61 protein-coding genes and 3 tRNA genes (2 of these 64 only partly in view) are annotated in these 57,671 nt (G+C 35.0%); 24 read left to right on the top strand and 40 right to left on the bottom strand.

The genetic code is table 11. From position 1 onward, the window contains the following. The 11 genes in view from K6112_01245 to K6112_01195 are tightly spaced (at most 52 nt apart) and all read right to left on the bottom strand, a layout consistent with a single transcriptional unit that may run on beyond the window. Positions 1 to 1,113: the 5' portion of a tetratricopeptide repeat protein gene (locus K6112_01245; protein ID QZP18009.1), read on the bottom strand. It extends 744 nt beyond the left edge of the window; only the first 1,113 of its 1,857 coding nucleotides appear in the window; its start codon is at positions 1,111 to 1,113; its stop codon lies beyond the left edge, outside the window. Continuing rightward, positions 1,110 to 2,300: an FAD-dependent 5-carboxymethylaminomethyl-2-thiouridine(34) oxidoreductase MnmC gene (gene mnmC, locus K6112_01240; protein ID QZP18008.1), complete on the bottom strand. Its 1,191-nt coding sequence runs from the start codon at positions 2,298 to 2,300 to the stop codon at positions 1,110 to 1,112. Before mnmC ends, K6112_01245 begins: the two co-directional genes overlap by 4 nt. Then, positions 2,297 to 3,505 (bottom strand): cyclopropane-fatty-acyl-phospholipid synthase family protein, encoded by a 1,209-nt coding sequence (locus tag K6112_01235; GenBank protein ID QZP18445.1) that lies wholly within the window; start codon positions 3,503 to 3,505, stop codon positions 2,297 to 2,299. The genes mnmC and K6112_01235 overlap by 4 nt, the downstream gene beginning before the upstream one ends. Beyond that, a complete protein-coding gene (locus K6112_01230; protein QZP18007.1) occupies positions 3,492 to 4,223 on the bottom strand; it encodes a DUF1365 domain-containing protein in 732 nt (243 codons plus the stop codon). Before K6112_01230 ends, K6112_01235 begins: the two co-directional genes overlap by 14 nt. A 4-nt stretch (positions 4,224 to 4,227) precedes the next feature. Further along, complete coding sequence (locus K6112_01225) at positions 4,228 to 5,463, bottom strand: FAD-dependent oxidoreductase (GenBank protein ID QZP18006.1); 1,236 nt, start codon at positions 5,461 to 5,463, stop codon at positions 4,228 to 4,230. Between the two features lie 12 nt (positions 5,464 to 5,475). Next, positions 5,476 to 6,411, bottom strand: a complete 936-nt coding sequence (locus K6112_01220) for an acyl-CoA desaturase (protein QZP18005.1) — start codon at positions 6,409 to 6,411, stop codon at positions 5,476 to 5,478. After that, entirely contained in the window at positions 6,408 to 6,923 is a 516-nt protein-coding gene (locus tag K6112_01215; GenBank protein ID QZP18004.1) for a lipocalin family protein, read from the bottom strand. The genes K6112_01220 and K6112_01215 overlap by 4 nt, the downstream gene beginning before the upstream one ends. Positions 6,924 to 6,959: 36 nt before the next feature. Next, a complete protein-coding gene (locus K6112_01210; protein QZP18003.1) occupies positions 6,960 to 7,718 on the bottom strand; it encodes a DUF1295 domain-containing protein in 759 nt (252 codons plus the stop codon). Further along, positions 7,711 to 8,223, bottom strand: coding sequence for a DUF2878 domain-containing protein (locus K6112_01205; protein QZP18002.1), 513 nt, complete (start codon positions 8,221 to 8,223; stop codon positions 7,711 to 7,713). The genes K6112_01210 and K6112_01205 overlap by 8 nt, the downstream gene beginning before the upstream one ends. Then, complete coding sequence (locus K6112_01200) at positions 8,220 to 9,251, bottom strand: cyclopropane-fatty-acyl-phospholipid synthase family protein (protein ID QZP18001.1); 1,032 nt, start codon at positions 9,249 to 9,251, stop codon at positions 8,220 to 8,222. The genes K6112_01205 and K6112_01200 overlap by 4 nt, the downstream gene beginning before the upstream one ends. 52 nt (positions 9,252 to 9,303) lie before the next feature. Next, entirely contained in the window at positions 9,304 to 9,984 is a 681-nt protein-coding gene (locus K6112_01195; GenBank protein ID QZP18000.1) for an outer membrane beta-barrel protein, read from the bottom strand. Positions 9,985 to 10,155: 171 nt separating this feature from the next. Here K6112_01195 and K6112_01190 point away from each other — a divergent pair, with 171 nt between their 5' ends. Continuing rightward, entirely contained in the window at positions 10,156 to 11,424 is a 1,269-nt protein-coding gene (locus tag K6112_01190; protein QZP17999.1) for a mechanosensitive ion channel family protein, read from the top strand. A gap of 291 nt (positions 11,425 to 11,715) precedes the next feature. Here the strand turns inward: K6112_01190 and K6112_01185 are convergent, their stop codons facing one another. The 3 genes from K6112_01185 to K6112_01175 all read right to left on the bottom strand — a co-directional run bounded on the left by K6112_01185 (position 11,716) and on the right by K6112_01175 (position 14,221). Then, positions 11,716 to 12,627: an NAD-dependent epimerase/dehydratase family protein gene (locus K6112_01185; GenBank protein ID QZP17998.1), complete on the bottom strand. Its 912-nt coding sequence runs from the start codon at positions 12,625 to 12,627 to the stop codon at positions 11,716 to 11,718. A 10-nt stretch (positions 12,628 to 12,637) separates the two neighbouring features. Beyond that, positions 12,638 to 13,909: a class I SAM-dependent methyltransferase gene (locus tag K6112_01180; protein QZP17997.1), complete on the bottom strand. Its 1,272-nt coding sequence runs from the start codon at positions 13,907 to 13,909 to the stop codon at positions 12,638 to 12,640. A gap of 236 nt (positions 13,910 to 14,145) precedes the next feature. Then, positions 14,146 to 14,221: transfer RNA gene (locus K6112_01175), tRNA-Glu, on the bottom strand. 160 nt (positions 14,222 to 14,381) lie between these two features. Here K6112_01175 and K6112_01170 point away from each other — a divergent pair. From K6112_01170 to K6112_01160, 3 genes are all read left to right on the top strand, one after another. Beyond that, positions 14,382 to 15,911 carry a hypothetical protein gene (locus tag K6112_01170; protein QZP17996.1) on the top strand — a complete coding sequence of 510 codons (1,530 nt, stop codon included), beginning with the start codon at positions 14,382 to 14,384 and terminating at the stop codon, positions 15,909 to 15,911. Positions 15,912 to 16,001: 90 nt separating this feature from the next. Beyond that, on the top strand, positions 16,002 to 16,670 hold the full coding sequence (locus K6112_01165) for a DUF3313 domain-containing protein (GenBank protein ID QZP17995.1): 669 nt from the start codon (positions 16,002 to 16,004) through the stop codon (positions 16,668 to 16,670). A 140-nt stretch (positions 16,671 to 16,810) separates the two neighbouring features. After that, positions 16,811 to 17,011, top strand: a complete 201-nt coding sequence (locus K6112_01160; protein QZP17994.1) for a hypothetical protein — start codon at positions 16,811 to 16,813, stop codon at positions 17,009 to 17,011. A gap of 6 nt (positions 17,012 to 17,017) precedes the next feature. On the opposite strand, the gene K6112_01155 is transcribed toward K6112_01160, so the two are convergent. Continuing rightward, complete coding sequence (locus K6112_01155; GenBank protein QZP17993.1) at positions 17,018 to 17,491, bottom strand: glycine zipper 2TM domain-containing protein; 474 nt, start codon at positions 17,489 to 17,491, stop codon at positions 17,018 to 17,020. An 18-nt stretch (positions 17,492 to 17,509) separates the two neighbouring features. Next, positions 17,510 to 18,028 carry a PepSY domain-containing protein gene (locus tag K6112_01150; protein QZP17992.1) on the bottom strand — a complete coding sequence of 173 codons (519 nt, stop codon included), beginning with the start codon at positions 18,026 to 18,028 and terminating at the stop codon, positions 17,510 to 17,512. Positions 18,029 to 18,102: 74 nt separating this feature from the next. Here K6112_01150 and K6112_01145 point away from each other — a divergent pair, with 74 nt between their 5' ends. The 3 genes from K6112_01145 to K6112_01135 all read left to right on the top strand — a co-directional run bounded on the left by K6112_01145 (position 18,103) and on the right by K6112_01135 (position 19,998). Beyond that, positions 18,103 to 18,477 (top strand): hypothetical protein, encoded by a 375-nt coding sequence (locus K6112_01145; protein QZP17991.1) that lies wholly within the window; start codon positions 18,103 to 18,105, stop codon positions 18,475 to 18,477. A 197-nt stretch (positions 18,478 to 18,674) separates the two neighbouring features. Further along, positions 18,675 to 19,115, top strand: coding sequence for a toxin-antitoxin system YwqK family antitoxin (locus tag K6112_01140; protein QZP17990.1), 441 nt, complete (start codon positions 18,675 to 18,677; stop codon positions 19,113 to 19,115). A 346-nt stretch (positions 19,116 to 19,461) separates the two neighbouring features. Next, positions 19,462 to 19,998, top strand: coding sequence for a hypothetical protein (locus K6112_01135; protein QZP17989.1), 537 nt, complete (start codon positions 19,462 to 19,464; stop codon positions 19,996 to 19,998). 16 nt (positions 19,999 to 20,014) lie between these two features. Here K6112_01135 and K6112_01130 read toward each other — a convergent pair whose 3' ends face one another. The 5 genes from K6112_01130 to K6112_01110 form a co-directional block, all read right to left on the bottom strand. Next, complete coding sequence (locus K6112_01130; GenBank protein ID QZP17988.1) at positions 20,015 to 21,469, bottom strand: DASS family sodium-coupled anion symporter; 1,455 nt, start codon at positions 21,467 to 21,469, stop codon at positions 20,015 to 20,017. 9 nt (positions 21,470 to 21,478) lie between these two features. Beyond that, entirely contained in the window at positions 21,479 to 21,661 is a 183-nt protein-coding gene (locus K6112_01125; GenBank protein ID QZP17987.1) for a DUF6356 family protein, read from the bottom strand. Between the two features lie 4 nt (positions 21,662 to 21,665). Further along, on the bottom strand, positions 21,666 to 22,670 hold the full coding sequence (gene dhaK, locus K6112_01120) for a dihydroxyacetone kinase subunit DhaK (GenBank protein ID QZP17986.1): 1,005 nt from the start codon (positions 22,668 to 22,670) through the stop codon (positions 21,666 to 21,668). 21 nt (positions 22,671 to 22,691) lie between these two features. Then, entirely contained in the window at positions 22,692 to 23,309 is a 618-nt protein-coding gene (gene dhaL / locus K6112_01115; GenBank protein QZP17985.1) for a dihydroxyacetone kinase subunit L, read from the bottom strand. Between the two features lie 471 nt (positions 23,310 to 23,780). Further along, complete coding sequence (locus tag K6112_01110) at positions 23,781 to 23,921, bottom strand: hypothetical protein (GenBank protein ID QZP17984.1); 141 nt, start codon at positions 23,919 to 23,921, stop codon at positions 23,781 to 23,783. Positions 23,922 to 23,981: 60 nt separating this feature from the next. Between K6112_01110 and K6112_01105 the strand changes: the two genes are divergently transcribed. Continuing rightward, on the top strand, positions 23,982 to 24,989 hold the full coding sequence (locus K6112_01105; GenBank protein ID QZP17983.1) for an NAD(P)-dependent alcohol dehydrogenase: 1,008 nt from the start codon (positions 23,982 to 23,984) through the stop codon (positions 24,987 to 24,989). 75 nt (positions 24,990 to 25,064) lie between these two features. On the opposite strand, the gene K6112_01100 is transcribed toward K6112_01105, so the two are convergent. Both K6112_01100 and K6112_01095 read right to left on the bottom strand, forming a co-directional pair. Beyond that, on the bottom strand, positions 25,065 to 26,135 hold the full coding sequence (locus K6112_01100; protein ID QZP17982.1) for a hypothetical protein: 1,071 nt from the start codon (positions 26,133 to 26,135) through the stop codon (positions 25,065 to 25,067). Positions 26,136 to 26,182: 47 nt separating this feature from the next. Continuing rightward, on the bottom strand, positions 26,183 to 27,085 hold the full coding sequence (locus tag K6112_01095; GenBank protein ID QZP17981.1) for a LysR family transcriptional regulator: 903 nt from the start codon (positions 27,083 to 27,085) through the stop codon (positions 26,183 to 26,185). Between the two features lie 157 nt (positions 27,086 to 27,242). On the opposite strand from K6112_01095, the gene K6112_01090 reads away from it, so the two are divergent. The 8 genes from K6112_01090 to K6112_01055 all read left to right on the top strand — a co-directional run bounded on the left by K6112_01090 (position 27,243) and on the right by K6112_01055 (position 33,542). Then, a complete protein-coding gene (locus K6112_01090; protein ID QZP17980.1) occupies positions 27,243 to 27,608 on the top strand; it encodes a tautomerase family protein in 366 nt (121 codons plus the stop codon). Positions 27,609 to 27,629: 21 nt separating this feature from the next. After that, entirely contained in the window at positions 27,630 to 28,526 is an 897-nt protein-coding gene (locus K6112_01085) for an SMP-30/gluconolactonase/LRE family protein (GenBank protein ID QZP17979.1), read from the top strand. 70 nt (positions 28,527 to 28,596) lie between these two features. Beyond that, entirely contained in the window at positions 28,597 to 29,943 is a 1,347-nt protein-coding gene (locus K6112_01080; GenBank protein ID QZP17978.1) for a TIGR00366 family protein, read from the top strand. A 66-nt stretch (positions 29,944 to 30,009) separates the two neighbouring features. Then, the gene (locus K6112_01075) at positions 30,010 to 30,723 is read left to right on the top strand and encodes an SDR family NAD(P)-dependent oxidoreductase (GenBank protein ID QZP17977.1); all 714 of its coding nucleotides are present in this window, start codon (positions 30,010 to 30,012) and stop codon (positions 30,721 to 30,723) included. Positions 30,724 to 30,779: 56 nt separating this feature from the next. After that, positions 30,780 to 31,172 (top strand): hypothetical protein, encoded by a 393-nt coding sequence (locus K6112_01070; GenBank protein ID QZP17976.1) that lies wholly within the window; start codon positions 30,780 to 30,782, stop codon positions 31,170 to 31,172. A gap of 49 nt (positions 31,173 to 31,221) precedes the next feature. Next, a complete protein-coding gene (locus K6112_01065) occupies positions 31,222 to 31,761 on the top strand; it encodes a pyridoxamine 5'-phosphate oxidase family protein (GenBank protein QZP17975.1) in 540 nt (179 codons plus the stop codon). A gap of 306 nt (positions 31,762 to 32,067) precedes the next feature. After that, positions 32,068 to 32,880 carry a 3-methyl-2-oxobutanoate hydroxymethyltransferase gene (gene panB / locus K6112_01060; GenBank protein ID QZP17974.1) on the top strand — a complete coding sequence of 271 codons (813 nt, stop codon included), beginning with the start codon at positions 32,068 to 32,070 and terminating at the stop codon, positions 32,878 to 32,880. A 95-nt stretch (positions 32,881 to 32,975) separates the two neighbouring features. After that, a complete protein-coding gene (locus K6112_01055; GenBank protein ID QZP17973.1) occupies positions 32,976 to 33,542 on the top strand; it encodes a 5-formyltetrahydrofolate cyclo-ligase in 567 nt (188 codons plus the stop codon). Between the two features lie 74 nt (positions 33,543 to 33,616). Here the strand turns inward: K6112_01055 and ggt are convergent, their stop codons facing one another. Then, a complete protein-coding gene (gene ggt, locus K6112_01050; protein ID QZP17972.1) occupies positions 33,617 to 35,314 on the bottom strand; it encodes a gamma-glutamyltransferase in 1,698 nt (565 codons plus the stop codon). 100 nt (positions 35,315 to 35,414) lie between these two features. On the opposite strand from ggt, the gene K6112_01045 reads away from it, so the two are divergent. After that, a complete protein-coding gene (locus K6112_01045; GenBank protein ID QZP17971.1) occupies positions 35,415 to 36,236 on the top strand; it encodes a methyltransferase in 822 nt (273 codons plus the stop codon). 36 nt (positions 36,237 to 36,272) lie between these two features. Here the strand turns inward: K6112_01045 and K6112_01040 are convergent. Both K6112_01040 and queF read right to left on the bottom strand, forming a co-directional pair. Further along, positions 36,273 to 36,348: transfer RNA gene (locus K6112_01040), tRNA-Ala, on the bottom strand. A gap of 6 nt (positions 36,349 to 36,354) precedes the next feature. Continuing rightward, entirely contained in the window at positions 36,355 to 36,801 is a 447-nt protein-coding gene (gene queF / locus K6112_01035) for a preQ(1) synthase (GenBank protein ID QZP17970.1), read from the bottom strand. An 85-nt stretch (positions 36,802 to 36,886) separates the two neighbouring features. Here queF and smc point away from each other — a divergent pair, with 85 nt between their 5' ends. The 4 genes from smc to K6112_01015 are packed head-to-tail and all read left to right on the top strand — an operon-like array spanning position 36,887 to position 44,360. Next, a complete protein-coding gene (gene smc / locus K6112_01030; GenBank protein ID QZP17969.1) occupies positions 36,887 to 40,390 on the top strand; it encodes a chromosome segregation protein SMC in 3,504 nt (1,167 codons plus the stop codon). Between the two features lie 2 nt (positions 40,391 to 40,392). Continuing rightward, a complete protein-coding gene (locus K6112_01025) occupies positions 40,393 to 41,475 on the top strand; it encodes a cell division protein ZipA C-terminal FtsZ-binding domain-containing protein (GenBank protein ID QZP17968.1) in 1,083 nt (360 codons plus the stop codon). A 3-nt stretch (positions 41,476 to 41,478) separates the two neighbouring features. After that, on the top strand, positions 41,479 to 43,497 hold the full coding sequence (gene ligA / locus K6112_01020) for an NAD-dependent DNA ligase LigA (protein QZP17967.1): 2,019 nt from the start codon (positions 41,479 to 41,481) through the stop codon (positions 43,495 to 43,497). Positions 43,498 to 43,499: 2 nt separating this feature from the next. Continuing rightward, positions 43,500 to 44,360, top strand: coding sequence for a tetratricopeptide repeat protein (locus K6112_01015; GenBank protein ID QZP17966.1), 861 nt, complete (start codon positions 43,500 to 43,502; stop codon positions 44,358 to 44,360). A gap of 40 nt (positions 44,361 to 44,400) precedes the next feature. Here K6112_01015 and K6112_01010 read toward each other — a convergent pair whose 3' ends face one another. The 4 genes from K6112_01010 to budA form a co-directional block, all read right to left on the bottom strand. After that, positions 44,401 to 45,729 (bottom strand): NAD(P)/FAD-dependent oxidoreductase, encoded by a 1,329-nt coding sequence (locus K6112_01010; GenBank protein ID QZP17965.1) that lies wholly within the window; start codon positions 45,727 to 45,729, stop codon positions 44,401 to 44,403. Between the two features lie 14 nt (positions 45,730 to 45,743). Continuing rightward, positions 45,744 to 46,625 carry a DMT family transporter gene (locus K6112_01005; GenBank protein QZP17964.1) on the bottom strand — a complete coding sequence of 294 codons (882 nt, stop codon included), beginning with the start codon at positions 46,623 to 46,625 and terminating at the stop codon, positions 45,744 to 45,746. A 257-nt stretch (positions 46,626 to 46,882) separates the two neighbouring features. After that, positions 46,883 to 47,074: a hypothetical protein gene (locus K6112_01000; protein QZP17963.1), complete on the bottom strand. Its 192-nt coding sequence runs from the start codon at positions 47,072 to 47,074 to the stop codon at positions 46,883 to 46,885. A 64-nt stretch (positions 47,075 to 47,138) separates the two neighbouring features. Next, complete coding sequence (budA, locus tag K6112_00995; GenBank protein ID QZP17962.1) at positions 47,139 to 47,846, bottom strand: acetolactate decarboxylase; 708 nt, start codon at positions 47,844 to 47,846, stop codon at positions 47,139 to 47,141. Positions 47,847 to 47,923: 77 nt separating this feature from the next. On the opposite strand from budA, the gene K6112_00990 reads away from it, so the two are divergent. Together K6112_00990 and K6112_00985 are read left to right on the top strand one after the other, a co-directional pair. Beyond that, positions 47,924 to 48,925, top strand: a complete 1,002-nt coding sequence (locus K6112_00990; protein QZP18444.1) for a histone deacetylase — start codon at positions 47,924 to 47,926, stop codon at positions 48,923 to 48,925. 10 nt (positions 48,926 to 48,935) lie between these two features. Continuing rightward, a tRNA-Lys gene (locus K6112_00985) sits at positions 48,936 to 49,011 on the top strand. 1 nt (position 49,012) lies between these two features. On the opposite strand, the gene K6112_00980 is transcribed toward K6112_00985, so the two are convergent. The 8 genes from K6112_00980 to K6112_00945 form a co-directional block, all read right to left on the bottom strand. After that, positions 49,013 to 49,510, bottom strand: coding sequence for a hypothetical protein (locus K6112_00980; GenBank protein ID QZP17961.1), 498 nt, complete (start codon positions 49,508 to 49,510; stop codon positions 49,013 to 49,015). A 58-nt stretch (positions 49,511 to 49,568) separates the two neighbouring features. Continuing rightward, a complete protein-coding gene (locus tag K6112_00975; GenBank protein QZP17960.1) occupies positions 49,569 to 50,147 on the bottom strand; it encodes a DedA family protein in 579 nt (192 codons plus the stop codon). A 5-nt stretch (positions 50,148 to 50,152) separates the two neighbouring features. After that, complete coding sequence (locus K6112_00970) at positions 50,153 to 51,397, bottom strand: MHS family MFS transporter (GenBank protein ID QZP18443.1); 1,245 nt, start codon at positions 51,395 to 51,397, stop codon at positions 50,153 to 50,155. Then, positions 51,391 to 51,912: an MEKHLA domain-containing protein gene (locus tag K6112_00965; GenBank protein QZP18442.1), complete on the bottom strand. Its 522-nt coding sequence runs from the start codon at positions 51,910 to 51,912 to the stop codon at positions 51,391 to 51,393. The genes K6112_00970 and K6112_00965 overlap by 7 nt, the downstream gene beginning before the upstream one ends. Continuing rightward, a complete protein-coding gene (locus K6112_00960; protein QZP17959.1) occupies positions 51,852 to 53,234 on the bottom strand; it encodes a pyridine nucleotide-disulfide oxidoreductase in 1,383 nt (460 codons plus the stop codon). The genes K6112_00965 and K6112_00960 overlap by 61 nt, the downstream gene beginning before the upstream one ends. Then, positions 53,234 to 53,539 carry a ferredoxin family protein gene (locus tag K6112_00955; protein QZP17958.1) on the bottom strand — a complete coding sequence of 102 codons (306 nt, stop codon included), beginning with the start codon at positions 53,537 to 53,539 and terminating at the stop codon, positions 53,234 to 53,236. Before K6112_00955 ends, K6112_00960 begins: the two co-directional genes overlap by 1 nt. Before the next feature lie 166 nt (positions 53,540 to 53,705). After that, entirely contained in the window at positions 53,706 to 55,841 is a 2,136-nt protein-coding gene (locus tag K6112_00950; protein QZP17957.1) for a molybdopterin-dependent oxidoreductase, read from the bottom strand. A 62-nt stretch (positions 55,842 to 55,903) separates the two neighbouring features. Then, on the bottom strand, positions 55,904 to 56,278 hold the full coding sequence (locus tag K6112_00945; GenBank protein ID QZP17956.1) for a nuclear transport factor 2 family protein: 375 nt from the start codon (positions 56,276 to 56,278) through the stop codon (positions 55,904 to 55,906). Between the two features lie 421 nt (positions 56,279 to 56,699). Between K6112_00945 and K6112_00940 the strand changes: the two genes are divergently transcribed. Continuing rightward, positions 56,700 to 57,206, top strand: a complete 507-nt coding sequence (locus K6112_00940) for a DUF1097 domain-containing protein (protein QZP17955.1) — start codon at positions 56,700 to 56,702, stop codon at positions 57,204 to 57,206. A gap of 56 nt (positions 57,207 to 57,262) precedes the next feature. Here K6112_00940 and K6112_00935 read toward each other — a convergent pair whose 3' ends face one another. Further along, positions 57,263 to 57,613, bottom strand: a complete 351-nt coding sequence (locus K6112_00935; GenBank protein QZP18441.1) for a hypothetical protein — start codon at positions 57,611 to 57,613, stop codon at positions 57,263 to 57,265. A 30-nt stretch (positions 57,614 to 57,643) separates the two neighbouring features. After that, positions 57,644 to 57,671, bottom strand: partial view of an MBL fold metallo-hydrolase gene (locus K6112_00930; protein QZP17954.1) — the end only. 743 nt of this gene lie beyond the right edge of the window; only the last 28 of its 771 coding nucleotides appear in the window; its start codon lies beyond the right edge, outside the window; it ends in the stop codon at positions 57,644 to 57,646.

The raw sequence follows: 57,671 nt of genomic DNA, 5'->3' as shown, positions 1-57,671 counted from the left end.
CATGGTACCTGGATAACCGAGCCAATTTATATGGTGTGTTGCTGGCCTTAATGCCGCAATAAATGATCGACTATTTTGTGTAAAACCTGTCAGATCAACCATAATATCAACGTTTTCCTTGACCATTAATCCTGACACTTTTTCATCACTCATCTCTGTGATATTGAAATATGCATCACCAATACCTTTAAATTCATCTAATTCTTTTGAACCATCGTCTGGCCCTGAGTAAAAAAGCTTAACGTTAAATTTATTTCGATCATGATTGATCAAAACATCTTTAATTAGATAATATAGCGGGTGCAACCTAAAATCTGATGATAGATATCCGATAGTAATTTTGCCCGAATTTTTTTGTTTAGGCTTTTGTAAAATATTTATTCCAGATTGCTTTACCCATGAGTTTGCTACATTTAAGTGACTAATATTTGAAATATTTGGCATCGAAAATAAGGCGAAGGGTGAAATTTTTCCCTTCATTTGTTTTTCTGTTAATTTTTTGATTTGTGCGAACATTTCATCAATACTATCCCAAGAACATATGCTTTGTTTGAGATGAACCAATTGGATGAATGTGTGTATCAAGTCAGGATTGATTAAAAGGGCTTTTTCATAAGCACTAATTGCTTCCTCTGTCTTTAATATTCTTTGGAGTGCGTTACCTAAATTGTTAAAGGTATTGGGGTCAGGTTTAATTTTAAGTGATAAGTTGTATGCCTTAATTGCCTCATCATATTTATTTTGATGAAATAGGGCGTTTCCGAAATTGAACAGTGTAGTTGAATTATTTGTATCGTAACTAAGCGCCTCTTTAAATGTGTTCGCAGCTAGTTTAAATTCTCTATTAATAAAGTAGCTATTTCCAATCTTGTTTAGACAAAAGTTTAATGCATCAATCACATGAGGGTTATCTTTTAACACATGGTGACTTCTTCTAAAAAAACCAGCGGCCTCTTCATATTCCTCAATGATCGCATACAAGTTTCCAATTTCAATTTGTAAGAAAACATTTCTCGAATCTTCTCGCAATGCAACTTTATAAAGATCAATTGCACCTAAGATATCTCCATCTTTTTCTTTTGCTTTTGCTTCAGAAATTAGTTTGTTTGTCATATTGAGTTTTCTAACAATTTTTTTCTAAGTCCCATTTTCTTAATTGAGTTTCTGCTAGGGTTAAGGTAGTTTAAAAGATCTTCTTCAATAGATGTCTGTGATCCGCCTATCAGTGAGGCTAAGCATTTTGATATAAATGGCGCTAATGTATAACCTCTGGATCCATAGCCAGCGTTTATAAAAAGATTGGGATGCCATTTTAAGTCTTGAATTGAACGTGGTTTGTTACAAATCATCTTTGATTCATCAAGAAGTTGACCTACATAAGGTGTACGATCCGGGGTAACTGCTCTCCACCCAACCCAACCTGCATTAGATATATCATTTTCTTTTATCTTATCTCCTGAAAATTTCTGGTAGGTTTTTAAATTTTTATCAAAATCAGTCATTGATAAATTTTTATTTTCATTATCTCTATCATATGTCGAGCCAAAAACATCAAAACCACTAACATCAGGTATGAGATAGCCGCTATCCGAAATAATCTCCTTACTGCCATGCTTTTTTTTGCTTGGAAGCCAGTTAATTTGACCTCTATTTTTTTTTAAATCAATGTCTTTAAATAGACTGATCTCATTAAGCGCAAAAGAGTTACAAAGGATTAAATTTGATGCGGCATACTTATTTGAATTATCACAATTTGCTATCCACAGATTGTTTTTGTAAGAAATTTCTTTTGCTTTTTTTTTCGGAATTAACTTAATATTTTTATGGTTAATTAGGCTCGAACAGATTTTATTTGGTGATACCCAACCAGCATACTTGAAGAGAATACCTGCTTTATTGTTAATACCATATTTTTTTTTAATTAAATCTTTTGATAGGTACTTAAAATCAGCTTTTTCAAGGCCAATGCTTACAATTCTTTCAATAAGTCTATCTGCCATATCATTCTCGTAAAGCTTAATTACACCCTCCATCAATGCATCCTCTTTAGGATAATTAAACTCCTTTGTAAGATTATAGGCGTATTTTGAAGCCTTACTCATAAGTGAATTGTATTTTGGATTATTCAGCATAAAGTGAGGAGAGATCATGGCAGCTTTATTTTGAAAAATTTCGATCTCATGTTGATTATTTTCATCTAGAAGAGTGACTTGATAGTTTCGCTTTGCAAGTTGATAAGCTAAGCTCGAACCTGCAATACCTGCACCTATAATAAGAGCAGTTTTATCTGGATTGATCATATAGTATTTCTAAAGCCTGGCTTGGTAATATGTAAATGAATATCACTTATTACTTTTTCCTCAAAGCCTCCTTCGCAATATGCAAAATAAAATAACCACATCCTTATGAATTGTTCATCAAACCCGAGCCTTTTGATCTCCAGTTTGTTTTTTAAGAACTTCTTCCTCCAATCAGCTAAAGTTTTGGCATAGTGATGGCCAATATCTTCAATATCATTTATCACAAGATCGGTTACATTTGTTAAGCTATTTTGAATTGCTGTAATTGAAGGTATGCAGCTACCTGGAAAAATATATTTTTGAATAAAATCAACTGATTTGATCGCTTTAAAGTATCTTTGATCTTTAATTGTAATTGCTTGAATGAGCGCATCACCATCATCCTTTAGAAGTTGGCTGATACTTTTAAAGTACTCATCGTAGAATTGATAGCCAACAGCCTCAATCATTTCAATGGAGACAAGCTTGTCATATCGACCTTTTAGTAAACGGTAATCTTTCAATAAAACCTTTATCTTGCTTACCAATCCAGCTTCTTTAACCCTCTGTTTTGCAAGTTTGTATTGCTCGATTGATATCGTGGTTGTCGTAACCTTGCACCCATAATTTTTAGCTGCATATATTGCGAAGCCTCCCCAGCCAGTACCAATCTCAAGAACATGATCTGTTTTTTTAAGGTTCAATTTTTTACAAATCACATCTAGCTTATGAATTGCTGCGTGCTCAAGGCTCGTTTTCCTTGTCTTATAAATCGCCGATGAATACATCATATTTTTATCAAGGAACAAACTAAAAAAATCATTACTTAAATCGTAATGACGAGCAATATTCTTTTTACTTCCCTTGACTGAATTTTCATTGAGTTTATGAATGATTTTTAAGAAGGGTTGAGATAGCAGAGTGAAAAAATTTTCAAGTTTATCTTGGGCTTCAATATTTTTTGCAAGCACCCTAATGACATTTGTTAGATTGGGGCTTTTCCATTCACCCCTAATAAAAGATTCACTTGCCCCAATCGTTCCACCAAAAATGATGTTTTTATAAAAGGCGCTGTTTAAAACCTCAATTTTTGCTGACAATTTGTCAGATTTGCCATATTGCTTTGTTACTTTTCCATCTTTGATCTTGATGTGCGCATCTTTAATCTGACTTAGTCTTTGATGGATTAATTTTTTATATAAATGATTCATGTTAAGGGTGCGGATAAAATCTTACTTTCTTTAGATATAATATTAACGCATTCCAATAGATACTTACAATTGCTTTGATGCTCATTGGAAATGATAAAAATAATAACTTATTAAGGGCATAAGAACTCCATGCCTTGTTAGTCATTTTTAATGTCGCGTTAAAATATTTTTCTTTATTTTTCGAGCACTCCATAGATATAAATAAAAAATCTCTCGGTTCTGTAAACTTCCACTTGTATATTAAATTCATAGGAAGGAATGGTGAAACATGAAAGTCTTTTTTAAATTCAAATATTTTTGTCCCACCCCTTAATTTACGACAATCATGGATATAGGCATGCCTCTCATCCCAAGGTGTATTTGTGATGTGAGACACAATAGCGACCAATTGTTTTTTTTTGTCATAGCAATAGTAGAAGCTGACTGGGTTAAAGCAATACCCAAAATACCTTAGTGTGGTAAGTAGAAAAATTTTACCTTCTACTTTGACGTTTAATTCTCCAGTGACTAATTTTCTTATCTCACTTTTAAGTGATTTTTTAGAATCTCCAAAAAAATCTTTTCTATAGAAAGACGCTAAATTAAATTTTTCGTAACTCCAAAAAAAATTTTGATTAAATGCGCTTTTTATATTATCAAGATCAAGAAATAACATGGAAGTAGAATAGGTAAAAGAGTGCAGCGCATCTTTTTTTCTTGTGTGTGAAATCGTACCTTTGTAGATTGAATGCATTAGATCACTTGATGACGTCTTCAAAAATTTTTACTGCTTCGTAAGCACTTTTAACCCCATCTTCATGAAAACCCTTTCCCCAGTATGCACCTGAGTAAAAAGTTCGATTCTTACCTGAAATGATTTTATTCTTCAGCTGAGCGCTGACGCTGTATTTCGAAAACTTCGGGTGAGTGTATTGTAATTTTTTGATTACTTTACCTTTTGAGATAGGTAGCTTTGGATTTAAGGTGACCAAGAGCGGCTCTTTAGTTTTAATATTTTGTAAAATATTCATATTATAGGTAAGTGTAATGGGTGAATCATCTGAGCTATCTATATTATAGTTCCAAGCGGCCCAAGATAGCTTTTTTTGAGGCATGATGCTGCTATCGGTGTGAAGTATGATGTCATTTTTTTGGTATGGCAACGCACTTAATATTTTAACCTCATCGGCAGTAGGTTTTTTTAAAATCTCAAGCGCCTCATCGCTATGACACGCAAAAAAGACATAATCAAACTTTTCTTTACTTTTATTATCCTCAATTACAACATAACTTTTATATCGGACTATATTCTTAATCTTACTATTCAATCTAATTTTATTTTTAAAACCTCGGGTTAATTTTTTAACATACTCCTGGGAGCCACCCTTAATTGTTAACCATTGAGGCCGATTAGTGACTGAAAGCATTCCATGATTTTTAAAGAAATCAATAAAAAAATGTGCAGGAAAATTCAGGATGGTGTTTATATCTGATGACCAAATTGCTGCGCCCATGGGAAGAATATAGTTTTTGCAGAAATAAGAAGAGTAATTGTTATTTTTTAAGTATTGCTTGAGTAGAATGGTTTTTGATTTTAGCTTAATAGACTCTTTGTTAAATCTAAGAATCTCGAATATCATTTTTAGAAATTTCGGATTTAGTAAATTTCTTCTTTGAGAGAATAAGCTATTGAGCGTGGTGCCATTGTATTCAAAATTATTTTCTTTTGAAAAAACACTAAAGCTCATATTGCTATTCTCATATTTTACTCCGAGGTTATCAAGCAATGACGTAAACAAAGGATAAGTTTTTTTGTTAAATACAATGAACCCGGTATCAACATTTACTTTTTTATTGTTTAAGACAATTTCATGCGTGTGAGAGTGACCGCCGATTCGTTTATCTTTCTCGTAAAGAGTTACATCGTGATTTTTATTCAGTAGGTAGGCGAGGGTGTTACCTGATATACCTGAGCCAATCACTGCAACTTTCATCGATTAGCGAGTCTACTTTGCGTTTATCTTATTAGATTCGCGAATAGCAGGGGAGACTTTTCTGATATCCCATATCAAACCAAAAAAAGACATAATTTTTAAAATGTAATAAGTAATATCTATTTCCCACCAATAAAAACCCTGGTTGGCTGAGCCTGGAAAATGATGATGGTTGTTATGCCAACCTTCACCAAAAGTTAAAAATGCAATAAACATATTATTCTTACTTGAGTCCTTTGTTTTATATCGTCTTTTGCCCCAAATATGGGCAACTGAGTTGACTAAGAAGGTGGTGTGATAAAGCAATACTGTTGATAGGATAAAGCCCCAAACGACCAGCTGCCATCCATTCGTCAACAATTGTGGGTATTTTGATCCTAGATGCTGACCTAAAAAGAAGAGGCCAACACAAGTCAAAATTGGAATTAGTATATCGAATCTATCTATAAGTCTTAACTCAGGAAATCGGATCAATTCTTTGACGAACTTTTGGTGGGTTAAAAAGTTTGCCTTAGATAAGAACCACCCCATGTGACTCCAAAAAAAACCATGTGACTTTGGAGAGTGTTTATCTTGTTCGGTATCTGAATGCACATGATGGCCACGATGATGAGCAGCCCACCAAATTGGTCCTCGCTGAACAGCCGATGCACCTATGATCGCAAAAATAAATTGCATTATTCGACTCGTCTTGAAGGCTTTGTGAGAGAAATAACGGTGATAAAACCCTGTGATAGCAAACATCCTAATGCTATACATCAATAAAAACACTAAAAGGGCTGTGTAGCTAAAGCCCACTAGGAAAACTGTAAAGATGGCTAAATGAATCAGTATAAAAGGAATTACTCTTAACCAATCGACCTCATATTCTTTTAAAATTGATTTTTGATACTTGTTCTCAACAATGGTGTTATCAAAAAGACCTAAGAAATAATTTATAAGCCTCATTCTTGTTCAATTTCCCTGTAGTTTTCCAAGCTATAGCCCATTCCCTCGATCATATCTCTAAATTTAATCATTTGGTCGTGTGGAAGGGTCTTGGTTCTTGCCATTAACCACACGTAATCTAATTTATCTCTAGCAACGATTGTTATTTTGTAATCATCGTCCAAATAAGCAATTTTATATTGAGCTTTGATCGGCCATATAAATTGCATCCCCCAAATAGCATTATTTGTTCCTGGGATAACAAAGCCTTTTGGGTGGTATGTCTTTACAGGACCATCTAGCGATCCCTCGTTAAATGTAAATGTTGTTGCTATAGATCCATCTTCATTTAACTTATAAGACTCTACTGCGTTAAAAGCATTTTTTTCAACGTAGGAAGGTATGTGGGCAAGGACATACCAATCACCCATAAATCGATTGATATCGACCTCATCAACTGTTTTAATTTGTGTAGATTTCATAGCACAGCCAGTCAGAAGTAAAATTAAAAAAAAGTGTTTTATAACAGTCATTAAAGTTTAATACTTAAAGTTAATTATTTTTTAAATCTATCGTTTTCTAAACCAAGGAAAAAACATAGGTGTTTGTTTTATATATTCTGCATAACCCTGTCTTCTATTGACGATTGTGCTCTCTAATAGTTCCGCACCTGATACTTTTAATAATAGCAGAGTCATTAGGATGGGGGATAGCAAAGTGACAGAAAATATACTATTAAATGAAATTAGGTAAATACCCCACCAAACTAAAAATTCACCAAAATAATTCGGATGTCTTGAGTAACGCCAGAGACCCTGATTCATAACACTCCCTTTCTTACTTTTGAGGAAATTCGAAAGCTGCCAATCAGCAATAGACTCATAAGCAAGCCCAAAGAAGGCGAGTAGAAATCCAATTACGCTCAATGTGTTTATCGTTATATCGTTTATGAAAATAGGGATGATCGATAGCATAAGGATGGATGCCATGAAGGCTTGAAGCCAAAAAATGATGTATAAACTTTTGTACTTAAATAGTGGCTCATTATTTTTTCTTATGACTTGGTATCTGCTGTCCTCTGCTTTTCCCCAGTTCCTTTTAGTTAGGTAGGCGAATAATCTTAGAGACCACAAAAATATTAAACAGAAAAAAAGAGTCTGCATCAGGTTTAATGGCAGTGTTTGCATACATACAAATGTTCCTAGGAGGGGAAATAGGGCCCACATACTATCGACATGAGTCACATTTTTTAATATTAAGCTCAGAATCCAACCAATAAAGCCGAATGAAAGGAAATAAATGAGCGTCGTTATGTATAGATCAAGCATTTCTATTCAGTTTATTTGCAATGATTAACAAGACAGGGGTAATAAATGCCCACCCGATACTTAATGTAATAATTGAGTTTGCACTTAACAATGTGATTGCACCTAATTTTTCTCCTGCAATATAAGCCAATGGTCCACCTAAGGCCCCAAAAAGAATAGATAGATAAATTTTTTGGCTGAGCCATACTAGGCTATGGTTCAGGGTCATCGCAAAAAACATCCAGAGCATTACAATCCATATGGGGGTAAGGGGGTAGGGTAAACCTGGGTCATTATAAATAATTAGGTCAAAGTTCAATAGCGCACCATCAAATAAAAGTCCTATAAAACCAGCGATGATGATTAGTTTAAGCTCTAAAATCCGATTTTTTATAATAGCAAAATGTACCAATAAAATAACTGTTGATAGTGTTAAGGCGAGATAAGTTTGATTATAGGAGGCCCCTAAAACACCGATAAACCACCCAGCTTGGAATAAAACAAAATTTATTATTTTAAAGATCATTTTCTAAACAGATAATGTCCAACCCGCCACTCCGAACCTCCCTTGAATCCCCATAATTCGGCACAGGCCATAAAAAAGATTCGCCATCTTTGAAGCCACATCTCTCCATCCTTTTCTCCATAAGTTTCTTTTAGTATAGGCAATACACGAGTTTTATTTTTATCTAGGTTTTCTAGCCACGCATTGGCTGTTTTTTCATAATGAGTTCCAGGCCAGTCCCATTGTGATATGAGTTTCATCTGATCTTGGAAGTAAAGGGGGAGGTCCTTTGATGGCATCATTCCGCCAGAGAAAAAGTATTGGCTCATCCAGTCATCATCCTCTTCGACTTCAAATAAATAGGGCTGTGATTGATGGACAAATATGTGCATAAAGAACATTCCCTTGGCCTTTAACCAGCTTGCAATATTTTTAAAAAGCTTTTTATGGTTCCTCATATGCTCAATCATTTCAACTGAAATTACCCGATCAAACTTTTCTTTTGTGTTAAATATATTCATATCCTCGGTGATTACTTTGATATTTTTTAACTTCCTTTTTTTCGCTTCATTCAATATATATAATTTTTGAGATTTTGAATTTGAAACAGCTGTAATCTTACTTTTTGGATATTTTTTGGCCATCCACAGCGTCAACGAACCCCAACCACAACCGAGTTCTAGAATTAGTTGGCCGTCTTTAAGGTTTGCATGGCTTGCGGTTAATTCAAGCGCCTCACTCTCAGATTGATTTAAATTTTTTGTTTTATCGGTCCAATAACAAGAGCTATATTTCTTTTGTTTTCCTAAACAAAAATCATAAAATTTAGAGGGCACTTCATAATGCTGTTCGTTAGCCAATTCTGGAACAAGCGCAATGGTTGATTTATTCATTGCCTCTATAAAATTCATTTTATGCCAATGGTTAATTTCTGTATCTTGCCCGACGAGTGAAACTATCCTCTTTTTTAATAGTTGCCTAATTCCAAATCTAATAAGGCAATCAGGAAAAAGTTGGCTTTCAGATAGTTTGATAAGTTTTTTAATCATAATTCTTTGTTCGTGATAATGAAATCTAGTTCATTTTAACGATAATCTTTTCTTAAAAATGGTAAGTGATGCCAAAAGTTACTTCATCTTGACTGACTTTTTGCGGTTGAGGTGCGTTATTCCACATAGCAATATTAATGTCATTTGTTCTAAGATCTGTATAACGATATTCTAAGTTCGCACTAAGATTCTCATGGAAATTATACGCACTACCGAATCCAATGCTCCAACCATTTTGCCAATCTTTATGTTTTTCGCTTCTATTTGGCGTTACTTCATCATAATGACGTGACATCTGGGCTGTTGCGAAACCTCCTGTGATAAAAAAAAGTGTTTTACTATCTATCAGGTATCCAAGTTTTGCCAGTAATGACACTTTTTGATCAACTGCAGATACTGTTGTAACGTCATCAGGGACTCCGTCTTTTAAATCAACATCACTATCTTGTGCATCATATGTTTTATATTCACCTATAAAGCCTAACAACCATTTTTCATTGAGCATGAAATTGTAACCAGTGTTTATCCCAATCAATCCTCCATTATCTTTATTTTCAGCATGGTAAGAAAACCCATCTCGCGAGGCATTATTTTTTTTATCATTAGTCCATGTATAGCCGACATCAACCCCAACAAATGGACCAGACCAATTAATATTTTCTTGAGAATATAAATTGGCAGTTAGTGTTAAAGATAAGACGAGAAATATTTGTTTTAAAATATTTTTTTTCATTTATGCCTTATAAGTTATGAGTTATTATTGTTAAAGATTTTATAAATCAAGTTATTAATTATAAGGCAAATAGCACTTCTCAGATTTACTATTTAAATTTTATTTATCAAATTTAAGTATAATTTATAGATTAAATTTTTGTGATTAAATATATATAAAAAGGTTTTATCAATGTTAGATGAAGTTATCAGCTTTTATCATTTTTTGGGTTTAAATTTTGAGTTAACAGCCGCGGTTTCTGTTCTTACGCTTACTTTAATTATTTTTAGTATGGCTTTTTTTGCTCACTATGTAACCAAAAATTTAGTCATAAAGTATTTAAGACAAACAATTCTCTCAAAAGAAAAATATATCCCAGAGGCTTTTAAGGAATACAGGCCTTTTGAGAACCTGGCGCATTTAGTAGCTGCAATTGTAATTTATTCTTCAGCTGAGATGATGACTACAGATGACTCAAGTATCTCATGGCTTAACGAATCCGTTACTTGGCTAGAGGATGGTGGCGTTATCTATGCTACGTTAGCTATTATCTGGCTTCTTTTAGGTCTTCTTAATGTATTAAATAAAATTTATCAACAATTTAAGAGACCACATCAGCCATCTATTAAGGGTTATATTCAATTAGTCAAGATCATTATTGTTGCAACTGCGGCTGTATTGATTGTCTCAATGATGCTCGATAAATCACCCATGGCTTTCCTAACTGGCTTAGGCGCAGCGTCTGCAATCATAATTCTGGTTTTTAAAGATACTATTTTAGGATTTGTTGCCAGTGTGCAAGTAGCTTCTTATGACATGGTAAGGGTAGGTGATTGGATCACAATTAGTAACTTAAAGGTCGATGGTGATGTAGAAGATGTCTCATTGAATACGGTGAAAATTAGAAATTTTGACAAGACGGTAACTACTATTCCTACGTCAGCGCTTATAACTAATGGCGTTCAAAATTGGCGTGGTATGGAAGAAACAAAGGGTAGAAGAATTAAGCGGGCTATTAATATTGACATTAAAACTATTAAATTTTGTGACGAGGCTCTATTAGATAAACTATCAAAAGTAACGACTTTGACAAAGTATATCAAGGATAAAACAGAAGAAATTAATTCTCAAAATGCAAAAGTTAATGCAAAAAGTGAAGGCTTAAATGGAAGGGCATTAACAAATGTTGGGTTATTTCGAAAATATATTTATAACTATTTAACTGAAAGTGAGCATATTAGAAACGACTTAACTTTTTTGATTCGACAGCTCCAACCTGGTCAATGTGGCATTCCTATTGAAATTTATGTATTTACAAATGATACTAACTGGATCAATTATGAAAACATTCAGAGTGATATCTTTGACCATTTGCTAGCTGCTTTACCAATGTTTGAGTTAGCTGCCTTTCAAATTATTTCTGATACTAACGAGCAAATTAAATCAGCAATTAAAAAATAAATTTTATTCGACAGATTTGCTTTGGGTATTCTTATATGAGTACATTTTTTTAATTTAAAAATATGGATTATTCTAGGTTTCAATTAATAGGCATATTTATCCTCATAGGGATGATCATTTTTTTTTATCGACGTTCAATATTTGAAATATTTAAGACACCCAAAGAATCTATTATCACTTCTATCCCAATCATCCTGTTAGGAATTATGTTTTATTTATTTTTTAAATTCAAAGGTTTTTAATTTGCTCAATCATACTATATATTCAAGCAACCTATTTTAAGTTAAACTTCTATACTAATTTTTTTTGATACCAATTATATGTTTTTATTAACCCATCCCTTAAATTGGTAAAATTATATTCTCCTATGAGCTTTAAAAGCTCTTCATTGGACCCGTCTTTTCTGAACTGACCATCAAGCTCTCCATTAAATTTAATTATAAGTTTTTTATTAGATATCTCTTTCATTAATTCTATATGCTGTTTAATTGATAAGTTTTCATTTGGGGCTACAATTACCGGAAGATCATTATTATGTTTAGCTAGGAGCAAGATAATAATTTCGGCAAGATCATTTACATAAAGATGTTGCCTTAATGGCTTTCCAGTTCCCCAGAATGTAATTTCATCACCATCCGATGCTTTAGCAAATTTCTTTACTAAACTAGAAATAAAATGTGACTTTCCATCATCAGAATTGTTATTTTCACCATATATATTTGATGGTGAAAATGTATTAAAATTAACCTTGTAACATTCTGAATAATACTTGCTTTGCAGGTAAAGCATTCTTTTTGCAAAGGCATACCCGTAGTTCGATTTTTGAGGCTCCCCCTTTAGTAGGTCAGCCTCTTTCATTGGGTAATATTTAGAGGTATCCGGGAAACAACATGTACTTAAACAGGATAAAACTCTTTTTATCCCTGCTTTATATGCCTGGTGAATTAAGTTTGTATTTATGAGGTTATTAAGATAAAGGAATTCTGCTTGATTATGGTGACTGTCTCCGATACCTCCAACTCGCGCGGCTAAATGTATAATTGCCTCAGGTTTAGTTTGCCTAAGATATTCTTGCAAACAATCTTGTTTCGTTATGTCACAGTCTGCAGAGGACATATAGATCCAATTAGGACGTAACTTACTAATTGCTCTCCCGATAAAACCCGATCCACCGGTGACTAAAATTCTTTTGTATTCATTCATTTATAATAACTTATAACTTTATTTCGCCATCATTCGTAATCAAATGAACATAAGGCATAGGGAACAGAAGCGCACCACCATTAAGTAAATATTCCTTTTCTCTTTTAATTATTTCTTCTTTAAAATACCAAGGCAGGACTAACATACAACTCGGGTTTCTTTTATGGGCTTCTTCTTCAGAAATCAGATCAATGTCACTACCAAGTGTTTTAAGTCCAATTTTTTCTTTTTGTCGCTCACTAATTGCAGGTATTTTATTTTTATTAAGATCAAAAAATTGAAGCAAAACATTGCCTTTTGTGGAAGCTCCTAAACCTAGAACATAATTTCCTTTTTTGTTTTCTTCTGAAATATAGTTATTAACTTTATCTTTTAATTGGTTCATATTCTTATAAAAATTTTCATAAGCTTTTACATCATACAAACCCATTGATTCTTCTTCTATAAGCAAGTTTAGTAGAGTTTTACTATTAGGTCGTTTTTTATCAATATGAGAAATAAAAACTAATGCACTTCCACCATTCACCCTATTTTCTTCAGCATGATAAAGATGTAAGCCATTTTCTCTCATTAAGAATCTAAGTGTTTTTAAAGTGTAGTACTCAAGATGCTCATGGCAAATATCATAAAAGTTTTTATTTTTAATCATAGATAACGCATAACTTAATTGAATACACCAAACTCCGTCTTTATGTAAATGGTCTTTTATTGATTTTACAAAAGCGTTAGGATCATCAAGATCATAAAACATTGCACATGAAGTAAAAATTTTTACCTTATTACCATCAAGAGTTTCAGAGAATTTAGAAGAAGGAAAAAAATCATTAACTATGTTGATTGAAGGGGAAACTGAGGTCCAGTCAATATTTTTTGCTGGTTCGACACCAATTCTTTTAGCATCCTCAGGAAACCATTGAATCATTGTACAATCATTAGCGCCAATATCCACAACGACATCATTAGCTTTTATTTCAACTTGTTCTTGGGATTTAACCACTACTTTTTTCAAATCTTCTTTCATCATATCGTTAGTAGAGGATCTATAAAAATAATTTGTATATAGTAATTCCGGATTTGTTGATTCTTTGAGTTGAACAAGCGAACAAGATTCATTTTGACATACCACCACAGTCATTGGAACTTTTATCTCCGCCAAATGGTTTTTTTTATTACTTTTAACAAAGGTAGGAGATAGAAATTGTGGTTCTAGAGATATTGCTTCAACTAAATCCTTGCAACCACAAATCCTGCATTTTTTAATTTCTTTATAATTATTTTTCATTTTTTACCAAAAAAGATTAAAGATTTACGATGAGACATTATATATATTTAGCGCCCCCATTACCAAATTAAGTTCTAAATTAATATTTTATTTATCTTTTTAGTATTCTCTCACATTAAAAAAAGGGACAAATTGTTATATGGGGATACCTATAATTTATGTGATACTTTAAAAAAGTAGATATATTAGAAATGTGTTTAATTTAAAGTAAATAAAGGGATATATAAGAGATGTAGTGGCGTCCCCAAGGGGATTCGAACCCCTGTTGCCGCCGTGAAAGGGCAGTGTCCTAGGCCTCTAGACGATGGGGACATCCAGAAGGCGTAATTCTACTATATTTTATTAATAAATAAAGAAAATTTCGTATATAAATACACATAAAAATAAATCTTGTTTACTCTTGAATTCATAATTATTATATTTACCATAGTTTGTTTTAAATAAGTTAAAAATCAAAATTGGGAGCTTTTAAATGACATCAGAAATTAATAAACTTAAAGATGAGGTCAGTAAATTAAAAGCTTTACTAGAATCTCAAACAACTTCATTAGAAGATAAAGTATCTATAGATAGAAATAAAATACCATCTGAAGGCTGTAGTGCAGAGCAGGTGAAAACTTTCATTGAGGATGAGATACTTTTAGATGTGGCTCCTGCACTCAATACCTCATCATATGTAAATGTTCGCTTGGAAGCACAAGAACAAGAGCTCGCACTAAAGGGATTGGAAGTTAACATTGCAGATCAAACGGTTTACCCTCAATCTTTTAAAATACATGACACATGCGTCAACATGATTGCCAAGTTATGGCATTGTCCTGAACCTGATGATTTTGATGATTATGGATGTTACCCTGGTGCTTGCACTGTGGGTTCAACTGAAGCATGCCTTCTAGCAGGATTGGCACTAAAATTTAGGTGGCGTAAGTGGTACGCAAAGTCAAATAATCTCAGCGAAAAAGAGGTCTTCGGGGAGAGACCTAACATAGTCATTTCGACCTGTTTTCAGGCCGCTTGGGAGAAATTAATTAAGTACATGGATATTGATGCAAAATTTATTCAGCCCTCCTATAAGGACTTTAAACTAAATACTGATGAGATTAGCAGTGCCATTGATAATCATACCATCGGTGTTATTGCAATTATGGGAAATCATTATGGTGGACAATACGATCCTGTATGGGAGATCAATGATGCCGTGGAAAAAATAAATAAAGGTCGAGGTTTTCAAGTAGGAATTCATGTTGATGCAGCGTCCGGTGGTTTTATTGCCCCATTTCAAGATAGCCTCCCTGGCTGGGACTTCAGACTCAAAAATGTATTATCCATCTCAGCAAGTGGGCATAAATTTGGAGAATCCTGTATCGGGACTGGTTGGGTAGTATGGCGACAGCGTGAGAATTTAAGTGACCATGTAGCCATATCAGTCAGCTACTTAGGTGGAATGGGCGAATCTTATAACTTAAATTTTTCAAGACCGGCAAGTGGGATTTATGTCCAATACTATAAATTTTTAAGGTATGGAATTTCGGGCTATCAAAAAATTTGTGATCATATGATGACCCACGCTCAAAAAATCCGAGAAGGGTTAGGAAAAATGAAATTTGAGGGTAAGCCGAGATTTATCATTCTTGATGATGGAGACAAGAATTGCTTGCCTGTCGTGACAGCCATGCTTAACCCCGAATGTAATTTTGAATATGATGACATTGACTTACAGCATGCTATTTCAGAACATAATTGGTATGTAAGTGGTTATAAGATGAATTTTGAGGATCCAATTACAAAGCAAGACAAACCTATCTTTACGGATCAAGATGGTTCAAAAACAATGTTTAGAATTGTAGTCAAAAGCAATATAAATTCTGTCATGGTCGACAATCTAATAGATTCTTTTGGTAAGACTTTAGAGATGCTTGATTCAATCGAGTTTAAAAATAAGGCTAATGGCGCCTTAAAGGGAATACACAGAAAAAAGAATTTATTCTCAAAACACTGTTAATAAAATCTTATTTAATTCTTGTAATGAGAATAATTCTTATTTAAACTGTCTGCGCAAAATAACATAATTTTTTTTATCACAGGAGTTTAAATGAAATTTACGAAATTAGTATTAGCTTTAGTACTTCCATATACCATGATATCTCAATCGCTCGCATGCGAAAATAAAGTGATCAATGATCTAGCAGAGACAACAATATTTAAAAATGTTGATTGTTGGACCTTGCTTGTCGATGAGGATAACTTTAGATCTTATGGATATAACAACCCAGACCTTAGTCTGAGCTCATACAACTCAGTATTATTAGATGATATAACGATTGAAGATAAAGCAGATAGTACGGTGACTGCTGAGCTACTTACTAGAATTAAAAATACGGCGAGAACAAAGATTAGAGATGAAGTTAGAGCATCATATTCATTGGCAAGTTCAGCTGAGCCCAATGTGATAAGAATGCAAGTGAATTTTAGGGACGCTGATCTAACAGGGGAAGAGATGGGTGTGCTTGACTTCTTACCCATAAAAGCCGCTTGGAACTTAGGTAAAAAAATTACGGATAATAATACCAAAGTACCTTTCATGGTGTTTGAATCTAGAATTAGCGATAGTGTCTCTGGTGATCTAATTAGAGCAAGAATTTTTGTATTCAGAGGAGAGGGTTTTGAAGGTGATATGGCGCCTAATACCTTTGAATCTTTAGTAGTTAATTCGATTGATAAGGCATTCGAAAAAAGTGATTTCAAACAGTATGGATATTAGTTCTTTATAAAGTTTTTTACATTTTAAAAAGTCAACTTTTTGTTGGATTTTTTTATCAAAATTAAAATATTTGGCTTCACTAAATAGGGTAATCCCGTGTATTATTTAGGAAAGATTTAATATTAATTTGTGAGGTAATTATGCATACAGAAGAACATACCGCAATGCTTATTGAAATTGCAACGCTCCTTGATGTGGAGCTAGAAGAAGTAAAAAAATTCGTTGAATTAATGATTGATGGTTATAACTTTGAAGATGGAGTAAATGGTTGTGCATTAACTTCAGGAGAATGTAAGCTTATTCTTGATGAGATTCAAAAAAGAAAGCCTGACGCTTCTTAAAGTTTTTTATTGATCTAGCTGTACTCGCGTCGTTCCGTTGGATGAGGTGAGTACTCTTACCTTATCACCCGCCCTTAGCGGACCAACATTCTTATCAATCTCTTGAGTGACGACTATTAAAGTATCGTTTGAAAGCCTGATGGTTATCTCTTGGCCATTGAGTGTATTTACATTTTCATCAATCTTATCTCCAACAATACCTCCTGCTACAGCACCTACGATAGCTGCAACTAACGAACCTCTTCCATTACCTATATTCGAAGCCGCTATACCGCCAATAGCGCCTCCAGCAAGTGCCCCTACACCAGATTTCTGCCCTTTAATCTCAACACTCTTGACGCTTTCAATTTGACCCATTTTCAAAGTCTGTGCCTTTCTTGCTTGATTGCCAGAATAGGAATCACCCGTCATCGTCTGGGAGGCACACCCAAACAAAAATAGACTCGTTATCGCGATTAACAGAAAATTAATTTTATTCATTATTTCATTTATCCTTTTTTAAAAAGTTCGATTAGGGCCAATTTGATATAGCTCTTCTTCTACACCAATAATTGCACCGCTTTCAGCATCGACGGTAATCTCAGTCTGCATATTCTTGCCTTGGTTATAAATGTCGAAAGAATAAAAGGGTTTCCCACTTGCAAAGCCATACTCCCTTGCAACTATGAGGCCACTATACTTATCAATTGCTGCTTTCTCAGCCTCTGTGACAGAAATCTTAGCCTTTGCTTGAAAGTGTTGATCTTCTGAATGAGTTTCAAGCTGAAAGCCACTTAATTTACTCGTTGTGGCATCACATTCAATCTCGATAAAAAAATCAGTGCCATTAACGTTGGTATCAACATCAAATTCGTAGCTAATAACACCATTATCTGACTCTACCTCCATGGACATAATTTGCCCTGGATAATCTTTTTCAATATTTTCAATACATGTTTGCAGTGTCTTATATTCAGCTGCGAATGGAATCGATGAGATTGAGGTTAGCAGTGTAAATAGTGCAATTTTGAGTTTCATCTACTTTTTCCCTTTATTTTTATATGATCGATGTTAAGCTTCAATCTTACCACCTTCATTAATAACACCCAAATATGAAAAAATTATTTTTATTTTTGCTTCTGCCAAGTTTTTTATGTGCTGAACCTCTAAGCGTAGACCTTATCTGTGAGGGAGAGTTAACGTTATTTTGTGAGGATGCAACACCTTGCATAAAGGAGCCTGCCATTGAAAAAATAAAAATATCAGGCAGTACGCTCATACACAAACTCCACGGCAATCATTTCTTGAATGTTGATGAAAGCTCAGTCAGCTTGGATGAGTTAGATACAGATGGCTCAATAGGCTTTTCTTTCTTTATTGATCGGAAAACGGGACAAATTAAGATTATCAGTGGGTGGCAAAAGCCCTATGAATACAATGGTGTTTGTAAGTTAGAGCCATTACCTGAGCAGCTTAATATTGATTAATTATATTTATAAATAATTATATATATCAATAATTTATAATTTTTTATTTAAGTAATTTTTTAATATACTGGCAATGCTTTTTTATCTTTTTCCTCCTTATGTTTATAAAAAATTAACAAAAATATGAATCTGTTTATAGAAACTTTTGATAATTCAAATTGCCTTAATCAATTGTTAAATAAATAAAAGGGCAAATTATGAAATACTTAATCTCTCTGTTAGGTCTCTGTTTATCTCTAGCGGTCATCGCAGATGATCATAAAACCAATACGCAAAAAGAATACTTTGATAATGGGAAGCCTAAGTTCGAAGTGACATACAAGAATGGGAAAAAAAATGGGAAGGAAATTTTTTGGTACGAAAATGGCAACAAAATGATGGAAAGTTTTTTTGTAAATAACCATGAGGAAGGGTTATGGCAGCAGTGGTACCCAAATGGGCAAAAAAAAGTTGAGGTTAATTACAGTGGGGGTAAATATAATGGTCTTTGGCAACAATGGTATAACAACGGCCAAATGAAAAAGAATGTGAAATTTGTTGATGGAAAGAAGAATGGTAAGGAAGTTACATGGAAGAAGGATGGTACGATCAAATCTGAGGTTATATATAAAAACGGAAAGATTATTAAAAGGCTTTAGGAAAAATAAGCACTATAGAATTAAGAATCCCTGCTTTATTGAGAAGTAAAATAGACCAATTATAATACCCAGCAGTGTTAAAAATATTGTACCTAGCTTTAGAAAGTGTTTTTTTCGAAAAGCTTTATCGTAAATCAGTGAATAAATTGCGGTCACAAGGAATAGAAATCCGATAACAAGAAAAAATCCAGTCACACTAAGGGCAAGGATATTTAAACCCATCATCCAATTAATTATCTGATCAATGGTCATATCAAATTGACTATACCAAATGTTTTACTTTTATAATATTTTAAAATTTCTGGTGTAGAATAAATCATTAAAATTACATATTAAGGCTAAAATCATGCGCAAACTAACACCTTTCATTGCAGCAATTTTATTGGTATTTTCTCAAACTGGGTTCACTGCATCCAAAGCAGAAATAGATGTAGAAATAAAAGCCGCTCTTGATCAGTTATATAAAACAACTCCAGCTGCAAAAGAGCTTGCCTCTCAGGCTAAGGGAGTGCTTGTTTTTCCAAGTATTGTAAAAGCGGGTCTTGGTATAGGGGGATCATTTGGTGAGGGCGCATTAATTATTGGAGGTAAGAAGGTTCAGTATTACAACAATATTGCTGGATCAATTGGTTTTCAAATAGGTGTTGAAAAACGCTCTGAAGTTTATATGTTCCTTAAAGCAGATGCGCTTAAAGAATTCAGGAATGCGAGTGGATGGAGTGGCGGAGGAGATGCGAGTGTCGCTGTGGCGGTATGGGGTGCAGGTGGCGTTGCTAATGTAGAATCGATTAAAGAGCCTGTTATCGCATTTGTATTTTCCCCAAAAGGATTAATGTATAACCTTACACTAGAGGGAAGTAAGATAAATAAAATTGACAAATAGTTAAGGAAACTATTATTTAAAAAAGTTTTTCTAAAGAAGCTGGTAAGAGATAGTGACTTACCAGTGCAATAATCAAAATGCCGATCAAATTTAGAATAAATCCGGCCTTAATCATATTGCCAATCGTAATCTTCCCTGAGCCATAAACAATGGCGTTGGGCGGTGTCGCCACAGGGAGCATAAATGCCAAGCTGGACGCCAAAACCAGAGGGATGGCAATCGATATAGGAGCAACTGAAATTGCAACAGCAATCGATGTAGCAATTGGCAGAAAAGTGGACGTGGTTGCTGTATTTGAAGTTAGCTCGGTAAGGAAGACAATGAAGGTTGTGATTAATAGAATGATCAACCAAGGCTTGAGTTCCACTAACAAGCTAAATGACGCTCCTAACCACTGACCTAACCCTGAGCTGCTAATAGAGCTTGCTAAAGAGAGACCGCCGCCAAATAACAGCAGAAGTCCCCAGGGTAAATTTTTTGTTTCATCCCATTCTAAAAGGTTACTTTTCTTATTATCAGACGGTAAGATAAATAAAAGAATAGCCGCTAAAATGGCAATACCTGCGTCAGTCAACCCTAAAAGGATTTCATGGTATTTCAAATATGGCCTGCCTATCCATAAGCTCGCTGCAATCAAAAAGATAATAAAAACTTTTTTCTCATCTCGACTGATGTTCCCTAATTTTTTCAAGGCCTGATTTATTTTACTTTTGGTTGCAGCATTAAGTTCAAAAGTGGATGGATAAATAATTTTTGTCAAAATGATGAACGACGCTACCAGCATCATTAATCCGATGGGCAGTGCAATTTTCATCCAGTCCAGAAATGAAATATCGATATTGTAATTTTCTTGCATAAAGCCTGCGAAGACAATATTAGGTGCTGTGCCAATCAAGCTTGACATACCACCAATGGAAGAAGCATATGCAATACCTAAGAATAGCGCAATTTCAAAATTTTTGATCTGTTTGTTTGCTAATCCTGGTAGTGCTTCTTTAATATTGACGCAGATTGCCAAACAGATAGGGAGAAGCATTAGAGTCGTTGAAGTGTTCATTACCCACATGCTGATAAAAAATGAGATACACATAAAAGCACCCACAATATAACTAGCCGATGCATTCACTTTTGATACCACTGATAAGGCAAGTCTTTTATGTAAGCCTGATCTTTGAATAGATAATGCCAATATAAAACCACCTAAAAATAAAAAAATGTGGGGGTTTGCATAAGATATAGCCGTCTCTTTAAGTGATGAAATTTGAAGTAGAGGAAAGGCAGCAAGCGGAACTAGAGCTGTCACAGGCAAGGGCACTGCTTCTGTTCCCCACCAAGCGGCCATCAGGAGTGCAACAGCAGCAACGTGCCAGCCTTCAATAGACAATGATTCTGGTGTGGGATTTAAAATAACAGAAAAGAATAAAAGCAAACCAATCCAAAAACCTAATTTTCTATAAGACTGATTATGCAAAATGATTCCTTACTCGGCTTTTTTTAGTAAGGATTTGACAAGCTTCAGGCTAGTGAATTTGAAGAAGCAGGGAAATATTGCATGGATAATGGAGGTGATGCCTGCATATAAAAGAATAAAGCCTGCAATAAAAGCAAACTTAAAGTGCATCCAGTAAGTTTTTCCTGCTTCATTTAAATGTTTCTTAAACACGACCCTAATACCCCCATCGAAGATTTGATGTTAATACAGATGAGTCCCAATGCTTTTTAATTTCATCATCCAACAAGCACATAGTTATTGAAGCACCAGCCATATCTAATGCCGTCGTGTAATTCCCGACAAGAGAGCGAGAGATATAAATTTGTTTCTCTTTAAGTTTCTCGGTAACGGCTTGATAAATTAAATATAGCTCTGATAAAGGGGTACCTGAAAATCCATTCACTAACAATATTATTCCATTAGGATCCTTAAGATCTAATGATTTCTCATCGAAGTCCTTTAAGATAGCTGAAACCATATCTTCCACAATATGATTCGCCATTTTAATTTTTTCTCGCTTTCTGCCAGGTTCCCCATGAATGCCGACACCAAATTCAATTTCGTCAACACCGATATCAAAGGTTGGCTTACCTGCAGCAGGAATAGTGCAGCTAGACAGTGCCACGCCAATGCTTGAACAATGATGGTTAACCCTATCTCCAAGCTGTTTGCATGATGATAAATCCCCACCTTCCTCAGCCAGGCTGCCGACAACTTTCTCAACAATCAATGTCCCAGCAACACCTCTTCGACCTGTTGTATAACTTGAATTGATGACAGCAGCATCATCGTTCGTTAAAACCGTTTGATGTTCAAATTCGATCATTTCAGATGCCATTTCAAAATTCATAACGTCACCAGAATAATTCTTTACGATAAATAAGATGCCTGATTTAGGCTGACATTTTTCAACGGCAGCAATCATTTGATCTGGGGTAGGTGAGGTAAAGACATGTCCAGGGCAAGCCACATCCAGCATTCCCTTACCAATATAACCTGTGTGAAGCGGTTCGTGTCCAGATCCACCCCCTGAAATCAATAAAACTTTATTTGGGTTGATCTCTTTTCGTGTCACAAAAATTGGATCAAGGTTGAGTGCGACTATATCATTGTGAGCTTTAGCAAAACCCTTCAAGCTATCAACAATGAAATCGTCTGTTTTATTTATAAATTTTTTCATATGACTTTAACTTTAAGTGATTTATTTAAGTTCCTTACAAACCGTACTGATAATTAGTTGGCAAGTTTTAGCTCCAGGATCAATATGACCTACAGCTCTTTCTGCTAAGCCAGCTGACCTTCCTTTTGATGGCATCATATCTTTTGTTGCTATCACCCCCGCCATTGCAACCAAATCAATTTCTTTAATTAATTTTTGTTTCTCACAGCTCTCATTGGCTAGTGATTCAAGCTTTTTTGAAACAGGAATCAATACATCAAGCATTGTTTTATCACCTAATTTTGACTTACCCCTATCCATAATTGATTCTACGCCAGAAGTAAAACCTTTACTAAATTGCTGAAGATTACTTTCACATGAAACCTCCTTAGCCAAGGCCAAAAAAAAACTGGCAAATAAAGGGCCTGATGCACCCCCGACAGACGCCATTAGTGTCATACCTATTTTTTTGAAAGCTTGATCGGGTGGTAGGGTAGTGAGTTCTGATTTAATTGACTGAACAGCTATGCTACCTCTTTTTATATTGATATAGTGATCACCATCACCGATAGCCCTGTCTAAATGCTCTATCTCCTCCTCTGCATCAAGGATTGTTTTAGCGACGCTATCAATACATTTAATAATAAAACCGTTGGTCATAAATCAAACTTAAAAGAGATAAAAATCCTAGTATAAAATGAATCTTTTAACTTGAATATAGTCTTTTAAATTTACAAGTAATAAGGATTAATTGACATGGTTGGTAAAAATGAAAAAGAAGAATGTCCTGCGCACAAATGTAAGCCCTTTATGCTGATGTCATATCTAGTCGCTATATTTTTGATCTTAGGTATCGGTGCATTTGCTAAGTATCTTTTCTTTTAAATTTAACTTTTGAACCACAAAAGATTACTTAAATTTTTTCCACGTGCCGCCGTACTGATAAGTACTTTCATGTTTAGATTTAATATCAAGCAGACATTGCTGGCATAAGAAAACCCAATCATTTTGCTCATATTTACATCGATAAAGGATTCTGTGCTCAGAATTACAACTAGAGCATAACTTTGATCTAATTCTCAAAGCTACACTTCTTGAAAAAGGTTAAATAGATAAGCCTATTTAAGTTAATTACTTCTGTAGGTACAGATAGGCAGCCACAACCACAATCGCTATCACTGCAATTATAAGAATTTTCTTTGAACCACCCCCTGATTTACCGAGTAATCCATTTTTCCATTGTTCTAGTTCTTTTTGATCGTATGCAGCCATAAAAAATCCACCTGTAAGTTAAATATAATTATATATAATCATTATTTGAGGTAAAAAACAATGATGAGAGCAATTTATTTAAAAGCAGGCGGAGGTTACGATAAGGTATTCTTAGGCAATCAGGATATATCTGATCCTATGAATGATCAGGTCCAAATCCGCTTGCACGCAAGCTCATTAAATTATCATGATTACGCAGTTGTATCAGGAATTTGGGGGCCATCTGAGCAGCGTATCCCGATGGCAGACGGTGCAGGTGAGGTGATTAAAGTCGGCAGGGCTGTAAAAGATTTTAAAGTGGGTGACCATGTTTGCACCACATTTTTCCCAGGCTGGATCGATGGTTCACCGAATGTACAAAGTTTTGAGACAGTACCGGGTGACGGTATCGACGGATATGCGCGAGAACTTGTAAACCTTAAGACTAGCTCATTAACATTAGCGCCTGATCAATGGACTCATGAGCAATCAGCAACCTTAACCACTGCTGGACTTACTGCATGGAGAGCTTTATTTGAAGATTATGATCTAACAGAAAAGCATACCGTTCTGATACAAGGGACGGGAGGGGTATCTATATTTGCGCTACAGTTTGCAAAGTCGATAGGAGCCAAGGTAATCGGGACATCTTCATCAGATGAGAAAATTAAAAAGCTTAAAACTTTAGGGGCTGATTATTGCATTAACTATAAACAAAATTCGAAGTGGTCGGAAGAAGTTTTAAGCTATACAAAGGGGCAGGGCGTAGACCATGTAATTGAAGTGGGTGGTCCGGAAACACTGGGTGAATCGATTAATTCAGTTAAGGTTGCGGGTCATATCTCACTCATCGGAATTTTATCAGGCTTACAGGGTAATCTAGATTTCGTTAACGCATTACTAAAACAAGTGACGTTGCAAGGCGTCTTGGTTGGCAGTAAGACCCACCAGGAGAGAATGATTACCTATATTAACCAGGTAAAATTCTTTCCAATCATTGATCGCGTGTTTGATTTAGAGGATATTGTTTCTGCTTTTCAATACCAAGAAACTAACCAACATTTTGGTAAGATTTGTTTAAAAATATAATAAAAACAACATTTTATAAATATATTATAAAGTTATAATTTAAGTTAAGAAACTAAATATTTTCTTAAGAATTCACTAGTTATTCAAAGAATAGTTATTAATGACTTCCTCGATATCCTCATCTTGAATTATTTCACCATTAATATGCTCATCTGCCATCATAAAGAGCTTACTCCAAAGTGGTTCGGCATTCTGCGGCGGCTTTAGTTTAAAGGTTAAAGAGTTGTCTAGCTTGTTATTTATAATACTCCTTACTCGTTTCCAAAAATCCCTCGTTTCCGCCCAATAATCGAAGCCTACCTGCCAATTAAAGTCCTTAATTCTTTCATACCTAGCGATACCAATTTCTTTGGCAAGTACAGCTTGATTTGATGTGATCACTTTTTTATTATTTTGTTCATGAACCCAGCCTGTCGGTGTAATAGTTTGAGTGTTAGTTCCGATCATCACATCATAATCGTCCCTTGTTGAATATTCTCTTCTCGGCAATGGTCGCCATGTTTCATTGCCTTCCCATGAGGAAAAATTAGGTTGATGAATCCAATTACCATAGCCTTGATATCTCGGTGTGTCATCAACCTGATAGACGGATTGAGACCAACTGCCTATTTTCTTGTTCGAAGGAATTTTATTGTATACCCACGTGTTATTGCCGACGTATATGTTGATTTTACTATCCTCATACTTCCAATCCTGCCTCCAGTGCTTCATCACCATTGGCTCAGAGGTTTGGCCATCGGACTGTTTGAAATACATGACCGTGATGTGTTGCAAGCTAATAAAGTCCTTTTCATCCTCGATAACTTTGACGTATTCAGTAGCCCAGGATTGATAGGGCTGGGTTGGGATATAACCTTCGACGAATCCCATAGTTTCCATGAAGTCAAAATAAACTCTGTACCTTCCTTCCATTGAAAGAATGGCTAGTCTATCTTTTTCAAATTTTGATAGCTTTGGGTTTTGTAGATCTTTCCATAAGGCATTTGGCTCTTTATCAAGTGTGACCTTCTCACCAACGGATGTTCCACCCCTGGGTTTTTTTAATTCAGCGTCTTTTAATTGGGTCCAACCGAAAACATAATTTGAATCATTGCTATGTGAAGAAAGGCTTACAAAAAGGAGGACAATAAATACTAAATTTTTCATAGTGTTATTGACTTATTAGGCTTTAAAAAGTTTCTTAACTCTCAAAGCTAAATAATTCGTAACAAATTAGCTTGCTCGTTTTTAAGTACTTGAGTAAAAAAACTACATACGGCTTTGACACGAGCTAATTGAAACATATCTTCATGGACAACCATCCAGTATTCTCTTTTAGCCAAAATTTGCTTTGGTAAGATTGTTTTTAATTCTGTATCTTTTGCGGCAATAAACCCATGAAGAAAAGCAAGTCCAACCCCGTCTTTTACAGCTTGATATTGAGCTTGAAGTGAGTTACTTCTGAATATGATATTTACTTCTTTAAAATTATCCTGCATATATTTTAATTGAGGGAATTCGATCAAATCTTCTATGTAGCTTATAAATTGAAGTTTAGATAGATCCTTAATTGTCTTTATTTTATTATTTTTATTGAGATAAGTTTTGCTTCCATATAGCGCTAAATTATAATCTCCAAGTTTCCATGCCACCAATCTACCAATAGTAGGCCTTGCTAGTGTGATTGCGATATCTGCCTCACGTTTTGATAAACTTCGTGCTCTCGTGTCAGCCAACAATTCAAGATCAATGGATGGGTGCTTTTCTTTGAAGTGACTAATATATTTTGAAATAATCGCAATCCCTAAACCTTCAGGGACAGCCATCCTCACAATACCACTAAGTTCAGTATCCTTTCCTGATATTGATTGGTAGATGGAGTTGACCTTAGTTTCAATATTTTCAGAGTAAGGGACTAGTTTATGTCCATCTTCAGTGAGTGAGTAACCCTTAGGTGACCGGTTAAATAACTGTACTCCAAGTTCTTTTTCAAGCCTTGTAATATGTCTACCTACAGTTGTTGGCTCAACGTTTAATCTTTTTCCTGCTATTGTTAATTTACCTCGACGTGATAGTTCAAGGAAAGATCTTAGGTCGCTCCAATTAAGCACAAGCATTCTCCTTTATGGTTTTCTTTGCCACATTAATATAAAAATTAAAAAACAAATTAATAATGCAAAATTGCATTATAAAAAGCAGATAATCTTCATTGTAGTGCATAAATTTAAAGGATAATATTTTTATATTAAATAAAAATAATGAGAAGGAGGGGGTATGCCATTTGTAACAATTAATGTTCTAGAGGGGAAGGGGCAGGACTATATAAAAAAAGTTTCTGACAGTGTGAATGAGGCGGTTATTGAAACTATGGCCTTTCCGGATGATGATAGATATCAAGTTGTAAATCAATTATCAGAAGATTGTATGCAATACCAAGGCAGACAAGAGGAAAGAATTATGATGCACCTTGTCATGCGATCAGGACGTCCAAATAAAGCCAAACAAGCTTTTTACAAAAAAGTTGTCGAGTACTTACATGAGAGGGTAGGTGTTAAGCCTGAGAATATTTTTATTACCATCACTGAAAATCACGATGTTGATTTTTCATTCAAAGATGGCATCGCGCAGTTTGTTGTTTAACTATATTAAGGGATCAAAATTATGAAATCATTAACTTTGAGTAAGTTTTTCTTAAGTATCTTATTTATGTCATTTGCAGGCATATTATTTGCAGAGACACAGTTAATCAAGCTTTGGGAAACAAATGCAGACTTTAAATTACCTGAATCAGTAATCTATGATAAAGAAAACGATATTTTATATGTATCAAATATGCAAGGGGACCCTTTTACTAAAGACAAAAATGGCTTTATTTCAAAAGTAGACGTTGATGGAAAAATTATCAAATTAAAATGGATTGAGGGATTAAATGCACCAAAGGGATTAACCATATCAAAGGGTAAGCTTTATGCTGCTGACGTTAATGAGTTAGTTGAAATAGATATAAAGACAAGCAAGATTACAAAAAAACTTGAGGCAGCTGGAGCTACTTTTCTTAATGACGTAACTGTAGATACCAATGGGAATATATACGTATCAGATATGTTCAATGACACTATTTATAAGCTTGATAGCTTTGGTCAGTTAACTAAATGGCTTTACAGTCCAAAATTAGAAGCACCAAATGGTTTACATTATGAAAAAGGTCAAATAATTGTAGCTAGTTGGGGACATCCTACTAATGGTTTTGCACCATCTGTTGTTGGCCACCTGAAAAGCATTTCATTGAAAAATAAAGAAATTAAATCTCTCGGGAATGGACAGCCTGTTGGTACTTTGGACGGTATTGAGTCTGATAAAAATGGTAACTATTTTGTTTCAGATTGGGTTGGGGGTAAATTACTTTATATTCAACCTGACGGAAACTTTAAGTCTCTTGTTACGCTCACTCAAGGTGCTGCAGATCATGAGGTCATTCATGATAAGAATTTATTAATTTTGCCTATGATGAACATTGATGATGGCAGTGGCAAATTAATAGCCTTTGGAATTAAATAAATTAAATTATATGAGGAAAGCTCATCGGTTTAATGCTTGCCATGAGCTCTTTTTAAATAATTAGTATTTTATGAAAATTTTTCAAATCGTTTCCCGTCCTTTTATATCGTTTGTCGAACGTTACTATCCTGACGCCTTTATATTTGTCATTGTTCTTTCAGTCATTACTTTTCTGGCTGCCATCTCACTTACAGATGCCTCGGTAACCTCAACGATTGTTGCTTGGGGAGATGGACTACCTATGTTATTTAAATTTACCGCTCAAATTACAATTATCATGGTCGGTGCGCATGCACTTGCTCATACAAGCCTTGTTCAAAGTTTATTAAAAAATATCGGTAGACTGCCAAAAACAGCCAACCAAGCCTACGCATTAGTTGCATTTTCTGCAGGAATAGCAAGCCTTGGTGCTTGGTCTTTTGGCCTTATTATTGGAGCCATTGTTGCAAGAAGTGTCGCTATAGAGTGTTCAAAAAAACCATTTAAAGTCCATTATCCACTTTTAGTCGCTTCTGCTTACTCGGGATTTGTTATATGGCACATGGGTTATTCATCTTCATCTGCATTATTTGTTGCTACCCCCGGACATTTACTTGAGAGCAGAGTAGGGGTAATACCGGTGACAGAAACAATTCTATCGTCAACCAATATCACGTTAGCGCTTATGGGTTTGCTATTAATCACGGTTATATGTCCACTCATGAAACCGAATGAGGAGGATGTAATTGAAATTGACCCAGATTTAATTAAAGATAAGAAGCCAACTATACAGAAAAAAGCTTCAATGAATATGGTTGAAAGATTTGAAAATCACCGCTCATTGAATATTTTTCTAGGTCTGATAATTATTATCTATATTGGTATTACCTACAACCAAAATGGATTCTCTCTAAACCTAGATATAGTGAGCTGGACATTTTTATCCTTAGGATTGATATTAGCAAGCTCTCCCATTCACTTTATAAGTCTGATAAATAATGCGGCTGGCACTGTGGGGTCGATAATCCTTCAATATCCTTTTTATTCAGGAATTATGGGGATTATGGCGACGACAGGGCTTATGCAGGTGATAACCGACTGGATAATTTCTATTGCAACCCCAGAGACACTAGGTTTCTTTGCCTTTTTATCTGGCGGTCTAGTTAATATGTTTATCCCCTCAGGGGGAGGTCAGTGGGCAGTTCAAGGGCCAGTTATGATTGAGGCAGCTCTATCCTTAGGAGTTAATCCTTCAGTCGTTGTAATGGGAGTTGCGTATGGTGACCAATGGTCAAATATGATTCAACCATTTTGGACGATTCCAATTTTAGCAATTGCCGGCCTCCATATGCGACAGATACTTGGATATACCTTTGTTATATTCCTTTTAACCGGAGTTCTTTATGGTTCAGGGATGTTATATATGGGGTCAGGGTAGGTATTAACTTTTAGATTTAGTTATACTTATAAAAAATTTTAATGAATAACGTAAGCGATTGACTAAATGAAGGAAAACATAATCATAGCAGGATCATCAGGAGCCATTGGTGGAGAATTTGTCAAGCAGTATACTGATGACCCGAATGTAGAAAAAATTATCGCGCTATCTAGGAAGTCAATTAATATCGATCACGATAAAATTCAATCAGTTGAAATTGACTATAACGATGAAGCAACATTAAAAAATCTTGATGTGATATCACAATTAGACTCAATTAGTAAAATCATCATTGCGACAGGGATTCTTCATACAGACCATATAAAGCCAGAGAAATCAATCGATGGAATTGATGAAGGGAACATGAAGGCGATATTCCAAGTAAATGTATTTGGACCGATCTTGTTGGTAAAAAAACTTCTACCTCTGATTAAAAAAGCAAAAGGGGTGAAAATTGTCTTCTTAACTGCAAGAGTTGGGAGTGTCTCTGATAATGAGCTGGGTGGGTGGCATAGTTATCGTAGTTCAAAAACCGCACTCAACATGATGATTAAAAATCTCTCTATAGAATTAAAAAGGCTAAACAAAGAACATTGTGTGATTGGGATTCACCCTGGCACAGTCAAAAGTCATCTATCAGAACCTTTCTTGAGACATGTCAAACATGATGTATTTAGTCCAAAAGAAAGTGTTGAATTTATGAGTAAAGTAATTAATGAAATTTCCCACAAGGATTCAGGGAAGTGTTTTGATTTTTCAGGAAAAGTAATAGAGCCATAAAAAAACATAAAATGTTAAGCTTAGATGGCTTAAAAAAATTTAAATAAGAGGAGAATATGATGATTGCAAGATTGATATCTGCGTCGATTGGTTTAGTTCTACTTAGCTCGGCGTTTCGATGGACCTTAAATCCTGAATCTGCTGCAGCGGGTTTAGCCATGACATTAGTTGAAGGACCAGGAGATACAACTATGGGTATGAACACACAAATAGGAGATTTTACTGCTTTCTTTTTTACCGCAGGCCTGATGGCTTGCATAGGCGCATATAAAAATCAACATGTCTGGTTATATACAACATTAAGCCTGTTGGGTTCTGCTGCATTTTTTAGAATTTATGCCGGATTAGTTCATGGCGCAGACTTACTAATTAAGGCAATAGCTATTGAGGTCATTGTTTCTTTATTTTTAGTCTTGAGTATTTATCTAATGAAGAAATCAGATTCCTAGTTAATTTTATAAAAGATGATGTGAGCTATGGAATTATTATAGGCACTTTATGAATGTAACTATTTTTATTGATGACGCCCTTAAAACTATTCAACGTGGAACTGTTGACCGTAAGTCGCCTTTCAAGCTACCCGCTTTGTCTTCTTCAATTAATAATAAGGTTTTTCAAAGAATTGTGGTTGCTCGAAGATTCATCGAGCATGATCAGTCCTTAATAATCTATACCGACAATGAAAGCCAAAAATATCATCAATTAAAAACTAACCCTTCCTGTTCCTTGCTTTTTTGGGATCCAAAAAAAAGGCTTCAAGTCCAGGTAACTGGGGAAGCATCTTTTTTAGATAATAAAATTGATTACTGGGATAAGTTAAGCGATACTCAGAAAAAAGACTATGTGATTAATCCGTTTCCAGGGACAGAAATTTCTGCTTCTGATGATTATAATTATGATAGTGAGAAGAGTAGGTTTGAAGTAATATCCATTCAATTTAAAACTCTTGATATTCTTGAGCTAGCCCCAAGCGGACATATACGAGCTAAAAGTATTTTGAATAAAAATGAGCGAGAAGATTTTTGGTTAACACCCTGATATTTATTACCATTAAAAGAGCCTTGTATCAGCTATATTAAAAAAATATTCTTTATAAACAATAAGTTAGTCTATTGTTGATTTCTATTTAATACTATATAATAAATTCAAGATCGTTCACATAACATTATCCATTGTTAGCTACGGTCAATGTAATTCATGACCAAAAGTCTTCAAAAAACAAATCACGACCAAAAGTCTTCTTGTTTTAAAACCTGATAATTAAATCACGTACAATCAAATATAAGATTTGACGTTATTTACTTTAATTATCACTTTTTATGTAAACAATTTAAGGAAAAGATAATGAGCGTATTAGAAAGTTTTAAACAGTTAAAAGCAGAAGGAACAAAAATTGTAGTGGTTACTTCGCATGAATACTGGAGTGCCAAAATTCTTAATGACACAGACATTAACGGAATTTTAATTGGTGATGATTTAAATATGGTTGTACATGGACATGAAGATACCTTGAGCTGTGATGTGGAAACAATTGCAATGCACACTAGAGCCGTAAAAAAGGGAGCAAAAGATAAGTTCCTAATCGCTGGTATGCCATTCATGGCTAATAGAAAGAGTTTAAAGGATTCATTGGATAACGTTGAAATCTTAATCAAGGCTGGGGCAAATGCTCTTAAAATAGAAGGTGTTGATGGAAACGAAGAGCTTTATGCCCATCTTTCACAATCCGGAATTCCAACAATTGGACATATTGGCCTTACACCTTCTCACCATAATGCGATTGGTGGATTTAAAGCTCAAGGTAAAACAAAAGAAAGTGCAATGAGTATCGTTGAAGAAGCTAAAAAACTTGATCAACTTGGATGTATCGCAATCGTTTTGGAAGCTGTTCCGCAACATGTAGGTGCGGCAGTTAGTAAAGCAGTTTCTATCCCAGTTGTAGGTGTTGGAGCAGGGCTTGATGTGGATGGCCAAGCATTGGTTCTTCCAGATATGTTAGGTTTTTCTACAGACTTCAAGCCTAAGTTTGTTAGGACATACATGAATGGGGCAGAGCTGATAAAAGATGCTGTAAATCAGTTCGCAGCCGATGTACATGCAAAAGCATTCCCAGGGGCAGCAGAAACTTACGCACCGGGTAAGGATCAACTAAAATAAGAAATATTCAATTTGAGGAGTTGATATAGAGGGTGATAAGGGATGATAATAAATTTATATAATCTAACTTGTTACCCTCTCTTTCCTACATTATTTTGAAAAAAGATACCGCAAGAAAGATATATTTAAAAAAGCGTCAAGATCTGTCCTCATCAGATTTTGAAGAAAATTCATCACTTCTCATTCAAAACACAATCGAGCTTATAAAAGAATATGAGCTTAAATTTATCCATTGCTTTTTACCAATCCATACAAAGGATGAAATTAATACTTCACCAATCGTTGAGTATTGTTGGAAAAATAATATAAAGGTTGTTGTCCCTGTGAGTAATTTTGAAGAGGGGACAATGAGAAATGCAGCATTTAGTCCAGATACCATAACCAAACAAGCTAAATACAATATTACCGAACCAATCAATCCTATTTGGATAGAAAACGATAAGATCGATCTAGTAATTACGCCGCTTTTAGCCTTTGATCTGAAAGGCTATCGAGTGGGCTATGGAAAAGGTTTTTACGATCGTTTTTTTGCTTCTTTACATAAGGATGTTAAAAAAATTGGCATCAGCCTTTTTATGCCTTGCGAGCTCATAGATGATACAAATGAACATGATGTCCCTTTGACGTGCTGCGTTACTCCCAATAAAAACTATTCTTTTTAGGTAGTTGGTAGAAGTAAACTTAGTTGCTCTATAAACCTCTATATAAATCCTTATAAAAAGTTATAAGTTATTTATCAATATACTTCTTCACGGCTTTTTTCTTTTCCCCTTGGGTCAGAGGCAACTTCAATTTTATTATTTTCTTGATCCCATGTAATTATCTGCATATTACCAAACTGCCTGTTTGATTTTTTAAATATATGTCCCATACTTTCCAATTCATCAATCTCACTAGATATAAATGCTTCTTCCTCATAGAGCACATAATCTGGATGATATTGATGATGAAACCTTGGCAAAGAGACCATAGATTTAGCGTCTCCTCCATTAATCCATTCCAAAGTTGCAAGAAGAATCATACTTATAATCCTTGAGCCTCCTGGGGTTCCTAAAATTACAAAGCCTCTATCTGATTCAAGAAAAGTTGGCGTCATACTGGATAACATTCTTTTTCCGGGTTCCACTGCATTAGCATCATATCCAATTAATCCATAGCCATTCTCAGTGCCAGGCTTGATAGAAAAATCATCCATTTCATTATTCAGCAAAACACCTGTTCCTTTGGGAACAAAGGTAGATCCAAACCAAAAGTTGATAGATTGCGTAACTGCTACACGATTACCGAATTTATCGATTACCGAAAAATGCGTTGTATCGTTTCCTTGCCCTTGATACGGTGGATCAGCGAATTCGAGAGTTTGATTATCTGTTGCATAATTGATATTAATACTTTCTCTTTGTTTCGCCGCAAAACTAGGAGTTAAAAGAAATTCAAGAGAATTATCCATGAAATCTGGATCTCCCATTTTTAAGGCTCTTTCATAATACGCTCGCCTTAGAGACTCAATAATTAAATGTTTTTGGGTGGTAGGGCTAAGTTTATCCAATTCATACCCTGCTAATATATTTAGGGCATTGGATAGAACTAAGCCTCCTGAGGATGGAAGCCCAGGGGCTATAATTGAAATTCCTTTGTAGGTTGATCGAACTGGTTCTCGCTCAAGAACTTTATATCTATTTAAATCTTCTTCGCTCCAAATACCACCATTATTTTGAACAGATTCAACCATTTTTTTAGCAAAGCTTCCTGTGTAAAAACTTTTGTGGCCATCCTTCATTATTTTTTTAATCGTCTTTGCTAGATCATTTTGCTTTAGGACCCATCCTTTTTTTGGGACTTCACCGTTGTGCAAAAAAATTGCTTCCGTTTCTTTGTATTTTTTAAGCCACTTCTTTTTATAATTTGCTCCTTTTAAATACCTTTCATTTACAGGAAATCCATTGATTGCGGCCCGATAGGCTGGAGTTAAAAGCGTGCTTAATTTCTTTGAACCGTACTTATCATTGACGTAGCTTAATACCGCAGGGATCCCTGGTATTCCTGCAGACAATGGCCCAAGCTTAGACATATTTTTTATAACGTTCTCATTTTCATCTAGATACATATTTTTATGAGATTGCAGTGGAGCAGTCTCTCTGGCATCTAGCATGGTATATTTTTTACTTTTAGCATCATATATTAACCAGAATGCACCCCCTCCAAGGCCTGATGCAAATGGCTCTACAACAGAAAGCATCGCACTGATTGTTGTAGCAGCATCGTAAGCGTTGCCACCTTCAGCTAAAATTTTTTCTCCTGCTTCAGTTGCCAGAGCATTCGAAGTTACAACTGCACCCTTGGATTGAATTAATTCATTGGAGAAAATACTTCCAGAATAAAATAATATAAATAATAGATAAAGCCAATGCTCAGAAATTCTGAATGTCTTCATTTAATAAAAAACCTTGTTTTTGATTAGTAATTCATTAATATATTTTTTAGATCATATTTGATTATTTTACTTTAACTCTCAAATTAATATTTACATAAACATGACAAATAATAAATTATATAAACTTTTTTTAATTTTATTCTCTTTAACAATATTACTTGGTTGTGGTAATTCAGATACTAGTCAGCTTATTGATAAAGCTCTAGAGGCTGAACATAGAACACCTTCTTATGTTGAGCGTGATAAATATCGCCATCCAAAAGAAACATTACTCTTTTTTGGCCTCAATCCAGAACAGTCTGTTGTTGAAATTACTCCGGGATATGGTTGGTATACTGAGATTTTAGCTTCGCTGATGCACAATAAAGGGCAGTACACCTATACCTCCTTGGAGCTGCATGAAAAAATAAATCCTTTCTTTGTTAAATTAGAAAGGACGTTTAAAGAAAAGATGGAAAAAAATCCTGATATTTACGACCAACTCCGTTGGGTTCATTTTGATCCAAAACAACCTGAATTTTCTCCGAATAGCCCTGTTGATATGGTTCTTACATTTAGAAACGTTCATAATTGGGCGAAAGCAGGATCAGCTGAAGCGATGTTTGCTGGTTTTGCAAAAGCCCTTAAGTCTGGAGGAGTTCTTGGAGTAGTAGAGCACAGAGCAAAGGCAGGAACGCCCTTAGATAAACAGATTAAAAGTGGTTATATGACAGAAGATTATGTTATTCAGATGGCAAAAGATGCAGGTTTCAGACTTGATGCTAAATCTGAAATCAATGCAAATCCGAAGGATACTGCTGACCATCCAAATGGCGTTTGGAATTTGCTACCTAGCTTAAGGGGGGTTGAAGACGATGATAAAGCAGATATTATATCAATTGGAGAGTCAGATCGAATGACCTTGAGATTTATTAAGGAATAATAAACGGTCAATCTAGAGCCTACTAGTTCAAAGAATTGGTGGAGGTAAGCGGGATCGAACCGCTGACCCCTTGCATGCCATGCAAGTGCTCTCCCAGCTGAGCTATACCCCCGTGAAATTATCCTCGATAATTTTTCTCAGAATCAAATTGACCTAAGTCAACTTTGGGCTGTGGTTTCCAGCCTGGCTTAGTATGTTCAGCAACAACATTGGTAAAAATACCACCTCTGACAAAAAATTTGGCAGTTAATCTCATAAATCTAGGGTCTGTTGCCTGAACAAGGTCATCTAAAATACTGTTAGTAACTGCCTCATGAAAGCATCCCTCATCTCTGAATGACCAGATATAGAGTTTTAGACTTTTTAGTTCCACACAAGTCTTATCGGGGATATAATCAAGGTACAAAGTAGCGAAGTCAGGTTGGCCTGTTTTAGGACACAAACAAGTAAACTCTGGAATTTGCATATGGATATGAATATCTCTTTTAGTGTTGGGATTTTCGAATGTTTCTAGTGTTTTGGTGGGTTGGGCTGTTGGCTTTCCACCGAGTGAATTTTGATTCATAACTTAAGCTTAAATTTATTTGAAAGATGACATTATACTGCCTTGAACAAATTCTTTTTCAACAAAATCCAAAGATTGATAACAATTGAAACTTAAAGAGATTAAATTAGCTGGCTTTAAAACATTTGTTGATCCAACAACCATAAAAGTTGACGCACAGTTAGCGGCTATTGTAGGACCAAATGGTTGTGGTAAATCAAATGTAACCGAATCTATTAAATGGGTTTTAGGATCTTCCTCAGCTAAAGAGTTGCGTGGAGGAACGATGGAGGATGTTATCTTTTACGGTAGTGATACTCGCCAACCTGTTTCTAGAGCAAGTGCTGAACTTTTCTTTGATAATTCAGAAGGAATGGCACCACAAGCATGGGCTAGTTACGCTGAAATATCTGTCAAGAGAGTCATTGAAAAAGAAAAGGGGTCAAGTTATTACATTAATAATACTCAAGTGAGAAGAAAAGATGTAGCTGACTTATTTCTTGGTACTGGCTTAGGCGCTAAAGGTTATGCAATCATTGGACAAAATACAGTCTCACAGATTATCGAAGCAAAACCAGAAGAACTAAAAAACTTTCTAGAGGAGGCTGCTGGTGTCAGTCAATACAAAGAGAGAAGAAAAGAAACAGAATATCGACTGCGTGATACAAAAGAGAACCTATCGCGTGTTGAAGACTTATTAAGGGAAATCAATCAACAAATCACCAAGCTTGAATCACAAGCAGAAACCGCAAGCAAATATAATAAGCACCAAGAAAATTTAAAATTCCAAGAAGCGCAGGTTTGGGCATTAAAGAAGAGGGATGCGAATGAGTCTTGGGATCAAATAAAAACACTTATTACTAATCAACAGACTGAATTAGATCAATTCACAACAGCATTAAGAGATATCGAAGTTAACGTTGAGAATGCTAGGCAAGAGCACGCTGACAAATCTAACGAAATTAATTCTGCGCAGGCTAAATTTTATGAGGTAAATGCCCTTGTATCGGATGCAGAAAATGCCCTAAATAACATTAAAAATAATCTAGAGAGATTGAAGGTTACATTGATTGAGAGTGAGGAAAAATTAAAATCTCATACCACTTCAATCGAAGAAACTGAAAAAGCGATAGAGGAAAATCAAAATTTAATACAAATCGAAAATGAAAAACTTTCACAGCACCAACAAAATGCCGGTGCTGATAAAGCCAGACTTGTGAAGGTAGAAGCTGAATACAGGGCAGCTATTGAGAAATTAGAATTTCAACAAAGTGAGAGTCAAAAAATATACGAGTTAATCAATTTAGAATCAACTCGAATTGATTATATTAATAAAAGCATTGAGGATTTAGAGGTAAGAAAAAAACAACTCCATGACGAATCTTTTGCAATAAAAGAGAAGGTTGGAAGTCATGATAGTACCTCTCCAGATCATATAGGAGATATAGATAATCAAATAATGCTCGCGGATAATGAGTTAGCAGATAAAAAAGAATTACTTAATAAGTTAGAAAAAGAAACAGATAGCCTCAATTTGAGAAAAGATGAGCATCTTAAAAATTTTCAGCAGACTGAAATACAAATCTCGACCCTGTCGAGCTTTGTAGAGAACGAAATGAATGATGAGCATACCAGTGAATTCCTTAATGAAGTAGGTATTGATAAAGATAGGAATATATTTAAAAGAGTTGATATCGAAAAAGATTGGCAAAAAGCTGTTGACTTTCTTCTTTCAGAGTATGCCAGCGCCTATGAAAGCAAAAGAATATCTCCTAAATCACTTAAAGAGATACCAACAAGCATAGCTGTTGTATATGAGGGAAGTTCAAACAAGACAATTACGCATAATGCAAAACTCACGCCACTGCTTTCAAAAATATCATCTAAAATACCCAATATCAATAATGTATTAACAGAATGGCTTTGTCATGCCTATATTACAAATGAACAAGATCTAGAAGTTAATCTTAAAGATCTTAATTTTGGTGAAATATTGGTTGATCAATCTGGCAATATTCATGGTAAAAACTTTCAAGTATTTCGATCTGAAAATAAAACAAAATCTAACAAACTTACCAATCTTAAGCTACTTGAAGACCTAAAAAAAGATTTACCCGGATACAAGAATGAGCTTGATAAAGCTATTAACAAAACAGATGTACATATAGAAAATTTAGCGACAACAAAAAAAGAAGTTGAGCTTTTATCTGAGAAAAAATTTAATCTTATTGAAGAGAAAAATTCAATTAATTTAGAGGTAAATAAGCAGCAACAAATTGAGATTCATAGGCAAGAAAGAATCGTCAATATAGGCATCGAGCTTGAAGAGGCTGATAAAAAAATAAGTAGTTTTATGGAGGAGTTTAGTCAAAAACAAAAGAGTCTCGACGAACATAGTAAAGACAAATTAAATTTACAAAACAAATTAGAGGAATTATTGAATGACAAAAAAACCTCTGAGGTAAAATTTGAATCAGAAAGAGAAAAGGTATTTGCAAGAGATAAAATAGAGCAAGAGCTTTCATTCAATCTAAAAATTCATCAGAACAAACATGAAGATTTCGTTGAAAAATTAACTCACAATACCAACGAAAAGCTTCGCTTAGAAAAGTTAATAAATGACTCCCATATCCAATTGAATGAAAAAAACTCTGAAAATCAAGAATCAATTCTTAAAGAAAGCCTTCAAGAAAAAGAACAGGCAGAAAAAAATCTTATTAAAGCAAGAGAGGATCTTTTGACGAAAGAAACTAATCTGAAAAATTTAGAAAGCAAAAGACTGGAAAAGCAACACTCACTAAATCCACTTACTGAAAAAGTCCAAGAATCTAAAATTTTAGAAAGAGAATCACAGATTCTATTCCAGCAATGCTGCCATGAAATTGAAAAAACCTCTTTCGATGAAAGTGCTTTGCTTGATGCAATCGATGATGACACAAATGTCGAATCGATAATAGAGAAGTGTGATGCACTCCGCCTTAAAATGGAACGTCTTGGACCAGTTAACCAAGCTGCTATCGATGAATTAAATTCCATCCAAGAAAGAAAAAATTATCTACAAAAACAATCTGATGATTTAACTGAAGCGATGACGACACTTGAGAATGCAATTAAAAAAATCGACAGTGAAACAAAGGAAAAATTAGATACAACATACAAAGAAGTTAACAAAAATTTCAGTGAGTTTTTTAAAAGATTGTTTATGGGAGGAAGGGCAGAGCTTCAATTGATGGGGGATGAAATTTTAGATACAGGTCTCCAAGTATCAGCCCAACCCCCTGGTAAAAAAAATACAACGATTAATCTTTTGTCAGGTGGGGAAAAAGCATTAACAGCAATATCGCTTATATTTGCTTTATTTAAATTAAACCCCTCTCCGTTTTGCGTTATGGATGAAGTAGATGCACCATTGGACGATACCAATACAGGTAATTTTTGTTCTTTAGTAAAGGAAATGGCAGAAAAGACACAGTTTTTAATCGTTACACACAACCGAATTACCATGGAGATTGCAGAACAATTAGTCGGCGTTACTCAGCAAGAACTTGGAGTTTCAAGAATTGTCGAAGTAGATATGAGGGATATTGACGATATGGAGCTAGCTTACTAAATATGAATGATGTTCAACTTGCACTATTAATTACGGGCGTAGCCATTATTTTTGTGCTAATCATCTACAATTGGAGTGAATTAAAAAGATTAACAAAGAAACAAGCCAGCCTAACAAAACCTAACAACTCTATTAGCGAGGACAACGATCCACTTTTTCATAACTTTAATGATCTAGAAGTGACTCCTGAAGTTGTTGAGCCTTTTGAACCCATAGAGAAAGAGGTTAATGAGAATTTAACTGGTTCAGAAAAGATAATTAATTCAAATTTGCCTGATGGCATTGACAGAGATATTGAAACCGTAATTTCAATTACATGTAAAAAGATTCAAGAGTCGAGCAGTGGATTACTTTTAGATAAAATTAAATCGATGCCAGGTGTCAGAGTTTATATTAGAAAAGATAATGATTTGTGGGCAACAGAATCAGCAATCTATGACTCTATTAATTACAACCAGGTTCTCTTAGTTTTACTGCTCGCAAGCAGGAAATATACTCTAGATACCAAAGCCATCCAAGATTTTAAGCAGCTTGCGAATGATATTTCATCAAATGTTGATGGACCAATATTTTGGTTATCTAATCAGGATATTGAAAAAGAATCTTTTCATTTAAGTAAATTTAAAAAAGATGTTGATCACTCATTGATTCTTCAGGTTTATCCGAAGTCTGACCCAACATTTCACGCAGGGCCTTTGATAGACTTTTTTAAACAACCTATCTTTAAAGTCAATAATAATTCGTTTCACGAATTAATACACCAAGATTCAGGTCAAAAGATTTGCGTGCTTACTTCACTAACTGGGAAGCCACTAAATATAAGTCACGAAACATTCCTTCAAGGAATTATTTTCAAAATGGACATCCCAAATACTATGAAAATTACAACAGCATTCAACGAACTAATTCTTATAATTAAACAATTCAACACTAAGCTTAATGGAGTGCTTGTTGATGTTAGCAGAAAGCCTTTAAACGATGATCAAATAAGCCAAATTTATGTGCATTTAAAAAAGCTAGAGAAAATAATGCAAGAAAAGAAAATTCCATCGGGCTCGAAAATTGCTCAAAAAATGTTCAATTAAGTCATGAAAAAAAATAGTGCAATTGAAGAAACTGTTTTAACTTTAAAAAAGGAGATTCAAGAACATAATTTTAATTATTATGTAAAAGATGACCCAACCGTCACTGATAGCGTCTATGACGATCTTATGAGGAAATTAGAGGAGCTAGAGAAGCAATATCCTGAATTAATCACAGAGGACTCACCAACACAGAGAGTCGGTATGCTTTCCAATAGCGCATTCAATCAAGTGAGCCATAAAAAGCCAATGCTTTCTCTCAGCAACGTGTTCCACGAGGACGAATTAGCAGCTTTTGATAAAAGAATTAAAACTGATTTAGGGGTGGAAAGTATTAATTATGCAGTAGAGCCAAAATTTGATGGACTTGCGATTGCATTAATTTATGAGGGAGGTTTTTTTTCTCTCGGCGCGACACGAGGCGATGGCTTCTCGGGCGAAGATGTAACTCACAACCTTAAAACTATCAAGTCTATTCCCCTTAAAATTGACACTAAGGGTCTGCCACCAAGAATCGAAATAAGAGGCGAAGTTGTGATGTTCAAAGAGGATTTTCTCGCCCTTAACAAAAAACAAGAAGAGTTAGGTCAAAAAGTATTCGCTAACCCAAGAAATGCGGCAGCAGGTAGTTTGAGACAATTAGATTCAAGTATTACAGCAACTCGACCACTTAGGTTTTATGCATACAGTATAGATTTTGAGGGTATAGAAAACACTCTTACATCACACTCTGACTCAATAAAATTGCTGAATGAACTCAAAATACCTACTACAGATCTTGTAGAAAATGTGACTGGTGTTGTTGGATTATTAGATTATTACCATGAAATTATCAACAAAAGACAAAGTTTACCCTTTGATATTGATGGTGTTGTTTATAAAGTAGATTCTCTAAATTATCAAGATGAGCTTGGTTTTGTATCAAGGGCACCTAGATGGGCTGTTGCGCATAAGTTTCCTGCTGAAGAGGCTGAATCACAGGTTTTAGGTATTGATGTTCAGGTGGGGAGGACTGGTGCAATCACCCCTGTAGCAAGACTCAAACCAACCTTCGTATCTGGTGTAACGGTGACAAACGCTTCCCTTCATAACGAAGCAGAACTTCTTAGGAAAGATGTTCATATCAATGATTTTGTTTTAATAAGAAGAGCAGGGGATGTAGTGCCTGAAGTTGTGAGTGTTATTAAGGCTAAACGACCAAAAAATATTGAGACGTTTTTAATGCCAATCCAATGTCCTGAATGTGGCTCAAAACTAAAAAAAGAGGAAGGAGAGGCCATCCTTAGATGTTGTGAAGGTATTCAATGCCCCGCTCAAAGAAAACAGTCCATTATGCATTTCGCTTCAAGAAAAGCTATGGATATTGATGGGCTGGGTGAAAAGATTATTGATCAACTACTAGAAAATAAAATGATTAATGATTTTACAGACTTATACACTCTCGATTTAGGTTCTCTTGAGAGTTTAGAGCGGTTTGGTGAAAAATCTTCTAAAAACCTTATTGAATCAATTCATAAATCAAAAGAAACAACATTAGGACGTTTGATATACGCGCTAGGGATTCGAGGGGTGGGTGAGGCGACAGCAAAAGATCTAGCCAAAGAATTCGGAACTATATCAAATATAAAAGCACAAACTCAGGAGGGTTTAGAGGGGGTTGATGACATAGGTCCTACTGTTTCAGGCTTTATTCATTGTTACTTTAATGATTTAAAAAATCTTGATTTAATTGACAGGCTCATCAATAATGGCGTGTTATTTAAAGAAGAGCTTAGAAAAGAAGTTAAATTTGTTTCTGAAATTAGTGGTAAGGTTTTTGTCCTAACAGGGACATTGCCAACACTTAAAAGGGAAGATGCGAAACAAATAATCGAGCAATATGGTGGCAAAATAACGTCAACTGTTTCAAAAAAGACAGATTATTTATTAGCTGGAAACGATGCGGGAAGTAAGCTTGAAAAAGCGCAAGCACTTAGAATAGTAATTTTATCGGAAAATGACCTTATTAAATGGACTGAGGAGTAATAATGATTAAACAATTAACATTAATTTTATCTTTTACATTATTGTATTCAAACAATATTTTTGCTTATAATGTGAATAATGAATGTGAGAAACAATTAAATAAAGGTAAGTTTGAGGAAGCTTTAAAAGCAGCGAATTCAGTTAAAGACAAATACGATTCTAACTTTTGTAAGGGTAAAGCTAATTTTCGTCTTAGAAATAATGATCAGGCAATTAAAGACTTTGAAATAGCCGAAAAGGAAGCTTCTATCCAAGCTGATCAAATGCAAGCAATTCTTTTCAAGGGCATTACACAAAGAGACTCTGGAGACTTTAAAGGGTCTAATAAGACATTCACTTATGGTTTTCAGACAGCAGAATTGGGTAACAGTAAATACCTTCAATATGAACACCGTTTTTTGTATCAATTAGGTATTAACATGCTTAGGACTAAAGAATTTTTAGATGCTCAAGATTACTATACAAGAGCTTTGGTATTGGCTTCAAATGATAATGAGCGAGCTGTTTGTTATGAAGGCTTAGCTCAAACATACTTCTATAGAAATAAAGCTTCAAAAGCAGTTGAATATGGCTTAAGAGCAACATTAATGTTTCAAAAGACTGGAATGCTGGGTGAATACGCTGATAGCAGCATTGAACTTTCAAGATACTATTATCTTGATAAGAACCAAACAAAAGCAATCGAAACACTGAAGAAGCTTGAAAAGTTTTGTATTGATAATGGTGGAGAATATTATCTAGCTAAAACACTAATTGCTCAAGTTGAGCTATATACAAAAATTGGAGATGAGAAGGCCGCTGCAGAAAGCAAAAAAAATGCGGAAATAGTGATGCAAAGACTGGGTATCGAAGACTTTGACTAGATTATTTTTTTTGAGATATGTTGATTTTTTTTGTAGAGGGCTATCTCTTAAATTCTAATGCGCCATCATCAATGTTACTAAACTTAAAAATAAGATATTCTACAAAATAATTTTGATAGAACTTATACGTCCTATTTGGAAACTTATCCATAGCTCTTAATACGTAATTAGCCTGTATTGATGGCGTAGTCCTTTCTCCCAAATACTTGGCGGTACAAGTGCTAAGTCCTTTTTCCTTCATATAGTTAATTGTTTTACAAATGCGTTGACTAACTATTTCACATCTCGCAGTCCAACTAAAATTTATGTATCCTGCGTGTGCAAAAAGGTTTGGCAACCCACTAAACATCATTCCTCTGTACCAACTAGTATCGTGAATATTAATTTTTTTATCATTAACAAAAATATCAATGCCGCCCAATAATTGTGCGTTACCGCCTGTGGCCATTACAGTTAAATCACTATGGATAACTTTTCCATCTTGCAACTTAACTCCAGTTGTTTCCCAATTACTTACTCCTTGGCGCTCAATTGTTACCTTGCTCGATTCAACAGCCCTAAAATAATCCTGATCTAAACTAGAAGCAGGGCGCTGATCCCAATAATCATATGATGGAGTAGTTTTGTCGTTGTAATAAGGATCTGCAGCGATAATTTTTTTTCTAAGTGATTTTTTAAAAAACCTACTAGATATATAATCTTTTAAGACTTGAAAAGTTTTGTAACCACGTGATGATTTTTCTTGGCTATCAATATCAATAATCCATGCAGGACTGCGCTGCACTAATGTTACTTTTTTAGCTTCTTTTATAATTGAGGGAGCCATGGTAATAGCGGTACAGCCACTCCCAATAATAGTCACAGTTTTACCTTTATAGTCTGTATCTCCCCAAGCTTGTGTATGGACAATTTTACCTTTGTACTTACTTTCCCCTTTAAACTTAGGCTTATGAGGGTTATTACGATCGCGTGAGCCAGTGCAACAAATAACATATTGACTAGTATAATTTTTATTATCGGTCTTTGTTGTCCATAAATTATTACTCCAAGAAAGTTCTGCTACTTGAGTATTAAACACTATATTTTTTTTAATTTTAAATTTGTTCGCTGTTTGATTTATATAGTCTCTGATATTCGGTCCGCTTCCTATTATTGGGCCTTTCCATGGATTAAAACTAAAACCATAGGTATACATATCGTTATCAGCGCGAACACCAGGAAATTTCATCTGATCCCAAGTCCCACCTGCCGAGCTTCTTGAATCAAGTATCTTATATCTGATTCCTGGGAAATTTTTCTGCAAATAATAAGCTGTGGTAATTCCAGCTATTCCTGCACCAATAATTATTACGTCTATCTTATCTGCCATAATAAAAACCCAATTTAACTTTTTACTTTTCTTCTTGAGACAAAAATACCAAAAACAATTAGTACAAGCGCTAATAGATTTTGCCACAGCACAGGCTCACCTAGAACAATAGCACCCAGGGTGAAGGCATATACTGGGATAACGTAATTCATATTTGAAATAAAAGTTGCCCCAGCATTATTGATTAAATTAAAGAAAATTAAAGCGCCTAATCCAGTTGGTAATACACCAAGCGCCAACATATTTAGAGATGTCTTTAATGGGATATCATCTAAATTTAGATGAACCATATCAGGCCAAATTACGAACGCTAAAAAACAAGCGAGAATAGAGGAGGCTGTCGCAGCTACAATCGGGTCATATTTTGGAAACCTCTCAACTACGACACCGTGACTCGCATAGGAAGCCGCTGCTCCTAAAATTAATAGGATTCCAAAAACGGTATTTTTTCCATCACCAATAGATGGAGCTAAAATAAAGAGTACCCCAGAGATACCAAGTATGAAACCTAAAATCTTATAACGATTCAGAGCATTATTAGGCAGAAAAATATGTGCTAATACCATAGTAACCAAAGGTACAAATGCCATTAACAAGCCTGTCATCCCTGAAGTGATATGCATTTGACCACGAGAAATAAGCAAGAAGGGCACAATGTTACCAATGATGGCATATATAAAGAAATGAACCCACGGCGTTAATGTTTTAGGAAAGCTTTTTCGGCAAAAAATACAGCCTATTAACAAGACAATTGATCCTATTGCCAATCTATATCCAACAGTCTGCTCGGGTGAAAAGTGTCCACCAACTAGACACTCATGCATCATCGCAAAGGATGATCCCCATATAATAATAATTAAACCAAGATATTGGTAATTTCTTAATGTACTTTGCATGTATTCCTTTGCAACCTAATTAACTCATATGTAACTGACGGATAATTATTCGGTGTTTTTGTTTATTTTGTTTCGTTGTTAAACATAAGTATATCTCAAGTAGAGCAGAACTATAATTAACTACTTTTAAATGGACTAATATTGATCTAAATAATTCATTTAACATAATATACATTATACGAAGTAGTATTCATGAGTTTAATTAGATTAATGTTAATGAGCGCACAGTTATAATACGTAATATTAGTTTCTTCATATCAGTCCTTTATTACATTGCTGTGACTTTCTTGTGTGATGATTAGATGCTCCCACTCTCCCATCGTTAAATAACCAAGAAGTACAAATACGGAAATCCACCAGTATCTAAAGATGAACTGCTTTATTTGTTTAGATGAATAGCGAAATTTATCTGGGTGTAACAGTATGACTAAACCTACTGCTACCAACACAACAACACCAAATATGTTCTCTAATAAAATATCACCATCCTATTTATAATACGTTTATTCATTGTTAGTGTTCGGCTTTATCAAGATCATCACTGATATCCTCGTCTAAGCTCGCAGTTAGATATTCAATACTATGAGGAAGGTCAAGGGTGAGTTGCTCTATAGGCTGTATTTTAATCTCAACCTTTGAAGATAAAAATTCAAGTAAATGTCCTCCTCTTTGTTTATCATTTGATATAAAGTGAAGGTGATAGTCAGGTACCGTGACTGAATGCATAAAATCAGGTGTCCAAAATCCAACTAATGTTCCTTCTTCCTCCTCGAAGAAAAACTCTTTCTGGTCACCTGCGACATCAACTAACGGTCTATATGCCTCTTGTTTTGGAACAGACCTTGCTTTAATTGACTTAAATTTTCCGGTAACTTGAATCGCGTAGATCAAGTTTTTTGATAAGAATAAGGAGTCTATTTTCTTTTTTAATGTATCAAAAGTAAGCTCTTCATCAACAATTACCGAAGTTTCAGGCTTAAAATGTGTCACGCATGCATAGGGCGTTTCAAGGTTAATATCCGCTACATTTGTTTTTCCATCTGAGTGAAGATCATAAAAAACACCATCTAGAAGTACCATCTCTCCATCTAGATCATTAAACGTACCCAAACCAAAATCTCCGTGCTCAAGTACTTCTTTAAGTGTCTTATCTTCACGCAAAATACCTTTAACAAGTGCATTCACAGGCGATGAAACGTAAAGGGAGTTTGTTTTTTTCATTTTACATACACCATTTTGAGTATAATTAATTGTATATGAAAAAAATAAAAAATTTTACCTTTTGTCTTGCAATGATTATGGGAACATTCAGTAATATTTCTTCTGCGAATGATAAAAAAGTTGGCATTTTTTATGATGAAATATTTCTATTACATGACACAGGACCAAATCATCCAGAGAGCCCTGAACGTTTAATTCCTGTTATTCATGATCTTAAAAACAATGATCAAATAACATCAAATACCATTTGGCCCAATTTTGAAGTCGCAACAGTTGAGGAATTAAATTTAGCTCATTCAAAGGAATATATTGAGTTAGTAGATAGGCAAGTTTCTCAATTAAATAATAATAGGGCTTATTTAAGTACAGGTGACACCCCTATTTCCAAAGATTCTAATCTTGTCGCGAAATTAGCTGTCGGTGCAGGTCTAGAAGCCGTTGATCAAATAATGGCTGGTAATTTATCCTCTGCATTTGCGCTAGTACGGCCTCCAGGGCATCATGCATCAACCTCAATGGGGATGGGTTTTTGTGTTTATAACAGCGTTGCTGTTGTCGCAAGATACTTACAAAAGAAATATGGATTAGAAAGAATTCTTATTGTCGATTTTGATGTTCATCATGGTAATGGAACGCAAGATATATTTTATGAAGACAATAGCGTGTTTTATTTCAGTGTACATCAGCATCCACTTTTTCCTGGGACTGGTCGACCAAATGAAATAGGCAAAGGTGAAGGTGAAGGTTATACGTTAAATGTAGAGCTTCCTAAAGGGAGTGGTAATAATGAAGTAATTAAAGCATTTAATTCAAAATTGAAACCAGCAATGGATCAATTTAGACCAGAATTTGTATTAGTCTCCGCAGGCTTTGATGCCCATCTGGGAGATCCTTTAGGGCAGTTAAACTATACTGATGAGGGGTATGGTGTTGTAGCAGAGATCTTACAAGATATCTCTCAAAAATATGCTGATGGAAGAACGCTTTATATGCTTGAGGGAGGATACAATGCTGACAATGTTTCTCAATCAGTTCAAAAAATTCTTAATGTTTTAATTTCAACAAACATAGATAATTAAAAAAAAGTTTGGGGGATTAGCTCAGTTGGTAGAGCAGTTGACTCTTAATCAATTTGTCGCGAGTTCGAACCTCGCATCCCCTACCAGTTAGTCTATATCTGCTACAAGACCTAAATATTCAGACTCTAAAATTCCAATTATTTCATGCTCGCCACAAAGCAGTCCTGGTTCAAAAACAACCTTAAAATAATAGTTTTTTTCAGTAAACTTAAAATCGCCTTCGTATTTACAAGCGCCACCTAATCCTGTGACTGGCGCACTAAAACTCCACCCTACCTTGGTTGCTAATTCATAAGTCCCTGGTTTTTTTACTGAAGTTTGGATTTTGGTGTTATAGGTTAACTCCCCAATCTCATCATCGTCAACATAGAGCTCAACATCTTGACCAATCGTTAAAGGGTCGGCAGGCCTTACAAAATAAAGATTTATTTCCTCAACATTAACTTCAATAGTATCACTTGAAATATTATTTGATTCATCGTTATCATCATCAAGTGGATCAGTAATATCTTTTACAGTCTCACATCCTGTTAAAAATAAACTTAAAACGAGTAAGAATGAAATTGTAATTTTTGATATTTTCATAATATAGCCAGGAATGAATAATTTTTTAATCCTACACCTTATAATTTAGAACAACAATTTATACCTTAAATAAAAGTAATAAAAGAAGAATGATTAAAACCGTACCCCATACGAGTTTGGTCATATGCTGTCTAATTAAAGTATCTGCCTTTTGCCCAAACATAATGACAAACAATGCAACTAAATAAAACCGAGCTCCCCTACCTATAACTGAGGCAATAATAAATGGCAATAATGGCATGGCAAGTGCGCCTCCGGCTATCGTAAAGACCTTGTATGGGATAGGTGAAAAACCTGCGATAAATATCGCCCAAAACCCCCACTCCTCAAACCACTGTACCGCCCTTTCGTAGGCTGGTATATAACCCCAATTATATAAATAGGGCTCAATAAATCCAAACGCATAAACACCTATGAGATAACCAATAACGCCTCCAAGTACTGAACCAATCGTTGTAATGAGGGCAAATCGCCATGCTTTTTTTGGGTTTGATAGGCACATAGGTAACAACATCACATCGGGTGGAATTGGAAAAAAAGATGACTCTGAAACACTTAAAATAAATAAATAATATTTAGCCTTTGCATGGCCAGCTAGTTTTAAAACATACTCATATAATTCAAGAAATTTATGCATATAATTTATTTAGCTTTTGAAGATAAATATGTAGCTAGTAGAGATATTATAGCGGCAAGTGCTAAGTAATAACCTACGTAATGGACACCAAAATTACTCGAGAGCCAGAGTGCGATAAATGGTGCAAATGAAGCGCCCACAATGCCCGCGAAATTAAATGATAAAGAAGAGCCTGTGTACCTTACATTCGTCGGATAAAGTTCTGATAGGATTGTTCCTAGAGGACCATAAGTGAATCCCATTAGCGCCATCCCAATACAAAGAGTCAAAAGAAGGCTAGTGTTAAGTAATGGACCAAGCACCAATCCGAATAAAATAATACCCAGTGAAGCCATGATTAAAATTAACTTTCTTCCATAGCGGTCGGCAAGAACTGCTGAAATAGGAATAAATAAAGCAAAGAGCAGAACAGATTCAATTTGATTGCCTAAAAAATCTTCACGATTAATATTTAGGTCTGTAATCGCCCAACTCGCAATATAAACAGTCATTAAGTAAAAAAGTACGAACGTTGCTAATGCGATAAATGTTCCTAGAATCATGGGTGTCCTATAATTCTTAAACACCTCAACAAATGGAACAGCTATAGTTTTTTTATTTCTTTGGTTCTCTATAAATTCTGGTGTTTCGAGAATTGTTAACCTTACATATAGACCAATTAAAATTAGAACAGAGCTCAAGAGAAAAGGTATTCTCCAGCCATAATCAAAGAATTCAGTTTCCGTCATTGTGCTCGATAAGTATAGAAAAATACCGCCAGAGAGGATCAGCCCAATTGGGGCACCTAGCTGAGGGAACATACCATACCAAGCTTTTTTCTCAGGAGGGGCATTCTCAACAGCTAGTAAAACGGCACCACCCCACTCTCCTCCCAGACCAAAGCCTTGACCAAAACGACAAATAACTAAAAGAATCGGGGCAAAAATACCAATGGATTGATATGTTGGGAGTAAGCCAATTGCAACGGTTGAAACACCCATGGTGAGTAATGCAGCTACTAGGGTTGTTTTTCTACCAATACGATCACCAAAGTGACCAAAGAATGCAGAGCCTAATGGTCTCGCAAAGAAGGCAACAGCAAAGGTGGCAAGTGATTGAAGCATTTCTGTTGACTGGGTAGAGGCAGCAAAAAAAAGTGAGGGAAATACTAAAACAGCGGCATTTGCATAAATGTAAAAATCAAAGAATTCAATAGTGGTACCCGCCAAACTTGCGAACAAAACTTTAGCGGGTGAATTTTTTTTCATAATATTCTTGACCTATATATGATGACGGCTTGTCCAATTTTGATTGATTCTTTATCAACTATATTCCAAATAGTGGCATCTTCAATCTGAAATAACGCACCATCTGATGCTACGCGAATGCCCTTATAGTTCTCTATAAAGCCATGAGAGTTTACTTGATTTAATAGTTCATTTCTTTCTTTTTGTTCAGATTCAGGAGCCGTCATAGTCGTAGGCTGACCTATCACTTGGTCTAAGTTCACCTTAAAAAGAGATAGCGCTGCTCTATTTAAATAATTGAAAAAACCATTTAAGTCATGACTTGCTATCGGAAAAGGACATTTGTTAAAGGACTCAACCAGATTACCTGCATCCACTAACGGTAATGTTTTATTTGAATACTTTTCGAAAGAGCTATTGATTAACTCTAATTGATTAGCAATACTTGTCTTAGCGTCTATAATAAAACTCTTTAAAATTATAAGCTTGCTAACATTTCTTTGACAGTAACAAACTTTTCTCTTGGTTTTCCTAATAATAACCCATTATCAATTTCTTTTTTATCAATCACTTTCCAGTCTTCAAACGTTGTATAGCGTATATTTTTTTTATTTAGTACTTTTAACAAGCCAGCCTTACCTTCAGCATTAGATTGAATCAATATGGGAATATCTTTAAGAATGCTATCAACAGTATTTTGAGCGCACTCTCGATTGGTACCTATAACACCATGTGGACCACGTTTAACCCAGCCAGCCGCATACAAGCCTTTAATAATTTTTCCATCGCCACCTATCAGGTTTGAATTTTGATTAGATAGAGTTCTTTTAGGTTCATTTATGGGTAGGTTTTCTAATATAGTGCCTCTAAAACCGACGCTAGTAAAAGCCAGTCCACATCTTATTTCTATTAAGCGATCTGAAGTCTTACATGTCTGATTAAATGCAGCTCCTTCTAAATAAGTCTCTTCAAAGAAAGCACTTGATAACTGTTTTTTTCCTGCGAAATATTTCGGATTCATCATAAAATCAATGCTTATTTGAGTTTTATTGTTATCATTTATTGCTGAAAAATTCTCAGCATATGATTGCATCACTTTATAATTTTTATGGACTATAGTATTTGATATATCATCAAGCTCTAGTTGGGAAGCTGCATTAAGATTAAGGTATTTTGGGTCTAGTGAAACATTACAATTACTTAATTTACCAAGCTCATGGAATTCTTTAGTCGTGAATTTAGATTGAATTGGCCCACGTCTTCCAATCATATGTACATGCTTTAATGTTTTCTTAGATAATGTCTCCAGTGCATTCTCAGGAATATCAGATGTTCGTAAATCATCTATAGATTTACTTAAAATACGTGAGATATCAATTGCAACATTCCCATGTCCAATAACGATCGCAGTATCATGGTCAAAGTTAAATTCCAGATCCTGATAATCAGGGTGTCCATTGTACCAACCTATCAAATCATTGCATGGATAAACCCCAGTTAAATGCTCACCGTCGATTCCAAGAGAAATGCTGTCAGACATACCATTGCAAAAAACTATAACTTGGTAGTTTGATTTGATTTCTTCAAGACTGATATCCTTGCCTAATTCAACGTTGCCAAGAAAGTTAACAGAAGGCTGCTCAGCTATGGTGTCTAGAGTATTAGCGATACGTTTTAGTTTTTGGTGATCTGGAGCAACACCATAACGAATTAAACCATAGGGGCATGGTAATTTTTCTAAAATTGTAATCTCAGCAGATATACCAGAATTTATTATTGAATCAGCAACATAAAAACCGCTTGGGCCACTTCCAATGATTACTACCTTGAGCTGGTTTTTTGTTTTTAAGCTTGCCGTCACTAAAAACCTAAAGTTTTTTTACGATCTTCAGCACCTTCGTAAGCAGATTCTTTTTTGGTAATTATTGGAAACTTTTTTGCCTGTGTTTCATTTATGTCAATCCACTCCTCTAACTTATCTGGTAGGTCTATATCTTCATAGATCGCCTGAACTGGGCACTTGGGAATGCATGCACCACAATCTACGCAGACATCTGGATTAATATACAACATGTCTTCGCCAGCATGAAATGCAGAAACTGGACATGCCGTTACACACTCTGTAAAACGACATCGTTGGCAATTATCAGTGACTAATGTTGTCATAGTTTTTATACCTTCAAAAGGTTAATGAGTTATCTATCCGCTAGATGGGAGAGTGTCATATTTTGGAAAAATACTGTATTGATTGGATTATCCTGAAACTCATATTCAATATTTCCGCAATCACAACGGCCAAAATATGTACTCATAAACCTTATTCCTTATAAAGCTATGCCGCTAAGCTAACATCAACTAAATTATCAGAGAATGTTGGGGAATGGCCCATGTCCCCAAATTCAGCAAAGCTAATGCAATTAACTGTGCCATCATTAAGTTGGCGCCAATAACCCAATGTAGCAACTACAATACCAGCATTCACATCTTCAGAAATTTTTGCTACTCCTTTAAAAGAACCACGGTCATTAAAGACTTTAATAACTGACCCGTCTTTAATATTACGTGTTTCTGCATCTAATTTATTTAGTAAAATAGACTGTTCACCTTGTCCTTTTTGTTTCCTTGTATCATTGGCATAACAAGAATTCAAAAAGCCATGACTCTTAGGTGAAATAATATTAAGTGGAAAATTAGCTGCTAAGTCTGGATTCGTTGCTGGAGTTTCACGTGACTCAACATAATCGGGCAATGAGTCCAAATCTTCTCCTGGTTGGAAACCTTCGTACATTTGACGGAACGGACCTGCTACAAAGTTCTTAGCGCCTTCCACCTTAAAGTGGCATTTTCCAGTTTCGGTTGCGAATTCACCCTTAGCATGACGTGCACGCATATCTTTATCACCAAAATCTTTTAAGCGCGCGTAACCATGTTCACGAAGATAATCTAAATCAATGCCCTCACAAGTCGGTGCATCCCAATCTACAAAATTTTCTAAACACTCATGATCACTCCATTTAAAGTTTTCTTCTTCATAACCCATTAATTTGGCTAAACGTCTAAAGATTTCCATATTTGATATTGCTTCGCCTGGTGCCTCAATGCATTTTTCGTTGTAGGTAAGATAGAGATGGCCCCATGAGAGAATCATGTCTTCCATCTCTGCACCCATGGCAGCTGGCAAAACAATGTCTGCGTAAGCAGCTGTATCTGTAATAAAATGGTCAGCTACAACAGTGAATAAGTCTTCACGCTCTAGACCTTTTGCAATTTTATCAGTTTCAGGTGCTTGCGTCAGAGGATTAGTATTCCATATCATCATCGATTTAATAGGTGTCTTTAAATCTATCTCTCCTAAAAGTACGCGGCCTAACTGTAGGTTATTTACGACTTGTGTCCCTTCAGGAATTAAATCTGGACGACACATCACATCAAACTTATAAGGGTGCTCCCATACTGGGAATTGCAATGCTCCTCCGCCAACGTGCCGCCAAGCCCCAGTCAAAGCCGGTAAACATGTTACTGCGCGAATGGCTTGACTACCACCGTAGTTTCTCTCTAATGCAACTCCGATGCGAATTGCAGAAGGCTGTGACGTTGCATACTCACGTGCGAACTTTCGAATATCTTCAGCAGGTATGCCAGTAATTTTTTCTGCCCATTCAGGTGTGCGTGTTTTAGCGCGTTCTGATAACTCTGTAAAGCCTTCTGTGTAGTTATCAATGTAATCTTGGTCTTGCAAATTTTCTTCAATAATCACCTGCATCATAGCCATTGCTAGAGCACTATCTGTCCCTGGTTTAGGAGCAATATGCCAATCAGATTGTTTTGCTGTCCTAGATGCGAATGAGTCAACAACTACAATTTTTGCACCTTTTGCTTGAGCTTTTTTAATAATAGCCCAGTGATGTAAATTAGTGCTAGCAGAGTTGCATGCCCAAACAACAATATATTTAGAATGTATGAAACTTTCAGGATCTACCCCAGCAGTTGGCCCTACAGTCATTAACCATGCAGTACAAGAACCTTCTCCACAGAAAGTACGTTCAGTAACAGTTGCGCCCATGCGATTAAAGAAGGCATCGCCGCCATTTAAGCCATGCACTAAACCTTGATGACCTAAATAACTATTTGGCATGATTGCTTGCGGACCATCTTCTGCAATAATTTTTTTCCATTTAGTCGTAATCGTATCCAAAGCTTCATCCCACGTAATACGTTCAAACTGTTTAGTACCTTTAGGGCCTGTACGCTTCATTGGATACAATAAACGATCAGGATGATAATGCCGTTGTTCGTAATCTTTAAGTTTGACGCAAAGACCTCCCTGCGTCATTGGGTGATCAGGGTTTCCTGTCACGCTTATTAATTTTTTATCTTTTACCGTGAATACCATAGAGCAAGTATCCGGGCAATCATGCGGACAGCCGCCGTGAAAAGTTTCTACATCAAAATCTGCAGGTTTATTCATTAATCATCTCCTATATTCAAATTTATAATTAAACAAAAATTTTGATATTCTTAACTGATACCCTATGGATGTAAGTAAAAAACCTTGTTCATCACTTTCCATTTTCCATCAACTTTAAGCATATTAAAAAAATCAGTAAAACGAGACCCCTTCCAGTTATCAAGTTCAATTCTCACACTTGCTGCCGTACCTACTATTTCTATTTTTGATATGTTGAAAACTAAATCTGTCGCCGCACCATTGCCGTCATGCCAATCATATAAAGTCTGGATTGGCCCAGCGACTAGATCGGGGCCTACATAGCCATACCAAGCCGCATCATCATGAAATGAAGGTTTCATTTCAGACCCCTTTCCTGAAACTGCCCCTTTTAAATAATGGCTCGTTAGTAAATTAGTTATAGCTTTATAATCATTAATATCTGTGGTTGTAGTCATCACAATCTCCAAAGTTAGAATTACTTTGTTTAAAATTTAAAATTGTTAAATCTTTAAATTAAAATATTTGCTCAGTTATTTTCAAATAATGCAACCTTTAATTTAACTTTATGCCTATTAAATATTTTGTCAAATTACAAAGTATCTTAACTATAGATTCATGAAGTCTTCTTAGACAATAAAATCTAGAGTTTCAATCAAACACGTACCTTTGACCTTAAAGTAGGCAACAATAGCCAATAGTGGTTTTACTTTTAAAAGCAAATCTATTTTGTTATTTGACAACCTCAACTCGGGGTGTAGTATCTAACGTAGTTATTTAAATTTACAATTAAATTTTAATAATTGATCTTTATTAGCTTTTAAATAAATTTATGATTAAGTAAATTTTACTTTTAAATTCAACAGGAGGAATTTAATTATGAAAAATGCACTAGGAGTTAGTATTGCTTTAGTAGCTGTACTATGGACTTGGTTGGTATTAGCTGGTCCATTAAATGGCTTAGCATTAGTTTGGGCAGGCTTTATCGCATGGGGTGCTTATTTTACCGTAGGTAAAGACGCGCTAGGTAAAACTATTATGGCAACGATCTTTGGTTCATTTATGGCCATTGTCGCTGTTTTTATTTTAGCATTGATCGATGATTACTTAGGTCAGTTTGCTGCACCAGTTGCTGTAGGTATTACTGTATATATTCTTACAGCTGTTCCAAAACTTAATAACATACCAGCAAACGTATTAGGTTATGCTGCCACTTTTGGTTGGCTTCTAACAGAGTTAATTGCTCTAGAAGCTGCTCTGGCATCAGATGGTGGAAGTGTTCTTGAGATTGGTATGGGTCACCCATTTATATTAATGGTAATTTCATTTGTTGGTGGTGCAATTATGGCTAAGCTTTCAGAAATGTTAGCTTCAAAGTTAGGTTAAATATTAATTAGATATAAAAAAACCACCGTAAGGTGGTTTTTTTATACTTACAAATTTTATTGATTAAAGAAACTAATGCTTCGGCATCGGTCATTGATGAAAGTGATTTCAGTTTTTAAATAAGTCTTGCCCGGAGAGTATTCAACAACATGGCTGTAGTACCACATCTCCATCTTATCTTTCTTTTTATTCTTATTATCAGTTGGTCTTGAGATTACTTTACTTGCATCTTTTGGCTTAATCGCAATCTGTTTATCGTCTGGCTCACCAAGATACTTCAAAAAACGTGCCTTTGGTTTCCCACTAAAAATATTGATAAAATCATTTTCTGAGTAAACACGCTTATCCTCAGCATGGATATTAAACGCAAAGACAAAAAGAGCAAAAAAAACTGATAAGCGCTTCATATTTTCAAACATAATAAAATTCCTTTAAATCTAGTTAACATTTATTTTTAAGCCATCA

The sequence above is a fragment of the Methylophilales bacterium genome (assembly GCA_019823025.1).
GTDB lineage: Bacteria > Pseudomonadota > Gammaproteobacteria > Burkholderiales > Methylophilaceae > BACL14.
This window is presented reverse-complemented; position numbering and strand designations above follow the sequence as displayed.

Excerpts from the sequence above, each read along its gene's own strand:
- mnmC (QZP18008.1), bottom strand. The coding sequence starts at position 2,300 with ATGATCAATCCAGATAAAACTGCTCTTATTATAGGTGCAGGTATTGCA.
- K6112_01230 (QZP18007.1), bottom strand. The coding sequence starts at position 4,223 with ATGCATTCAATCTACAAAGGTACGATTTCACACACAAGAAAAAAAGAT.
- K6112_01225 (QZP18006.1), bottom strand. The coding sequence starts at position 5,463 with ATGAAAGTTGCAGTGATTGGCTCAGGTATATCAGGTAACACCCTCGCC.
- K6112_01220 (QZP18005.1), bottom strand. The coding sequence starts at position 6,411 with ATGAGGCTTATAAATTATTTCTTAGGTCTTTTTGATAACACCATTGTT.
- K6112_01215 (QZP18004.1), bottom strand. The coding sequence starts at position 6,923 with ATGACTGTTATAAAACACTTTTTTTTAATTTTACTTCTGACTGGCTGT.
- K6112_01210 (QZP18003.1), bottom strand. The coding sequence starts at position 7,718 with ATGCTTGATCTATACATAACGACGCTCATTTATTTCCTTTCATTCGGC.
- K6112_01205 (QZP18002.1), bottom strand. The coding sequence starts at position 8,223 with ATGATCTTTAAAATAATAAATTTTGTTTTATTCCAAGCTGGGTGGTTT.
- K6112_01200 (QZP18001.1), bottom strand. The coding sequence starts at position 9,251 with ATGATTAAAAAACTTATCAAACTATCTGAAAGCCAACTTTTTCCTGAT.
- K6112_01195 (QZP18000.1), bottom strand. The coding sequence starts at position 9,984 with ATGAAAAAAAATATTTTAAAACAAATATTTCTCGTCTTATCTTTAACA.
- K6112_01190 (QZP17999.1), top strand. The coding sequence starts at position 10,156 with ATGTTAGATGAAGTTATCAGCTTTTATCATTTTTTGGGTTTAAATTTT.
- K6112_01185 (QZP17998.1), bottom strand. The coding sequence starts at position 12,627 with ATGAATGAATACAAAAGAATTTTAGTCACCGGTGGATCGGGTTTTATC.
- K6112_01180 (QZP17997.1), bottom strand. The coding sequence starts at position 13,909 with ATGAAAAATAATTATAAAGAAATTAAAAAATGCAGGATTTGTGGTTGC.
- K6112_01170 (QZP17996.1), top strand. The coding sequence starts at position 14,382 with ATGACATCAGAAATTAATAAACTTAAAGATGAGGTCAGTAAATTAAAA.
- K6112_01165 (QZP17995.1), top strand. The coding sequence starts at position 16,002 with ATGAAATTTACGAAATTAGTATTAGCTTTAGTACTTCCATATACCATG.
- K6112_01160 (QZP17994.1), top strand. The coding sequence starts at position 16,811 with ATGCATACAGAAGAACATACCGCAATGCTTATTGAAATTGCAACGCTC.
- K6112_01155 (QZP17993.1), bottom strand. The coding sequence starts at position 17,491 with ATGAATAAAATTAATTTTCTGTTAATCGCGATAACGAGTCTATTTTTG.
- K6112_01150 (QZP17992.1), bottom strand. The coding sequence starts at position 18,028 with ATGAAACTCAAAATTGCACTATTTACACTGCTAACCTCAATCTCATCG.
- K6112_01145 (QZP17991.1), top strand. The coding sequence starts at position 18,103 with ATGAAAAAATTATTTTTATTTTTGCTTCTGCCAAGTTTTTTATGTGCT.
- K6112_01140 (QZP17990.1), top strand. The coding sequence starts at position 18,675 with ATGAAATACTTAATCTCTCTGTTAGGTCTCTGTTTATCTCTAGCGGTC.
- K6112_01135 (QZP17989.1), top strand. The coding sequence starts at position 19,462 with ATGCGCAAACTAACACCTTTCATTGCAGCAATTTTATTGGTATTTTCT.
- dhaK (QZP17986.1), bottom strand. The coding sequence starts at position 22,670 with ATGAAAAAATTTATAAATAAAACAGACGATTTCATTGTTGATAGCTTG.
- dhaL (QZP17985.1), bottom strand. The coding sequence starts at position 23,309 with ATGACCAACGGTTTTATTATTAAATGTATTGATAGCGTCGCTAAAACA.
- K6112_01110 (QZP17984.1), bottom strand. The coding sequence starts at position 23,921 with ATGGCTGCATACGATCAAAAAGAACTAGAACAATGGAAAAATGGATTA.
- K6112_01105 (QZP17983.1), top strand. The coding sequence starts at position 23,982 with ATGATGAGAGCAATTTATTTAAAAGCAGGCGGAGGTTACGATAAGGTA.
- K6112_01100 (QZP17982.1), bottom strand. The coding sequence starts at position 26,135 with ATGAAAAATTTAGTATTTATTGTCCTCCTTTTTGTAAGCCTTTCTTCA.
- K6112_01095 (QZP17981.1), bottom strand. The coding sequence starts at position 27,085 with ATGCTTGTGCTTAATTGGAGCGACCTAAGATCTTTCCTTGAACTATCA.
- K6112_01090 (QZP17980.1), top strand. The coding sequence starts at position 27,243 with ATGCCATTTGTAACAATTAATGTTCTAGAGGGGAAGGGGCAGGACTAT.
- K6112_01085 (QZP17979.1), top strand. The coding sequence starts at position 27,630 with ATGAAATCATTAACTTTGAGTAAGTTTTTCTTAAGTATCTTATTTATG.
- K6112_01080 (QZP17978.1), top strand. The coding sequence starts at position 28,597 with ATGAAAATTTTTCAAATCGTTTCCCGTCCTTTTATATCGTTTGTCGAA.
- K6112_01075 (QZP17977.1), top strand. The coding sequence starts at position 30,010 with ATGAAGGAAAACATAATCATAGCAGGATCATCAGGAGCCATTGGTGGA.
- K6112_01070 (QZP17976.1), top strand. The coding sequence starts at position 30,780 with ATGATGATTGCAAGATTGATATCTGCGTCGATTGGTTTAGTTCTACTT.
- K6112_01065 (QZP17975.1), top strand. The coding sequence starts at position 31,222 with ATGAATGTAACTATTTTTATTGATGACGCCCTTAAAACTATTCAACGT.
- panB (QZP17974.1), top strand. The coding sequence starts at position 32,068 with ATGAGCGTATTAGAAAGTTTTAAACAGTTAAAAGCAGAAGGAACAAAA.
- ggt (QZP17972.1), bottom strand. The coding sequence starts at position 35,314 with ATGAAGACATTCAGAATTTCTGAGCATTGGCTTTATCTATTATTTATA.
- K6112_01045 (QZP17971.1), top strand. The coding sequence starts at position 35,415 with ATGACAAATAATAAATTATATAAACTTTTTTTAATTTTATTCTCTTTA.
- queF (QZP17970.1), bottom strand. The coding sequence starts at position 36,801 with ATGAATCAAAATTCACTCGGTGGAAAGCCAACAGCCCAACCCACCAAA.
- K6112_01025 (QZP17968.1), top strand. The coding sequence starts at position 40,393 with ATGAATGATGTTCAACTTGCACTATTAATTACGGGCGTAGCCATTATT.
- ligA (QZP17967.1), top strand. The coding sequence starts at position 41,479 with ATGAAAAAAAATAGTGCAATTGAAGAAACTGTTTTAACTTTAAAAAAG.
- K6112_01015 (QZP17966.1), top strand. The coding sequence starts at position 43,500 with ATGATTAAACAATTAACATTAATTTTATCTTTTACATTATTGTATTCA.
- K6112_01010 (QZP17965.1), bottom strand. The coding sequence starts at position 45,729 with ATGGCAGATAAGATAGACGTAATAATTATTGGTGCAGGAATAGCTGGA.
- K6112_01005 (QZP17964.1), bottom strand. The coding sequence starts at position 46,625 with ATGCAAAGTACATTAAGAAATTACCAATATCTTGGTTTAATTATTATT.
- budA (QZP17962.1), bottom strand. The coding sequence starts at position 47,846 with ATGAAAAAAACAAACTCCCTTTACGTTTCATCGCCTGTGAATGCACTT.
- K6112_00990 (QZP18444.1), top strand. The coding sequence starts at position 47,924 with ATGGGAACATTCAGTAATATTTCTTCTGCGAATGATAAAAAAGTTGGC.
- K6112_00980 (QZP17961.1), bottom strand. The coding sequence starts at position 49,510 with ATGAAAATATCAAAAATTACAATTTCATTCTTACTCGTTTTAAGTTTA.
- K6112_00975 (QZP17960.1), bottom strand. The coding sequence starts at position 50,147 with ATGCATAAATTTCTTGAATTATATGAGTATGTTTTAAAACTAGCTGGC.
- K6112_00955 (QZP17958.1), bottom strand. The coding sequence starts at position 53,539 with ATGACAACATTAGTCACTGATAATTGCCAACGATGTCGTTTTACAGAG.
- K6112_00950 (QZP17957.1), bottom strand. The coding sequence starts at position 55,841 with ATGAATAAACCTGCAGATTTTGATGTAGAAACTTTTCACGGCGGCTGT.
- K6112_00945 (QZP17956.1), bottom strand. The coding sequence starts at position 56,278 with ATGACTACAACCACAGATATTAATGATTATAAAGCTATAACTAATTTA.
- K6112_00940 (QZP17955.1), top strand. The coding sequence starts at position 56,700 with ATGAAAAATGCACTAGGAGTTAGTATTGCTTTAGTAGCTGTACTATGG.
- K6112_00935 (QZP18441.1), bottom strand. The coding sequence starts at position 57,613 with ATGAAGCGCTTATCAGTTTTTTTTGCTCTTTTTGTCTTTGCGTTTAAT.